The sequence below is a fragment of the Pseudomonas sp. 6D_7.1_Bac1 genome (assembly GCF_025465945.1).
Taxonomy (GTDB): Bacteria; Pseudomonadota; Gammaproteobacteria; order Pseudomonadales; family Pseudomonadaceae; genus Aquipseudomonas.
In genome coordinates this window covers 115,344-173,014 of the sequence record NZ_JANLNW010000074.1, presented here as the reverse complement: position 1 = coordinate 173,014, position 57,671 = coordinate 115,344, and the positions used below count along the sequence as shown (strand labels likewise).

47 protein-coding genes and 2 riboswitches (2 of these 49 cut by a window edge) are annotated in these 57,671 nt (G+C 60.4%); of the genes, 22 read left to right on the top strand and 25 right to left on the bottom strand.

Features of this window, described 5'->3' with window-relative positions; all coding sequences use genetic code 11:
• Positions 1-1,769, bottom strand: the beginning of a protein-coding gene (gene metH, locus NTD87_RS21820) for a methionine synthase (protein WP_262116254.1). Its footprint begins 1,942 nt before the window's first position; 1,769 of the gene's 3,711 nt are visible here — the first part of the coding sequence; it begins with the start codon at positions 1,767-1,769; its stop codon lies off the left edge, out of view.
• A 155-nt stretch (positions 1,770-1,924) separates the two neighbouring features.
• On the opposite strand from metH, the gene NTD87_RS21815 reads away from it, so the two are divergent.
• Together NTD87_RS21815 and nfuA are read left to right on the top strand one after the other, a co-directional pair.
• Positions 1,925-4,216 (top strand): fatty acid cis/trans isomerase, encoded by a 2,292-nt coding sequence (locus tag NTD87_RS21815; RefSeq protein WP_262116253.1) that lies wholly within the window; start codon positions 1,925-1,927, stop codon positions 4,214-4,216.
• Between the two features lie 88 nt (positions 4,217-4,304).
• Positions 4,305-4,889 carry a Fe-S biogenesis protein NfuA gene (gene nfuA / locus NTD87_RS21810; protein WP_007946504.1) on the top strand — a complete coding sequence of 195 codons (585 nt, stop codon included), beginning with the start codon at positions 4,305-4,307 and terminating at the stop codon, positions 4,887-4,889.
• Positions 4,890-5,030: 141 nt separating this feature from the next.
• Here the strand turns inward: nfuA and cobM are convergent, their stop codons facing one another.
• The 4 genes from cobM to NTD87_RS21790 form a co-directional block, all read right to left on the bottom strand.
• On the bottom strand, positions 5,031-5,777 hold the full coding sequence (cobM, locus tag NTD87_RS21805; RefSeq protein ID WP_262116252.1) for a precorrin-4 C(11)-methyltransferase: 747 nt from the start codon (positions 5,775-5,777) through the stop codon (positions 5,031-5,033).
• Between the two features lie 81 nt (positions 5,778-5,858).
• On the bottom strand, positions 5,859-6,272 hold the full coding sequence (locus NTD87_RS21800; protein ID WP_262116251.1) for a cobalamin biosynthesis protein: 414 nt from the start codon (positions 6,270-6,272) through the stop codon (positions 5,859-5,861).
• The gene (locus NTD87_RS21795) at positions 6,269-6,970 is read right to left on the bottom strand and encodes a CbtA family protein (RefSeq protein ID WP_262116250.1); all 702 of its coding nucleotides are present in this window, start codon (positions 6,968-6,970) and stop codon (positions 6,269-6,271) included. The genes NTD87_RS21800 and NTD87_RS21795 overlap by 4 nt, the downstream gene beginning before the upstream one ends.
• Positions 6,971-6,981: 11 nt before the next feature.
• Positions 6,982-7,173, bottom strand: coding sequence for a CbtB-domain containing protein (locus NTD87_RS21790; protein ID WP_262116249.1), 192 nt, complete (start codon positions 7,171-7,173; stop codon positions 6,982-6,984).
• A gap of 98 nt (positions 7,174-7,271) precedes the next feature.
• Positions 7,272-7,498: riboswitch (cobalamin riboswitch) on the bottom strand.
• Positions 7,499-7,685: 187 nt separating this feature from the next.
• A riboswitch (cobalamin riboswitch) is annotated at positions 7,686-7,895 on the top strand.
• A gap of 101 nt (positions 7,896-7,996) precedes the next feature.
• Between NTD87_RS21790 and cobW the strand changes: the two genes are divergently transcribed.
• From cobW to NTD87_RS21755, 7 genes are all read left to right on the top strand, one after another.
• Positions 7,997-9,070, top strand: coding sequence for a cobalamin biosynthesis protein CobW (gene cobW / locus NTD87_RS21785; protein ID WP_315975333.1), 1,074 nt, complete (start codon positions 7,997-7,999; stop codon positions 9,068-9,070).
• Positions 9,071-9,073: 3 nt separating this feature from the next.
• Positions 9,074-12,973 (top strand): cobaltochelatase subunit CobN, encoded by a 3,900-nt coding sequence (gene cobN, locus NTD87_RS21780; protein ID WP_262116247.1) that lies wholly within the window; start codon positions 9,074-9,076, stop codon positions 12,971-12,973.
• 184 nt (positions 12,974-13,157) lie between these two features.
• Positions 13,158-14,165 (top strand): ATP-binding protein, encoded by a 1,008-nt coding sequence (locus tag NTD87_RS21775; protein ID WP_262116375.1) that lies wholly within the window; start codon positions 13,158-13,160, stop codon positions 14,163-14,165.
• A gap of 2 nt (positions 14,166-14,167) precedes the next feature.
• Positions 14,168-14,821: a vWA domain-containing protein gene (locus NTD87_RS21770; RefSeq protein WP_410017506.1), complete on the top strand. Its 654-nt coding sequence runs from the start codon at positions 14,168-14,170 to the stop codon at positions 14,819-14,821.
• Between the two features lie 58 nt (positions 14,822-14,879).
• Positions 14,880-16,526, top strand: coding sequence for a phospholipase D-like domain-containing protein (locus tag NTD87_RS21765; protein WP_262116246.1), 1,647 nt, complete (start codon positions 14,880-14,882; stop codon positions 16,524-16,526).
• 145 nt (positions 16,527-16,671) lie between these two features.
• Complete coding sequence (locus tag NTD87_RS21760; RefSeq protein ID WP_262116245.1) at positions 16,672-18,228, top strand: tyrosinase family protein; 1,557 nt, start codon at positions 16,672-16,674, stop codon at positions 18,226-18,228.
• A 2-nt stretch (positions 18,229-18,230) separates the two neighbouring features.
• Positions 18,231-18,965, top strand: coding sequence for a DUF2182 domain-containing protein (locus NTD87_RS21755; RefSeq protein ID WP_262116244.1), 735 nt, complete (start codon positions 18,231-18,233; stop codon positions 18,963-18,965).
• Between the two features lie 93 nt (positions 18,966-19,058).
• Here NTD87_RS21755 and NTD87_RS21750 read toward each other — a convergent pair whose 3' ends face one another.
• Together NTD87_RS21750 and NTD87_RS21745 are read right to left on the bottom strand one after the other, a co-directional pair.
• Positions 19,059-21,071 carry a hypothetical protein gene (locus NTD87_RS21750; protein WP_262116242.1) on the bottom strand — a complete coding sequence of 671 codons (2,013 nt, stop codon included), beginning with the start codon at positions 21,069-21,071 and terminating at the stop codon, positions 19,059-19,061.
• 102 nt (positions 21,072-21,173) lie between these two features.
• Positions 21,174-22,397, bottom strand: a complete 1,224-nt coding sequence (locus tag NTD87_RS21745; RefSeq protein WP_262116241.1) for an NADH:flavin oxidoreductase/NADH oxidase family protein — start codon at positions 22,395-22,397, stop codon at positions 21,174-21,176.
• Between the two features lie 77 nt (positions 22,398-22,474).
• On the opposite strand from NTD87_RS21745, the gene NTD87_RS21740 reads away from it, so the two are divergent.
• On the top strand, positions 22,475-22,882 hold the full coding sequence (locus tag NTD87_RS21740; RefSeq protein WP_262116240.1) for a MerR family transcriptional regulator: 408 nt from the start codon (positions 22,475-22,477) through the stop codon (positions 22,880-22,882).
• A gap of 3 nt (positions 22,883-22,885) precedes the next feature.
• Here the strand turns inward: NTD87_RS21740 and NTD87_RS21735 are convergent, their stop codons facing one another.
• The 5 genes from NTD87_RS21735 to NTD87_RS21715 all read right to left on the bottom strand — a co-directional run bounded on the left by NTD87_RS21735 (position 22,886) and on the right by NTD87_RS21715 (position 30,825).
• On the bottom strand, positions 22,886-23,767 hold the full coding sequence (locus tag NTD87_RS21735; protein WP_262116239.1) for a DUF4434 family protein: 882 nt from the start codon (positions 23,765-23,767) through the stop codon (positions 22,886-22,888).
• On the bottom strand, positions 23,767-26,934 hold the full coding sequence (locus tag NTD87_RS21730) for an NfrA family protein (RefSeq protein ID WP_262116238.1): 3,168 nt from the start codon (positions 26,932-26,934) through the stop codon (positions 23,767-23,769). The genes NTD87_RS21735 and NTD87_RS21730 overlap by 1 nt, the downstream gene beginning before the upstream one ends.
• Positions 26,931-29,105 (bottom strand): cyclic di-3',5'-guanylate-activated glycosyltransferase NrfB, encoded by a 2,175-nt coding sequence (nrfB, locus tag NTD87_RS21725; protein ID WP_262116237.1) that lies wholly within the window; start codon positions 29,103-29,105, stop codon positions 26,931-26,933. The genes NTD87_RS21730 and nrfB overlap by 4 nt, the downstream gene beginning before the upstream one ends.
• Positions 29,102-30,256, bottom strand: a complete 1,155-nt coding sequence (wecB, locus tag NTD87_RS21720) for a non-hydrolyzing UDP-N-acetylglucosamine 2-epimerase (protein ID WP_262116236.1) — start codon at positions 30,254-30,256, stop codon at positions 29,102-29,104. Before wecB ends, nrfB begins: the two co-directional genes overlap by 4 nt.
• Before the next feature lie 116 nt (positions 30,257-30,372).
• Positions 30,373-30,825 carry a thioredoxin family protein gene (locus tag NTD87_RS21715; RefSeq protein ID WP_262116235.1) on the bottom strand — a complete coding sequence of 151 codons (453 nt, stop codon included), beginning with the start codon at positions 30,823-30,825 and terminating at the stop codon, positions 30,373-30,375.
• 215 nt (positions 30,826-31,040) lie between these two features.
• On the opposite strand from NTD87_RS21715, the gene NTD87_RS21710 reads away from it, so the two are divergent.
• The 10 genes from NTD87_RS21710 (at position 31,041) to NTD87_RS21665 (ending at position 38,496) form a co-directional block, all read left to right on the top strand.
• On the top strand, positions 31,041-31,289 hold the full coding sequence (locus NTD87_RS21710; RefSeq protein ID WP_262116234.1) for a type II toxin-antitoxin system Phd/YefM family antitoxin: 249 nt from the start codon (positions 31,041-31,043) through the stop codon (positions 31,287-31,289).
• Positions 31,279-31,560, top strand: coding sequence for a type II toxin-antitoxin system RelE family toxin (locus tag NTD87_RS21705; RefSeq protein WP_262116233.1), 282 nt, complete (start codon positions 31,279-31,281; stop codon positions 31,558-31,560). Before NTD87_RS21710 ends, NTD87_RS21705 begins: the two co-directional genes overlap by 11 nt.
• A 251-nt stretch (positions 31,561-31,811) precedes the next feature.
• Positions 31,812-32,660, top strand: coding sequence for a transporter substrate-binding domain-containing protein (locus NTD87_RS21700; RefSeq protein ID WP_262116232.1), 849 nt, complete (start codon positions 31,812-31,814; stop codon positions 32,658-32,660).
• Between the two features lie 47 nt (positions 32,661-32,707).
• The gene (locus tag NTD87_RS21695) at positions 32,708-33,370 is read left to right on the top strand and encodes an amino acid ABC transporter permease (protein WP_262116231.1); all 663 of its coding nucleotides are present in this window, start codon (positions 32,708-32,710) and stop codon (positions 33,368-33,370) included.
• A 9-nt stretch (positions 33,371-33,379) separates the two neighbouring features.
• A complete protein-coding gene (locus tag NTD87_RS21690) occupies positions 33,380-34,042 on the top strand; it encodes an amino acid ABC transporter permease (protein ID WP_262116230.1) in 663 nt (220 codons plus the stop codon).
• Complete coding sequence (locus NTD87_RS21685) at positions 34,039-34,836, top strand: amino acid ABC transporter ATP-binding protein (RefSeq protein ID WP_262116229.1); 798 nt, start codon at positions 34,039-34,041, stop codon at positions 34,834-34,836. Before NTD87_RS21690 ends, NTD87_RS21685 begins: the two co-directional genes overlap by 4 nt.
• 29 nt (positions 34,837-34,865) lie before the next feature.
• Positions 34,866-35,255: a RidA family protein gene (locus NTD87_RS21680; RefSeq protein WP_262116228.1), complete on the top strand. Its 390-nt coding sequence runs from the start codon at positions 34,866-34,868 to the stop codon at positions 35,253-35,255.
• A gap of 144 nt (positions 35,256-35,399) precedes the next feature.
• Positions 35,400-36,164, top strand: a complete 765-nt coding sequence (locus tag NTD87_RS21675) for an IclR family transcriptional regulator (protein WP_262116227.1) — start codon at positions 35,400-35,402, stop codon at positions 36,162-36,164.
• Between the two features lie 37 nt (positions 36,165-36,201).
• Positions 36,202-37,419, top strand: a complete 1,218-nt coding sequence (locus NTD87_RS21670; RefSeq protein WP_262116226.1) for an amino acid deaminase — start codon at positions 36,202-36,204, stop codon at positions 37,417-37,419.
• Positions 37,420-37,560: 141 nt separating this feature from the next.
• Positions 37,561-38,496: a sugar kinase gene (locus NTD87_RS21665; RefSeq protein WP_262116225.1), complete on the top strand. Its 936-nt coding sequence runs from the start codon at positions 37,561-37,563 to the stop codon at positions 38,494-38,496.
• 156 nt (positions 38,497-38,652) lie between these two features.
• On the opposite strand, the gene NTD87_RS21660 is transcribed toward NTD87_RS21665, so the two are convergent.
• Together NTD87_RS21660 and NTD87_RS21655 are read right to left on the bottom strand one after the other, a co-directional pair.
• Positions 38,653-38,928, bottom strand: coding sequence for a peptidylprolyl isomerase (locus NTD87_RS21660; protein ID WP_262116224.1), 276 nt, complete (start codon positions 38,926-38,928; stop codon positions 38,653-38,655).
• 53 nt (positions 38,929-38,981) lie between these two features.
• The gene (locus tag NTD87_RS21655; RefSeq protein WP_262116223.1) at positions 38,982-41,516 is read right to left on the bottom strand and encodes a PAS domain-containing protein; all 2,535 of its coding nucleotides are present in this window, start codon (positions 41,514-41,516) and stop codon (positions 38,982-38,984) included.
• Between the two features lie 169 nt (positions 41,517-41,685).
• Between NTD87_RS21655 and NTD87_RS21650 the strand changes: the two genes are divergently transcribed.
• Positions 41,686-42,804: a PilT/PilU family type 4a pilus ATPase gene (locus NTD87_RS21650; protein ID WP_262116222.1), complete on the top strand. Its 1,119-nt coding sequence runs from the start codon at positions 41,686-41,688 to the stop codon at positions 42,802-42,804.
• Positions 42,805-42,888: 84 nt separating this feature from the next.
• Here NTD87_RS21650 and NTD87_RS21645 read toward each other — a convergent pair whose 3' ends face one another.
• The 10 genes from NTD87_RS21645 to NTD87_RS21600 all read right to left on the bottom strand — a co-directional run bounded on the left by NTD87_RS21645 (position 42,889) and on the right by NTD87_RS21600 (position 56,055).
• Complete coding sequence (locus NTD87_RS21645) at positions 42,889-44,844, bottom strand: acetoacetate--CoA ligase (protein WP_262116221.1); 1,956 nt, start codon at positions 44,842-44,844, stop codon at positions 42,889-42,891.
• Between the two features lie 189 nt (positions 44,845-45,033).
• Positions 45,034-45,807, bottom strand: coding sequence for a 3-hydroxybutyrate dehydrogenase (gene hbdH / locus NTD87_RS21640; protein WP_262116220.1), 774 nt, complete (start codon positions 45,805-45,807; stop codon positions 45,034-45,036).
• A 7-nt stretch (positions 45,808-45,814) separates the two neighbouring features.
• Entirely contained in the window at positions 45,815-47,206 is a 1,392-nt protein-coding gene (locus tag NTD87_RS21635; RefSeq protein ID WP_262116219.1) for a GntP family permease, read from the bottom strand.
• Between the two features lie 315 nt (positions 47,207-47,521).
• On the bottom strand, positions 47,522-48,937 hold the full coding sequence (locus NTD87_RS21630) for a sigma-54 interaction domain-containing protein (RefSeq protein WP_262116218.1): 1,416 nt from the start codon (positions 48,935-48,937) through the stop codon (positions 47,522-47,524).
• Between the two features lie 122 nt (positions 48,938-49,059).
• A complete protein-coding gene (locus tag NTD87_RS21625) occupies positions 49,060-50,640 on the bottom strand; it encodes an ABC transporter ATP-binding protein (protein ID WP_262116217.1) in 1,581 nt (526 codons plus the stop codon).
• 27 nt (positions 50,641-50,667) lie between these two features.
• Positions 50,668-51,690, bottom strand: a complete 1,023-nt coding sequence (locus NTD87_RS21620) for an ABC transporter permease (protein WP_262116216.1) — start codon at positions 51,688-51,690, stop codon at positions 50,668-50,670.
• Complete coding sequence (locus NTD87_RS21615; protein WP_262116215.1) at positions 51,690-52,748, bottom strand: microcin C ABC transporter permease YejB; 1,059 nt, start codon at positions 52,746-52,748, stop codon at positions 51,690-51,692. Before NTD87_RS21615 ends, NTD87_RS21620 begins: the two co-directional genes overlap by 1 nt.
• Positions 52,748-54,616: an extracellular solute-binding protein gene (locus NTD87_RS21610; RefSeq protein WP_262116214.1), complete on the bottom strand. Its 1,869-nt coding sequence runs from the start codon at positions 54,614-54,616 to the stop codon at positions 52,748-52,750. Before NTD87_RS21610 ends, NTD87_RS21615 begins: the two co-directional genes overlap by 1 nt.
• A gap of 137 nt (positions 54,617-54,753) precedes the next feature.
• Positions 54,754-55,035 carry a peptidylprolyl isomerase gene (locus tag NTD87_RS21605; RefSeq protein ID WP_262116213.1) on the bottom strand — a complete coding sequence of 94 codons (282 nt, stop codon included), beginning with the start codon at positions 55,033-55,035 and terminating at the stop codon, positions 54,754-54,756.
• Positions 55,036-55,173: 138 nt separating this feature from the next.
• Complete coding sequence (locus NTD87_RS21600; protein ID WP_262116212.1) at positions 55,174-56,055, bottom strand: esterase/lipase family protein; 882 nt, start codon at positions 56,053-56,055, stop codon at positions 55,174-55,176.
• Between the two features lie 339 nt (positions 56,056-56,394).
• Here NTD87_RS21600 and NTD87_RS21595 point away from each other — a divergent pair, with 339 nt between their 5' ends.
• On the top strand, positions 56,395-57,540 hold the full coding sequence (locus NTD87_RS21595; RefSeq protein ID WP_262116211.1) for a hypothetical protein: 1,146 nt from the start codon (positions 56,395-56,397) through the stop codon (positions 57,538-57,540).
• A gap of 102 nt (positions 57,541-57,642) precedes the next feature.
• Here the strand turns inward: NTD87_RS21595 and NTD87_RS21590 are convergent, their stop codons facing one another.
• A protein-coding gene (locus tag NTD87_RS21590) for a 3-deoxy-7-phosphoheptulonate synthase (RefSeq protein WP_262116210.1) crosses the window boundary here: on the bottom strand, positions 57,643-57,671 show its 3' end. 1,063 nt of this gene lie beyond the right edge of the window; the window shows 29 of its 1,092 coding nt (coding positions 1,064-1,092); its start codon lies beyond the right edge, outside the window; it ends in the stop codon at positions 57,643-57,645.

Below are 57,671 nucleotides of genomic sequence, written 5' to 3'. Positions count from 1 at the left end.
GCATAAAGCAGGAACACCGAGTGGATTGCTTCACGCACCGGGTTGTTGCCACGGAACGAGAAAGACACGTTGGACACGCCGCCCGAGGTCAGCGCGTAGGGCAGTTCGTCACGGATATAGGCGCAGGCATTGATGAAGTCGACTGCGTAGTTGTTGTGCTCTTCGATGCCGGTGGCGACCGCGAAGATGTTCGGGTCGAAGATGATGTCTTCCGGCGGGAAGTCGACTTCGTTGACCAGAATGTCGTAGGAGCGTTTGCAGATTTCCTTCTTGCGCGCCTCGGTGTCGGCCTGGCCGGCTTCGTCGAAGGCCATCACCACCACGGCAGCACCGTAGCGCTTGCACAGTTTGGCGTGGTGAATGAACTGCTCGACGCCTTCCTTCATGCTGATGGAGTTGACGATGCCCTTGCCCTGGATGCATTTGAGGCCGGCTTCGATCACTTCCCATTTCGAGGAGTCGATCATGATCGGTACGCGAGAGATGTCCGGCTCGCCAGCAATCAGATTGAGGAAGGTCACCATGGCCTTCTTCGAATCGAGCATCCCTTCGTCCATGTTGATGTCGATCACCTGCGCGCCGGCTTCGACCTGCTGCAGGGCGACTTCCAGGGCTTCGGTGTAGTTGTCTTCACGGATCAGCCGGGCGAACTTGGCGGAACCGGTGATGTTGGTCCGCTCGCCGACGTTGACGAACAACGAGCTGCGATCGATGGTGAACGGTTCCAGGCCCGAGAGGCGGCAGGCCTTGGGGATGTCCGGAATCTGCCGTGGCGCATAGCCGGCGACGGCTTTGGCGATAGCTTCGATGTGCCCCGGTGTGGTGCCGCAGCAGCCGCCGACGATGTTCAGGAAACCGCTTTGGGCGAATTCTTCGATGACCTTGGCGGTTTCTACCGGCAGCTCATCGTATTCACCGAATTCGTTCGGCAGACCGGCGTTCGGGTGCGCCGAAACGTAAGTGCTGGCCTTGTTCGACAGCTCTTCCAGGTACGGACGCAGCTCACGGGCGCCCAGGGCGCAGTTCAGGCCGACGGAAATCGGCTTGGCGTGGGCGATGGAGTTCCAGAAGGCTTCGGTGGTCTGGCCGGACAAGGTGCGGCCGGAGGCATCGGTGATAGTCCCGGAAATCATGATCGGCAGCTCGAAACCGACTTCCTCGAACACGCCTTGCACGGCGAAGATCGCGGCTTTGGCGTTCAAGGTGTCGAAAATGGTTTCGATCAGGATCAGGTCAGCCCCGCCTTCGATCAGGCCCTTGGTGGCCTCGGTGTAGTTTTCCACCAGTTCATCGAAGGTCACGTTGCGGTAGCCGGGGTTGTTCACGTCCGGCGACAGCGAGCAGGTGCGGCTGGTCGGGCCCAGGACACCGGCGACAAAGCGTGGTTTGTTGGGGGTTTCGAGGGTCTTGGCGTCCGCCACCTTGCGTGCAAGGCGTGCGCCTTCTACGTTTAACTCATACGCCAGGCCCTGCATGCCGTAGTCGGCCTGGGATACCTGTGTGGCGTTGAAGGTGTTGGTTTCCAGAATGTCGGCGCCGGCATCCAGGTATTGCTTCTCGATCGCCCCGATCACGTCCGGGCGACTCAGTACCAGCAAGTCGTTGTTGCCCTTGACGTCGCTTGGCCAGTCGGCAAAGCGTTTGCCACGGTAGTCCTGCTCCTCGAGCTTGTAGCTCTGGATCATCGTGCCCATGCCGCCATCGAGAATCAGGATGCGCTCTTTAAGGGCTTGCTTGAGGACGTGTAGGCGAGCACTGCGATCGGACATAGGACTACCTGGTAAGGCCATAACGAAGGTCCGGGATGATAGCAAACCTGTGCGCTTTTAGAGTATGAGCTGTTTTTGCATGAATATCGCTCATGTTGGTGGGAGGGCCAGATCGGTAGAATCGTGACGTTTTGTTCATGATCGGGACCAGGGACATGTCGCATCGCGTTTTCATCAGCCTCTTTGTGCTGCTTATAAGCAGTACCGCCACAGCACAAGGCACGGCGCCGGCGATCTCCTACACCCGCGACATTCAGCCGATCTTCACTGAAAAATGCGTGGCCTGCCATGCCTGCTATGACGCCGCCTGTCAGCTCAACCTGGGCAGTGGCGAGGGCGCGGCGCGGGGCGCGACCAAGATTGCGGTCTACGCTGGTGATCGCAGCCAGGCGTCGGAGCCGACACGGCTGTTCTATGACGCTTTTGGCAAGGCGGCCTGGCAACGCAAGGATTTTTACTCGGTACTCGATGCCCAGGGCAGTCAGGCTGCGCTGATGGCGCGGATGCTTGAGCTGGGGCACAGAACCCCGCTGCAACCCAATGCCAAGCTGCCGGAAGACATCGTGCTTGGGCTCGAGCGCGAGAACATGTGCCCGATGCCGGGGGAGTTTGAGGCCTATGCCCACGCCCATCCGAAAGAAGGTATGCCGCTGGCGGTGACGGGACTGACCGATCAGCAGTACCAGACGCTGCAACGCTGGCTGGCCTCCGGTGCGCCAATCGACCAGCAGGGCCTGGTCCCCAGCGCCAGGGAAGCCTTGCAGGTGGTGCAGTGGGAAAACCTGCTCAACGCACCGGGCGCCCGTGAAAGTCTGGTGGCACGCTGGTTGTTCGAGCACTGGTTTCTGGCTCATATCTACTTCAAGGACGGTGAGCCGGGGCACTTCTTCCAGTGGGTGCGTTCGCGCACACCGACGGGCCAGCCGATTGACCTGATCAACAGTCGCCGCCCTAACGATGATCCGGGCACCCGGGTGTATTACCGCCTGTGGCCGGTGCAAGGGGTGATCGTGCACAAGACGCATATCACCTATCCACTGAGCCCGGCGAAAATGGCCAGGATCAAAACCCTGTTCTACAACGGCAACTGGCAGGTCCACGCCTTGCCCGGTTATGGCCCGGAACGTCGCGCCAATCCGTTCGAGACTTTCCAGGCGATTCCGGCGCAGGCGCGTTATCAGTTCATGCTCGATAACGCCGAATACTTTGTGCGCACCTTTATTCGCGGCCCGGTCTGTCGTGGGCAGATCGCAACCGACGTGATCCGCGACAACTTCTGGGCCTTCTTCCAGGCGCCGGAGCACGACCTGTACATCACCGATCCGATATACCGCGGCAAGGCCACGCCGTTGCTGGCCATGCCCGGTCAGAATGACGATGTCGGCAGCGTGTTGAGCCTGTGGCACGCCTACCGCGACAAGCGTAACGAGTACGAAGCCTTGCGTCGTGACACCTACGCCGATGCGCCAGCGCCGAGTTGGTCGACCTTGTGGGCCGGCAACGACAACGCCTTGCTGAGCATCTTCCGGCATTTTGACAGTGCCTCGGTGAGCAAGGGCCTGATCGGTGAGGTGCCACAGACCATGTGGTTGTTCGACTTCCCGTTGCTGGAGCGCACCTATTATCAGTTGGCGGTCAACTTCGACGTGTTCGGCAACGTTTCCCATCAGGCACAGACCCGCCTGTATTTCGACTTGATCCGTAACGGCGCCGAGCAGAATTTCTTGCGCTTGATGCCGGCCGATTCGCGTAATGGCTATCTGGACGACTGGTATCAGAGCAGCGGCAAATTCAAGATGTGGCTGGATTATGAAAGCATCGACAACGACAAACCGACTGCACTGAATCTTGACGACAAAGACCCCAAGCGTGACTTTGCCCAGCAATTGCTGGCACGTTACGGCGACCTCAACGCCACGCCTGACCCAATCAACCGCTGCGACGGCGCCTATTGCTCGCGGCCCAATATCGATCCGGCCTTGCAGAATGCCGAGCAGGCGTTGAGCCGCCTGACCGCGCGCCCGGCGGCCGGGCTCAAGGTTATCGACCAACTGCCGGAAGCGACGATGCTGCGTATCGAAAGTCGTAGCGGCAAACGCGAGGTATACAGCCTGCTGCGCAACCGTGCCCACAGCAATGTGGCGTTCCTGCTTGGCGAGGCACTGCGCTATCAGCCAGGGCTGGACACCTTGACGATTTTTCCCGGCGTGCTCAGCAGCTACCCGAATTTCATGTTCAACATCCCGGCTGAACAAGTGCCGGAGTTTGTCGCTGCCATGGAGAATGCCAAGGACGCCCAAGGCTTCGAGAAGATCGTCGAGCGTTGGGGTATTCGTCGCAGTCATCCGCAGTTCTGGCAGTATTTCCACGACTTGAGTCAGTACATCCGCGAAACCGATCCGGTGGAAGAGGGCGTACTGGACATGAATCGCTACGAAAACCTGTGATCGACCGGTTCTTTCCCGACAAAAATACTAGGACTTTGTCCGGCGCGATGATTGGCGTAAACTGCGCCCAAGCCTGCGAGGAATTTCCATGACCGCCATTACCATTACCGACGCCGCCCACGATTATCTGGCTGATCTGCTCTCCAAGCAGAACACCCCCGGGATCGGCATTCGGGTCTTTATCACCCAGCCTGGCACTCAATACGCCGAAACCTGCATTGCGTATTGCAAGCCGGGCGAAGAAAAACCGGAAGACACCGCGCTGGGGCTCAAAAGCTTCACCGCGTATATCGACTCGTTCAGCGAAGCATTCCTGGACGATGCCGTGGTCGACTACGCCACTGACCGCATGGGCGGCCAACTGACCATCAAGGCGCCAAACGCCAAAGTACCGATGGTCAACGCCGACAGCCCGGTCAACGAGCGCATCAACTACTACCTGCAAACCGAGATCAACCCGGGGCTGGCCAGCCACGGCGGTCAGGTCAGCCTGATCGATGTGGTTGAAGACGGTATCGCCGTGTTGAAGTTCGGTGGCGGATGCCAGGGCTGCGGCCAGGCTGACGTAACCTTGAAGGAAGGCATCGAGCGCACGCTGCTCGAGCGTATTCCCGAGCTCAAGGGTGTACGTGACGTGACCGACCACACGCAGAAAGAAAACGCCTACTACTAAGGTGTTCGCTGCGAAATGAAAAAACGGCGCCCGTGAGCGCCGTTTTTTGTGTGTGGAATTCACTGACGCTATCGCGAGCAGGCTCGCTCCCACAGGGGATGCGCGGTCAAATGTGGGAGCGAGCCTGCTCGCGATGAGGGCCTAAGGGCGATACAGATGCGCATGCCCGGCGCGATACAACGACGATTCGCTGAAATTGTCACTGCCTAATACCCGACCCACCAGAATCAGCGCTGTACGCCGAAATCCCTTGGCCTGAACCTTCTCTGCAATGTCCTCAAGCGTCCCTGTCACCCAATCCTGATCCGGCCAGCTGGCCCTATGTACCACTGCAATCGGACAGTCCGCACCGTAATGCGGCAAGAGTTCAGCGACGATTTTTTCCAGGTGATTGACCCCTAGGTGAATCGCCATGGTCGCGCCATGCTGGGCCAGGCTACTGAACGCTTCGCCCGGCGGCATCGCGGTTTTGTCGGCGTAGCGGGTCAGGATCACGCTTTGCGAGATGTCCGGCAGTGTCAACTCGGCGCCCAACAGCGCTGCGCAGGCGGCCGTGGCGGTGACGCCGGGGATGATTTCGAACGGGATGTTCAACTCGCGCAGATAACGAATCTGCTCGCCAATCGCCCCATACAGACTCGGATCGCCAGAGTGAACCCGCGCCACATCCTGGCCTTTGTCATGGGCCAGCCTGATCAGTTCGATGATCTGTTCCAGGTGCAATTCGGCGCTGTTGACCACCTGCTCAGCCCCATGGCCATCCAGTACGGCTTCTGGCACCAGCGAGCCGGCGTAAATGATCACCGGGCAGCTGCGGATCAGCCGCTGGCCCTTGACGGTGATCAGTTCCGGGTCGCCGGGACCTGCGCCAATGAAGTAGACGGTCATGGCCGGCTCCTGTGAAAAATTGTCAAAGCAAAGCCTCAGATGAAGATTGCTCATGATCGAAGACGGGGATTATCGGGGATTTTACGCAGCACCGGCCAATGCAAACGTCGCCTGGGCGTATTTTTGTCGCGGGATCAGCAATTTTGCCGGTGCCTGGGCCAGTTGTTCAGCGAGAGCCAGTGCTGCACTTTCGGCGACGCCATAGCAGCCGGTGCGCTCGAAAGCGATTTGCGAGTGATGGCTGAGTTGCGGTTGATAGCCGGCCAGTTGCTCGCTGCTGAAATACATCAATGGCAGCGCCAGTTGCCTGGCCAACTCGATCAGGCCGGGCTCATCATGTTTCAGGTCGATGCTGGCCAAGGCCTTGATCGCCTGCAATTCGATGTGATGAGCCTGTAACGCCTGGTCGAGCAACGCGCGCAGCGTGCTGGCGGGGCAGCCGCGCTGGCAGCCCAGGCCGACCACCAGGGTCGGCGCTGCGCAGTTTTTGGTCATGCGTGGTACTGACCTTCGCTTTTGCGGCGGAACAACCAGGTGCTGATCAAGCCCAGGGCTAGCCAGAACGCAACGTTGGTCAGCTGCGAAGCGATTTTGAACTGTGCTTCGAGGGCTTCCGGGGCCAGCATCGAATGCACTTCAGGTTGTGGCGCGCCGATGATGTGCGGCACGGCCAGAATGGCGACGCCGAGCACCTTCAGCAGCCAGTGCCGGGCGAACACGATCAGGGCAATACCCACGGCGGTGGAGGCTGCCGTGCTGATCCACCAGATCTGCCGTTGTGCCAGGTCTGCGGCAGCAGTGCCCGGCAGTTCTGGCGGCAAGCCCAGGGTCGGTGCGAGGACGAAGGTTGCATAACCGGCCAGCCCCCAGAGCAGGCCTTGAGACGTGCGAGTCGGTGCGCGCAGGGTGTAGAGACCGGCGAGCATCAGCGCAAAACCGACGGCGACCACCAGGTTACCGCCGGTGGTCGACAGCACTCGCTGCCAGCCGTCTTCGGGTTCCCAGGCTTGCGCGTCGTGGGTGTGGCCCGCCATTGCGCCTTCGGCATGTTCGTGGACTTCAGCCGCCGGGGCTTTTTCGTAGGTTTCCGCCTGAAGAATCAGCGGCGCGACCCAGAAGCTTTGCAGCAGGGTCAGCAGCAGGGCGGCCAGCAGCCCGGTAAAACCTGCGGTTTGCGCAATACGCTTGATCATGTCGGCAGGTCTCAATGGCACGGGAAGGCAGAGCTGTGACGGGTATCGTGGGCGGCGTTGTGCACCGCGTCGATGTGCGAGAAGCCGGCGAAATACACAAGGCACGCGCCCAGAACCGATGCGCCGATGGCGGCAACGATGCGTTGGCTCAGGGTGGAGGTGGTGCTGGCGGTGGAGTGGCGAGTGCTGCTGATGATCGACATGGCGCTTCCCTCTGGTCAGTCAGTGGGTGAATCGAGCGCATGAAAACCCCGCGAGCCAGGCACGCAGAGGCTAAAACAGCGCCCGCCCACCGCGGGTTTGTTATTGATGTGTTGCGGGCCGGTCTCCGGGCTCACGAGGGGCTGGCATTCGCCGAACCTGCAAGAATCGCCTTCCCATGCCGAACTGCTGGCACAGTGGATCTGACTCTTCGCTCGCTTACCGTTGCGGGGGCAGCACCGGACTGACATGGCTTTTGAGTAAAGCACATGATTCACCGGTTTCCCGTTTCACCCTGTGAAGGGCACCCGTAACAAGGCGTGTAGGAGAGCATGGGCGGGGGATACGCGTCAATTGGCAAGCGTTCTCAACTCGAGACCGAGGTGCCGCCATCGCGAGCAGGCTCGCTCCCACAGTTGACCGCGTTCCAATGTGGGAGCGAGCCTGCTCGCGATGGCGTCATATCAACCACCACAGAACTCTGCTCGAACATTGACCCGCCCCGATGCGATGCGTAGCCTTGCACTTTCGAGGTTCTTTGGCGCGTGCGCCGAAGCTAAGAAGGGAACGCGGTCAATGCCGCGGCTGCCCCCGCAACTGTGAACGGTTTCGTTTCCGCCATGCCACTGCGCCCGCTATCCCGGCGCGGGAAGGTGCAGAAACCGCCAGTCGAAAGACCGGCACACCGTCAGCCAGGAGACCTGCCTCGACACAGATTCTCACTTTCAACCGGGCGGGGTGATCCGGTGGCGAACTCTTCAGGCATGCGCGTGCGCGTTGCCGGTTGTCGTCCCGTATGCCCGCCACCTTGCCAAAGGGCATCCGATGAAAACACTGGCCAAACTTCCCGTCACCATCGTTACCGGCTTCCTCGGTTCGGGCAAAACCACCTTGCTGCGGCACATGCTCGATAACGCCCAGGGCCGGCGTATCGCGGTGATCGTCAACGAGTTCGGCGAGCTGGGCATTGACGGCGAAATCCTCAAGCAATGTTCCATCGGCTGCACTGAAGAAGAAGCCAATGGCCGCGTTTATGAACTGGCCAACGGTTGCCTGTGCTGCACCGTTCAGGAAGAGTTTTTCCCGGTGATGCGCGAACTGGTTGCCCGTCGCGGCGACCTCGATCACATCCTCATCGAAACCTCCGGCCTGGCCCTGCCAAAGCCCTTGGTACAAGCCTTCCAGTGGCCGGAAATCCGCAGTGCCTGCACCGTGGACGCGGTGATCACCGTGGTCGACAGCCCGGCCGTGGCCGCTGGCACCTTCGCCGCCTTCCCGGACCAGGTCGACGCCCAGCGCAAACTCGACCCGAACCTGGACCACGAATCGCCGCTGCACGAACTGTTCGCCGACCAACTGGCCAGCGCCGACCTGGTGATCCTCAACAAGGCCGATCTGATCAGCCCGGCGGATCTGGCCAAAGTGCGCCTGGAAGTCGCTGAAGAGCTGCCACCAGCGGTGAAAATCGTCGAAGCCAGCAGCGGTCGTCTGCCGCTGGACGTGTTGATCGGCCTGGGTGCCGGCTCTGAAGAACACATCGACAGCCGTCACAGCCACCATGACCATCACCACGATGGCGACGATCACGATCATGACGACCATGATCACGATGCCTTCGATTCGATTTCCATCGAACTGCCGCAAGCCGACGAAAGCCTGTTGCTCGATGCCCTGACCCAGTTGGTGGTCCAGCACGGCATCCTGCGGGTCAAGGGGTTCGCCGCCATCCCGAACAAGCCGATGCGCTTGCTGATCCAGGGCGTGGGCACGCGTTTCGACAAGCACTTCGACCGTCAATGGGGCGCAGACGAAGCGCGCACCACGCGACTGGTGCTGATCGGTCAGCAACTGGACGCCGCCTTGCTTGAAGCGCAATTGCGCGCTGCGCTCAGCGTTTAATCCATGCACCTGCTCAGGACCCAGCCCGGCGGTTTCGTTTCGGATGACAACATCGCCGACCTCGGGCAAACCCCCGCCGAGCTGGTGATCCTGTGCAGCGGCGATTCCAGCCTGGCGCTGCTCGCCGAAGCGGCGCAGCAGTTGCCCGACGACTACCCGAGCCTGCGCCTGGCCAACCCGATGCAGGTGCAGAATCACGCCTCAGTCGACTTGTACGTCGACCAAGTGCTGCGTCACGCCAAGGTGATTCTGATCTCGCTGCATGGCGGGATCGCCTATTGGCGCTATGGCATCGAACGCCTGGTGGAGCTGTCGCAACGCGGGGTGCAGCTGATTCTGGTGCCGGGCGATGATCGTCCTGACCCGGAACTCAGCGACCTGAGCACCGTGGTCGCCGAAGATCGCGACCGGCTCTGGCACTTTTTGCGCCAGGGCGGCATGGGCAATGCGCTGGATCTGTATCGCTGCCTGGCCAGTCGTTGGCTCGGCCGCGATTACCCATGGTCTGAACCGCAGACCTTGCCGCGTACCGCGATCTACCATCCGCGCAAAAGCAACGCGTCGCTGGGCGATTGGCAAGCCGACTGGCAGGCTGATCAGCCGGTGGCGGCGGTGCTGTTTTACCGTTCGCACTTGCAGGCGGCGAATACTGCCTTCATCGATGTTTTCTGCCAGCGCTTGCAGGCCGCGGGACTCAATCCGCTGCCGATTGCGCTGGCCAGTTTGAAAGAGCCCGGCTGCCTGACGGTGGTCGAGGAGTGGCTGGATGAGGTGCAGTCCTCGGTGATTCTGAACACCACCGGTTTCGCCCAATCGAGCCCCGAAGCGCCGCATTTGCGGCCGTTCCGCCGCAATATTCCGGTGATCCAGGCGATCTGTGCCCAGGACAACGAACCCGGTTGGCGTGCCAGCGAGCAAGGGCTTGGCCCGCGGGATCTGGCGATGCACATCGCCTTGCCGGAGCTCGATGGACGGATCATCAGCCGACCGATCAGCTTCAAGGACCTGGCCTGGCGCAGTGAGCGCAGTCAGTCCGACGTGGTCTGCTATCGACCGCAACCTGAGCGCATGGACTTTGTCGCCGAACTGGCGCGGCGCTGGGTCGAGTTGGCGCGGGTGGCCAATGCTGAAAAACGCATTGCGCTGATCCTTGCCAACTACCCGACCCGTGATGGGCGGATTGGCAACGGCGTTGGCCTCGACACGCCGGCAGCAGCGTTGAATATCCTGCGGGCGCTGCGTGCCGAAGGTTATCCGTTGCCCGCCGATTTGCCGGAAAGCGGCACTGCGCTGATTCAGCAACTGCTCGGTGGGGTCAGCAATGACCTGGAGAGCATCGACTTGCGTCCGTGTCAGCAAAGCCTGGCGCTGGATGACTATTTTTCGATGTTCAACGCCTTGCCCGAAGCCAACCGCGCTGCGGTGCTGGAGCGTTGGGGAACGCCTGAAAACGACCCGATGTTCCGTGGCGGGCGAATGATGGTCGCCGGGTTGCGGTTTGGTCTGACCTTTGTCGGTATTCAGCCGGCGCGTGGTTATCAGGTTGATCCGAGCGCGGTCTACCACGATCCGGACCTGGTGCCGCCCCACGGTTATCTGGCGTTCTATTTCTGGTTGCGCCAAAGCCGAGATAAGGGCTATGGCGCCCACGCAGTGATCCACGTCGGCAAGCACGGCAACCTCGAATGGCTGCCGGGCAAAGGTGTTGGCTTGTCCGAGAGCTGCTGGCCCGATGCGTTGCTCGGGCCGCTGCCAAACATTTATCCGTTCATCGTCAACGACCCGGGCGAGGGCGCGCAAGCCAAACGTCGGACTCAGGCCGTGATCATCGATCACCTGATGCCGCCGCTGACCCGCGCCGAGACCTACGGCCCGTTGCGCAATCTGGAGTTGCTGGCCGACGAGTTCTACGAAGCCCAACTACTCGACCCACGCCGTGCGCGTGAGTTGCAGCGCGACATCCTGAATCTGGTGCGTGAAACCCATATTGACCGTGAGCTGCAGCTCGATGAAAAACTCGACAGCGACGCGGATGCGGCGATCTGGTTGCCGCGCCTCGATACTTATTTGTGTGACTTGAAAGAGTCGCAGATCCGCGACGGTCTGCATGTGTTTGGCGAATCGCCGAGCGGCCGTCTGCGCATCGATACCTTGCTGGCGTTGCTGCGCATTCCTCGCGGCGACGGTCGTGGCGCGCAATCGAGTTTGCTCCGGGCGTTGGCCAAGGCTTTCATGCTGGGCTTTGATCCGCTGGATTGTTCTTTGGCCGACCCGTGGGTCGGGCCAAGACCGGCGGAGCTGCAATCGCTTAGCGATGAGGCCTGGCGTACGGCGGGCGATACCCGTGAACGTCTGGAATTGTTCGCCACTCAACTGATTTCGCAGACTGTGAATACCGAGGTCGAGCTACTGAGCCCGTCTCAAGCCAAGCCCGGTCCCTGTGGGAGCGAGCCTGCTCGCGAAGCGGTTAATCATTCAACATTGATGTCGATTGACCCAGCGCTTTCGCGAGCAGGCTCGCTCCCACAGGAGGCAGGTTGGTCTGACGTGAAAGCAATCATCGACAACCTGTGTGAAGTGGTCGCCCCACGACTGGACGCCTGCGGTCCGGCGGAAATGCGCGGTCTGCTGGATGCGCTCAGCGGTCGCTTTGTCCCGGCAGGTCCCAGCGGCGCACCGAGTCGCGGGCGCCTCGATGTACTGCCCACCGGGCGCAACTTTTACTCGGTGGACGTGCGCAACCTGCCGACCACCACTGCCTGGCGCATTGGTTTCCAGTCGGCGAACCTGATTCTTGAACGGCACCTGCAGGACCACGGCGATCATTTGCGCCAGCTGGGTTTGTCGGTCTGGGGCACGGCGACCATGCGTACTGGCGGCGACGATATCGCCCAAGCCATGGCGCTGATGGGCGTGCGTCCGGTCTGGGCCACGGGCAGTCAGCGGGTCGACGATTTCGAAATACTGCCGCTGAGCCTGCTCGACCGGCCGCGAGTGGACGTGACGTTGCGCGTCTCCGGGTTCTTCCGCGATGCCTTCGCCAACCTGATTCGACTGTTCGACGCGGCCGTGCAAGCGGTTGCCGCACTGGATGAGCCCGACGATATGAACCCGTTGGCGGCCAAGGTTCGCGCTGAGCGTGAAGCGCTGATGCAGTCGGGGCTGGATGCAGACGCGGCAGCTCGACAGGCCGGCTGGCGAATTTTCGGCGCCAAACCCGGTGCATATGGCGCGGGCGTGCAGGGCGCTATCGATGGTCGTTTGTGGCAGAGCCGTGAGGATCTGGCCGAGGTTTACCTGAACTGGGGCGGCTACGCTTACGGCGGTTCCGATGAAGGCACGGCAGCGCGCGAACAGTTCGCCCGGCGCTTGAGCCAGGTTCAGGCGGTGCTGCAAAACCAGGATAATCGCGAGCACGACTTGCTCGATTCCAACGACTATTACCAGTTCCAGGGCGGTATGCTCGCCGCTGTCGAAAGCCTCAGCGGCGACGCGGCGGCGAGCTACCATGGCGACCACAGTCAGCCAGACTTGCCGAAGATCCGCACGCTGAAGGAAGAGCTGAACCGGGTGATCCGTTCCCGGGCGGCCAACCCGAAGTGGATCGAAGGGGTCAAGCGGCATGGCTACAAGGGTGCGTTTGAACTGGCGGCCACCGTCGACAACCTGTTCGCCTTCGACGCCACCACGCAATTGATCGACGACCATCAGTACGCCTTGCTGGCCGACGCCTATTTGCTTGATCGGTCGACCCGTGAGTTCGTCCAGCAGCATAATCCGCACGCCTTGCGCGACATGACTGAACGTATGCTCGAAGCACAGCAGCGCGGGATGTGGCAGGAGCCGGGTGAGTATCGGCAGGCGCTGGAGAGTTTGTTGTTGGATATAGAAGAAGACAGTTGACCGGATACCTGCCGGCACCTGTGGCGAGGGAGCTTGCTCCCGTTCGACTGCGTAGCAGTCGTAAAACCTGAAAATGCGGTGTGCCTGACGAAATGCGGTTCTAGATTTGAGGCCGCTACGCAGCCCAGCGGGAGCAAGCTCCCTCGCCACAGTACAAGCACCGATCATGACAGAGATGAACAAAATGACCGACACCCCGCATTTCCCGCTGTCTGCCGTGGTCGGCGCCGATGCCTTGAAACTGGCGCTGTGCCTGACGGCCATCGATCCGAAAATCGGCGGTGTACTGATCGAAGGCCCGCGGGGCATGGCCAAGTCCACGTTGGCCCGGGGCCTGGCGGATTTGCTCGCCAGCGGGCAGTTCGTTACCTTGCCCCTGGGTGCGACTGAAGAACGACTGGTCGGCACTCTGGATCTGGACGCGGCGCTGGGCGAAGGTCGTGCGCAGTTTTCCCCAGGTGTGTTGGCCAAGGCCGACGGCGGTGTGCTGTATGTCGATGAAGTGAATTTGCTGCCCGATCATCTGGTGGACTTGCTGCTCGACGTCGCGGCCAGCGGCACTAACCTGATCGAACGCGACGGCATTTCCCATCGGCATTCGGCGCGCTTTGTGCTGATCGGCACCATGAACCCGGAAGAGGGCGAACTGCGTCCGCAACTGCTGGACCGTTTCGGCCTTAACGTCGCGCTCAGTGGTCACACTGCACCCGTTGAGCGCGGTCAGATCATCCGTCGCCGGCTGGATTTCGACAGTGATCCCCACGGTTTCTGCGCCCAATGGGAAGCTCGGCAGCAGCAATTGCGCGAGCGCTGCCAACACGCCCGTGCGGCACTGGCGAGCATTCCTCTGGACGATCAGGCGCTGGCGCAGATCACCGAGCGTTGTTTTGCCGCTGGGGTCGACGGCCTGCGTGCCGACCTGGTCTGGCTGCGTGCGGCTCGCGCCCATGCGGCATGGCGTGGGGCAGAGGCGATCAGCGAGGACGATATCGACGCGGTCGCCGAGTTTGCCCTGCGTCATCGTCGTCGCAACACGCCGCCGTCCGCGCCGAGCCAGAACCACGCGCCAGACGCATCGGCGGCCCAACAACCGACCCCCGGTGAAGGTCAGGGCCAATGGGGTGAAATGCCCGCTCAGGCAATACCCACCGGCGCCCGTCGTGAAGTGCCGAGCTGGCCAAAAAAGCCCTAGGCATTCGCCCTCGATCTGACGCGGGGGCGAATGCCAAACCCCGTGCAGGACGCCTGAAAAACGGCAGGCAAAGCCAGCGTCGGACCACCCAAAGCGGCTCGATCAATTGGCCCGGCACGCTGCTCAACGGCCGTCCGCGACAGCGCGAAGATCTGCTGTTTCACTTGCGCGGTCGTTCGCCCCATGAGCTGTGGCTGGTGATCGTCGATGCCTCGGCCTCGACCCGTCGTCATCAGGCGTTGAGCGATGCCAAAGGTTTGCTGGCGCAGGTGTTCGACGACGCCTATCGCCAGCGCGCGCGGCTGGCGCTGCTGACGGCCAGTGGTGCTGCGCCGACGTGGCAGGTGCAAGGTCTGAAAGCCTCGGCCAGCCTGCGCGACTGGCTCGACGCGCTAGGTGCGGGCGGTGGCACGCCGTTGTTTGCCGCGCTGGATGAAGCGGCGCACTGGCTGGTATCGCGGCAAAAGCGTTTTCCGGCAGAGCAACAACGCCTGTTGCTGCTGACCGATGGCCGCCTCAAAGACCTGCCAGCGCTGGAGGCGTTCAATTGCCCGGCGTTGCTGGTGGACATCGAGCGTGGGCCGATTCGATTGGGGCGGGCGAAAGCCCTGGCGCATCAACTGAATGCAGACTATCGACATATCGACACGCTGTAATATGTCAAACAGCCAGCAGCACCTATGCTGTGGGTTCAGCTCATCACAGGAGTGAATCATGCGTGTTCTAGTCGCTAACAGTCAGGACGATTTTCGCGTCAAAGCCTACGCCGGAACCAACGGCGTGTTGCTCGCCATGGACCTGGCCGAGTCCCGACGCAAGGGCCTGCTCGGTTTTGCCATCGAAAAACAGCAGGGCAGCGGGCCCTGGGAGTTTCTGTTCAACAGCCTGACCTTCCCCGGTAAGGCCCACACTTTCCCTCAGTACAACGCCACGCCCAGCGACAGCGCGCCGTTACAGAAATTTCGCTGGGCCGATTACACAGTCAAACCCGGGGTAACGATCAACTACCGGGTGCATCTGGCGTATGGCACCCCGGATGCGCCGCAATTGGGCGAGGCATTGGCAGTGACGGTCACCACCGACAATGGTTTGCCGGCGGGCCAGCATGTCATTTTCAATCGTGCGGTGGCGGCCAGTCAGGCCTTCTCCCGGGAGTTTCCCGAGCTCGATGCACAGCTGAGCGCCAACAAGAACCTGTCCCTCGACGACTGGCCCGCCGCACCACGGCAATGGCTGGAGAACGGCTTGCTGGAGCAGATCACCGGTTTCATCGAGCGCGCCGCGGATGGCCAGTGGGCGCTGGACATTGCGATTTACGAGTATCAGTTGCCGACCATTGTCGACGCGGTCAACGCGGCGTTCGGGCGAGGTGCCAAGGTTCGGGTGCTGTATCACGCCAAGCCCGGTGATGCCGACACCACCATGAATGAAGAGAGCCTGGCCAAGCTTCCCGCCGAGTGCAAACGGGGGCGGGTGACCCACGCCATCTTCCATGACAAGTTCATCGTGCTGAGCCAGGTCGATGGTTCAGGGGAGTACCGGCCTCAATCGGTGCTGTGCGGCAGTACCAATTTCACCGACAACGGTGTCTACCGCCAGGCCAACGTGGTGCATGTGCTGGACAATACTGTTGTGGGCACCCGCTACCTGCAAGTGTTCGAGCAGATCTGGGCCACGCCGACCGATGTGGGCGCCACCCGTACCTGGCTGACCAAGAACAACCCGATGGACCCGTCGCAACCGTTGTTTGTCGGTTTTTCACCGCGTACCGGCCAGGCCGATCTGCAGCAATTCGTCGAGATCATCAATGCGGCGAAGAAGGACGTTTTGTTTGTCACCGCGTTCGCGCTGCCGGATGAAATCCTCAACGCCTTGCTCGGCCAGCCCCACGATGATGTGCTGCGTTATGGCCTGCAAAACACCGCCAGCCGCATCACCGGTTTTCACGCCGACCGCACGGCCGACTTCGCCGCCACCGCGCTGCTCAACACCGGCATCGAGGGCTGGCTCAAGGAAAGCATGAAAGGTCAGAAGGGCGATCTGCTGGTGCATTTGAAAGCCATCGTCGTCGACTTCACCAGCGAAGCGCCGACCATCATCAGCGGCAGTCACAACCTGAGCATCAATGCCAGTGAAAGCAACGACGAAAACTTCCTGATCATCCGTGGCGACACGGACCTGGCTGATCGCTACGGCCTGGAGCTACTGCGCTTCTACGAGCATTACCGGTTCCGCTATGCCGCCAAGCAAGAAGACCTCAAGCAGGTCCCGCCATTGGCAGTGGATGACAGCTGGGCCAACGATTATTACCTGGACGGCGATCTTCGAATGCTCTCGCGGCTGCGCTTTTCCGGGCGGTAAGTGGTGACCGATTTCGCTTGGCCGTGAACGTCATGCCGCCGGTCAGCTTTCAGGGGGGCTGTGCGGCAGATTGATATCACCTGAACTACCGTTGCCAGCTGAGGAGTGCGCTCCTCATCCACGCGGTTTTTCAGGGAGATCGATCATGGCACATGTACGGCGTGATGTATGGAAACTGGGTTCTGGCTGGAGCGATGCGTTGTTGTGGTATGCACGCGGTGTTGGAGTCCTGCAGCAAAGACCAATCACTGATCACACCAGCTGGCGGTTTCTGGCGGCTATTCACGGTATCGATGTCCCGCTTTGGCAAGACGCCGGTTATCTGCGACGGGGCGACAAACTGCCGTCGCAGGAAGATCAGGATCTCTACTGGAATCAATGCCAACACCAATCCTGGTATTTCTTGCCTTGGCACCGTGGTTACGTGGCTTCATTCGAACAGATTGTCCGGGCGGCGATTGTTGGCCTGGGTGGGCCAAGTGACTGGTCGCTGCCTTACTGGAATTACAACGACAACCGGCAGACGCTGAAAATGCCTGCCTGTTTTGCCGCTACCGCGCTACCCAATGGCGAGCAGAATCCGCTGTATGTGCAACGTCGGTTTGGCCCCAATGGCGACGGGGTGATTGTCCTCGACGAAGCGCGGATCGATCTTCGCCCAGCCCTCAAGGAGCATCACTTTGCCGGTTCCTCTTCGGGTGGTACGCCGGGTTTTGGCGGTCCTGAGTCGTTGTTCGCACACTATGGCGATGTGAACGGTCTGCTTGAGCAGCAACCGCACAACTACGTACACGTTGCGGTGGGTGGCCGGGCCCGAGGCAATCCGAATCTGAGAGGGTTGATGATTAACCCCAACACCGCTGCTCTGGACCCGATTTTCTGGCTGCACCATGCCAATATCGACCGGCTCTGGGATGTCTGGCTCAAGCGTGACCCGAACGACCAGAACCCTTTGTCGGCAGCATGGGTTGCCGGTCCGCCAACCGGTGGCAGAGGTTTCGCTGTGCCAACGACCAGTGGTGGTCGCTGGTCGTTCCGCGTCGGCGATATGCTGGATACCCGGGCGCCGAAACTTGATTATGTTTATGAGGACACTTCCGATCCTTTGCACGGTACTCGTGCGTTCCAGCAGCGGCTTGAAACACTCGGCGCAGCGCCTCAGGTCCCCGCAGCCGCGAAGGAGAAAACAGTGAGCAAACCTGTCACTGCCGAACTGCTCGGCGCCAACGACCAGGCCATTAACCTTGACAGCGCGACTGTCGAGACGCCGGTAACTCTGGACAAGGCAACGTCGGCCAAGGTTTTCGGCAATCTGAAGACCAGGGCGTTCAGCGCAACGGCCACGCCAGCGGATCTCGACCGGGTGTTCCTGAATCTGGAGAATATTCGCGGTGATAACGATGCGGCCACGTATGACGTGTACATCAGCCTGCCGGTCGATGGTCAACCATCCGCCCATCCTGACGTGCGTGCGGGCTCGATCTCGCTGTTCGGGGTGAGTAACGCCAGCAGGACGGATAACCAGCACGGCGGCAAGGGATTGAGCCATGTGCTGGAAATCACCGATATCTTCGACACGCTCAGCGCCAGCGGTGCACCGGACCTGACGAAGTTGACGGTCCGGTTTGTGGCGGCCACCGAAGTTCTGCCAGGCGACAACATCAGCGTGGGCAGAGTGAGCATCTATCGGCAGGGTCGCTAAACGTGGCGCAGTACCTGGTCATTGCATTGATCCGAGGCCCCCGGCCATGGCTGATCCTGATCAGCCTGGCCGGGTGGGGGCTGCTGCTCGGTGCGGCGCAGATGTTGTCGATCCCTGCGTTCTGTGGGACGTTTCCGGCGCTGGATCATGCCGTCAGCAGGCAGGGGATTGAGCAGGCGTTGCTGTTCAATCCTCCTCGCCAGTTGTTGTCTTCGTGGTGGTTGATGTTGCTGGCGATGATGCCGTTGTTGCTGATACATCCGCTCGACTATGTGTGGCGGCGCAGCCTGTTGCGCAAGCGCTGGCAGGCCGTGGCGTTGTTCGTCATCGGCTTTTCGGCCATCTGGACCCTGGCCGGCGTAGTGCTGATGGGGCTGACGGTGGGAGCACGGGTGATACTCGGGTTTTCACCGATGGACACATTCATCGTCGGGCTGGGGGTGTGCCTGATCTGGCAGGCCTCACCGTTCAAGCAAGCGTGCCTGAACCACTGTCATTATCAGCCGCGTATTTCGGCGTTCGGCCTCGACTTTCTCAAGGACTGTCTGAAGTACGGCATGGTCAGCGCAGGCTGGTGTGTCGGGTCGTGCTGGGCCCTGATGTTGTTGCCGATACTGGCAGAGCAAGGGCATGTATCGTTGATGCTGTTGAGCATGGGCTGGATGCTGTTCGAGCGGTTTAAAAGTCCTCGCCCCGTTCGTTGGCATTGGCCGTTTCAACTGCGCCTGTTTCGCTGAAACCCACTCCTGGAGCTGCCGAAGGCTGCGATCTGTTGATCTTGAAGGTCAAAATATCGCAGCCTGCGGCAGCTCCGAGGATTGCGTAAGCCATCAGTTTTTCGGGACAGGGCTGACGGTCGCATTGCGCCAGGCGGTTTGCAGTTGTTCGTTCAGGAGTGCCGGTACGGTTTTGCCCGGCTGTTTCTCCAGGCTGACTTTCAGGCCATTGAGTGAGCGGCCACTGAGGCGATTTCCCGCCAGGTCTTCACGCAATACCCGCTCGGCTTGCGTGTATTGCCCCTGCTTCAGCAACGCATAGCCCAAAGACTCGCGTAGCGTGTAATACCAGTCCGGCGGCTCGTTGTAGTCGAGTTCGTCCTGGATTTTCACGGCCTGGCGCCAGGCTGCGATGATCTGCTCATTGTTGTCTCCCTTGAGTTCCTGAAGGTCGGCGCTCAACCCCTGTTGCTGATCCTTGCCGAACACTTCTGCGCTGGCGTTCTTGAGTGCTGCCATATCGAGTGTTCCATGGCTGTTGTCCAGCGCTTTGTTGAGCAGGATCAGGTTGGCAATGCGCAACAGCTCCACCGCTTTGTTGCTGCCGTATCTCAAGTCCGGTTTCGCACTCAAGGCTGCGTTGACGGCCTGCCAGTAATCGTTGAGGGCGTCACGAGCAGCGCTGCCGTCAAGGCTGTCGGCGCTCAGTTTTTGATAGGCACTGGCGTAAGCCGCCATGACCTGGGTGTAAGGCGCGGTCAAGTTGACCCAGTCCTTGTTCGCCGCCTTGCAGGTCTGGTTGATGGTTTGCAAACCGGCGTTGATCTTCGGTTCGATCCGCTTCAGGGCGTCCCAGTCTTCGAAGCGTACGGCGAAGTAATAGGGTACGGCGTAGAAGTAATCGGACTTGGTGGCGATCTCTTGGGGGTACTGCTTGCAGAGGAAATCCAGCGCGGCGTAGCGGGTGGTGTTTTCCACCAGTTCCTCGGCCATGTTCATCGCTTCGTTCTGGCGGCCTTCGATGGATAAGGTCCAGGTCAGAAAGTGAATGTTGTGCCCCAGGTAGTGCAGGGGGTACGGGCTCTGCGGGTCGACCTGATGGGTGTAGGCACGGTCGACCGACACCGCTGTGTAGTTGGCGACGCTGGCCAGGGCATTGTTGCCGGTGCGCTGGTAGATGTGTGAGGCCATGTGCACCAGGTGACCGATGGCCGGGTTCTGATCGCGAAAGCGGTCGGCCATGGGCAGCCCGCTGGTAGGGAATGGCGACTCTTCAATGGCATGAATATAGAAGTGGTTGGCGCCGGTGTGCAGTTTGTCCTGCACCAGCACCCGGTTGAGCACTTGTAATGCCTCGTAGGCGGCGGAGGTGGGTTTGACTTCATCGGACACCGCTTCATCGCCCTTCCACCATTTCCAGGGTTTGAGGTTGAGCAGCGCATCGGCATACAACGTGGCGGCGTCGAGATCGTCGAAGTAGTTTTCCGACAAGGCTTTCATCGCGTTGGCGTAGCGCTGCTTGCCTTCGGTCAACAGGCTGAGCTTGCCGTCCTTTTCGCTATAGAGGGTCAGGAACGCCTTGGCGTAATCGACTTCGCGCTGCAATTGCCGTTCGCTGAAGCGCTCTTTGGCGGCGGGGTCCTTGAGGCGAGCCGTGGCGTTGTCCAACGCTATTTGTGCCGAGCGGTAGGCCAGTCGATCACAGCCGGTGGTGGCGTCGCTGTTGATGTTGGAGTTAGCCGACAGCGCGATGCCCCAATAGGGCATCGCCGCGCCTTCATCGAAGCGGCTGGCCTGGTAGAACGCCCGAATCGCCTCGGAAAAGTTGAAACCGTACTGCAAGGCAATGCCCTGGCTGTAGAAGGCCTCGACTTGCTCGGCGTCCTTGAGGCTCACCAGTGGATAGCGTGTGCCACCAAGCCCTGAAAACAGGTGACCCTTGTCGGTGTCCTGCGGGCTGACGCACTGATGCAGCACCTCCAGATAGGGCGTGTCGGCCGGTGCCGGAACAAAGTTTTTCAGGCTCTCGGTCGCGCCGTGGCCCAGGGTGTGGGCCTGGGTAACGGGGGGGCCGGCCAGCAGCAGACTACCGATCAGGGTGGCGCGCAGAAGGCAGGGTACGTCCATGAGTCAGTTGCTCCGTGAGGCCTCATCCGTGTGCGACGAAGTATTGTTGAACTTCGCTGGAATTCCAGTTTGCCATCACGCTGTTTCAGTGCAGCCATCCGGCTACTTGCTCATCGCTGCCCGGTACTGGCGTGTGCGTTTGGCGATGTACACCTGGTCGAGGACCAGCGCCCAGAGCGCCGAAACGCTGGGTTTCGGCTGGCGACCGCGGCTCAGGCGCTGGATCTGGAAGCGTACGACGGCCATGTTGGCCAGCGCCGCCAAAGGTTTGCGTTTCCAGGTAATCGGCGGCAATTGCGGGTGGCTGTCGTGCCCCTCACGCCACAGCTTGACCAGCAATGGCTCCACCGCCAGCGCGGTGCCGATACCGGCCATGGCGATGCCGCTGGCCAGCACCTGTTCGACAACAGGCAGGCGCCGAATGCCGCCGGTGACCATCACCGGCATCTTCGCCCGGCTCGCCAGTTCACCGGCCATGTCGAGGAAATAAGCCTCCCGCGCCAGGGTGCGACCGTCGCGGGCTTCACCTTGCATTGCCGGGGCTTCATAGCTGCCACCCGACAACTCCAGCAGATCGATGGCGAGCGGGTTGAGCATGTCGATGACCTGCCGCGCATCGTCGGCATCGAAGCCGCCGCGTTGGAAGTCGGCGGAATTGAGTTTCACCGCGACGCAGAAATCTGCCGTGACTGCTGCACGAACCGCGCTCACCACTTCAATCAGCAAGCGTGCACGATTTTCCAGCGAACCGCCCCAGCGGTCGGTCCGTCGATTGCTCAATGGCGACAGGAACTGACTGATCAGGTAGCCATGGGCTGCGTGAATTTCCACACCGGTAAAACCGGCTTTTTGGGCCAGGGCGGCGCTGGTGGCGAAGCGCTGGATGACGTCCTGGATGTCGTCTTCGCTCATCGGTGTAGGTTGGGCGAACATTTTCGAGAACTGTCCCATCTCCAAAGCCACGGCAGACGGCGCCCAGGCGGGTTGGCCGAGATTGGCCATGGTCTGGCGCCCGGGATGATTGAGCTGCACCCAGAACTGCGCCCCCTTGGCCCGGCCAATGGCAGCCCACTGACGGAAACGTTCAAGGTGCCGTTCATCTTCCAGCACCACGCCGCCGGGACCGGTCATGGCCCGACGGTCGATCATTACGTTACCGGTCAGCAGCAGGCCGGCCTCGCCATCAGCCCAGGCCCGATAGAGCTGCATCAAGGCCTGGGAGGGTGCTTGTTCGGTGTCGGCAAGATTTTCTTCCATCGCCGCTTTGGCGATGCGATTGCCGATGGTCTGGCCGTTGGGCAGATTCAACGCGTTAAAGGGTGACATGCTTGACTCCTCATCAGTAAAGAGACGAGGCTAAGCTTAAAGTTAACTTTAATGTCAAGCGCGGAAATGAGGTTCTGATGAAGATTGGTGAATTGGCGCAATTAAGCGGACTGACGGCTTCGCGCATCCGCTTTTACGAAAGTCAGGGGTTGATCGGCCGGGTCCAGCGTTTGGCCAATGGTTATCGACGCTACCCGGCAGAGGTGGTGCAAACCCTGCAAGTCATCCAGTGCGCACAGCAGGCCGGGTTCAGCCTGGATGAACTCAAACAACTGCTCACCAGCCCGAAGCTCGGTGAACTCCGGCATGACGAACTGGTGCTGAGCCTTGAGCGCAAGGTCGAGCAGATCGAAGAGATGCAGCAGCACCTGGCTCAGAGCAAGGCGAAGTTGCTGGGCGTCATCGAGAACGTCAAGGCACGGCCTGAGGGGATGGTGTGTTCGGAGAATGCCGAGCGCGTGCTGGCGACGCTCAAGCACTTCTGAGCTTCAACGGTGTTGTACATCGCTGGCCTTGTTTTTATGTTGATTGTCCAGAATCACTCGCCCCCACGGAAGGTAGCGCAGGGAGAAGACCGCCGTCGGATGGCAGCCGCGAGGCGGGGTGTCCGGGGTGGCCGGCTCGGCGCGAAACGGTTGGACTTCGGCGCTGACCTGGCGGAACGCTTCACGCACGATGCCGACACTGCAGGGCAGTGCGCTGGCGTAACTGTCGCGCACCACCGGCGGCAAGCGTCCAGTGCCGGCGCCGTCCTGCCACCAGACTTGAATCCCGCTGCTGGCCAGCTCGCCCAGCCAGTTTGCATTGACCTGTGGTGCCAGCTTGCCGGCACTGAACGCGCTGATGTGCAGCGGCGCATCGAGTTGGCGGGCGAAGTCCTGGAGTTGCCGTTGCAGTTGCTCGCGCCTGTCGACCGCCATGAAGTGCGCGTCATCCAGCTCCAGCGGCAAGTACCAGCCGCTGACAGGCAGCTTCCAGTCTTTGCGCAATTTTTGCTGTTGGGCCAGTGACTTCCCAAGCTGTACTTGCCAGTAGGACGCCAGCCCGGCGCTGTCGAGCTGGTCGATACGCTGGTAATACGCCGGGTCCATGGACAGGCCGAGCACCAGTTTCAACCCCTGAGCATGGGCCTCGCGCAGACTGTTGGCGAGCCAGCCGTTGGCTTCGCCAAAGACCGAATCACCGTACGCCGTCCACTGTACGATGACGGTGGTCGCGCCTTGTTTGGCGCTGGCCTGCCAGACCTGTCGCCATTGCGCCTGACTCAGGCTGGCATCGACATTCAACGGTTGAAAGAAAATCCGCTCATCGGCGCGAACCTGTTGGCTGCCAAGCAACAGCAGGCAGAGAAAAAGCATCAGTCGAGTCATCAGAAGTTCAGCTCCACGCCCAGTAGCACACCATTGCCACCTTCATACAAATTGCCGCCCAACGATTGCTGATACTCGGTGCGCACGGTCAGGTGCGCGCGGTAGGCGTTGTAGATGTCATCGTCGAACCACCATTGCCAACGCAGGCCGAGACCGGTACGCAGGTCCTGGCGCCAGTCATTGCTCGGGTCCTGACTGGCGAACTCGAGGAAGCCATACGGCATGAGGGTTTGCGCGCTGTTGAACGGCAGCTTCCAGGCGTGTCCTTGCTGGAAACGCGACAGCCATTGATGGTCGCCGGCCTTGGTCCACCACGCCGCGTCGAGGTAGAGAAAGCGCTCTTCCCAGTCGCTTTCATCGACCCGCCAATCGTTGCGGAACCGGCCTTGATCGAGGAACGAAGCGGTGGCGCGCAGCAGATAGTCGGTGTCGGTGTGGCCGTCTTTACGGTGGTCGTTGAGCTGGTCCCAGAGCTGATTCGGGTTGAGGAGCTCACCCAGACTCAGGCCTTGCTTGTCCTGGTCGTTGAACGTGTTCTGTTTGTAGACCTCGGCGTAAAAGTTGATGTTCGCCGTACCCCAGGGTTTGTAGCGCAAGCCCAGGCCTGTGCCGACGGATTCTGCGTAACTGGAGCGACCCGCGCCACCCAGCAACGCCCGGCCATACACCGACAGCGTACTGCCGGCGCGGCTTGGTTCATCACCCAGGGCATGGTCCCACATCGCGATTTGCACGTTTTGCGAGGCGGCGTGGCGCGCAGTGCCTTGGGTATTGTCGGGGCGCAGGATGTCGTTGGTCGAAACCCCGGCCGGTGACCAGGTGCTGGCAAGGGTTCGGCTGTCACGTCTGGACAGGGTTTCGTGAGCGCGCCGCTGACGATAGCGGCGCGCTTCAAGGCTGCCGCTGTCGTCATCACCGGCCACCGGGTTCTGCTCCAGATCGATGACCCGGCGCAGTTCCTTGCGTGCCGAGGCGCTGTCTTCGACTTCGTCGTAGCGCCAGGCCAGGGTTTCACCGAGGCTGTAGTCTTCAGGGAAGTTACCGGTCGCGGTTTGCAGATACGGGATGGCGCGGGCCCGTTCTTGCCGGGTTTCGGCCCCGGCCAGGCGCATGCCGTAGTCGGCGCTGTAGCGCGGGTTTTTCGGGTCGCGACGGACCGCTTCGGCCAGCCACGCTGTGCTTTGCGGCAGATCGCCGGCCTTTTGCGCGGTCACCGAGGCGGCATAGAAATGCCCGGCGTCAGGGGATTGCTGTAAGGCCTGACGCTGACGCTCAAGGGCCAGTGCGTTGTTGCCCTGGGCCTGGGCGATCGCCGCGCCAAGAGCCCATTCGTTACTGCCACGGGTGCTGCTTTGCTGCCAATAGTGTTCGGCGGCGTGGGTGTCACCAACAGTCAATGCGCTGCGGCTGGCGGTGAGGCGGGCATTCTCGGTGAGCGCGCTGTCCGGCACGCTGCGCCAGATGCGCAGAGCGCCTGCCGAGTCGCCGGACGCTTCGAGGGCGTAGGCCAGCGGCAAGCGACTGGCGCGATCACCGAGCTTTTGTGCAGCCTGGTAATAGACCACCGCTTCACCCGGCAGGTTGGGCATGGCGCAGCGACCCAGGGCACGGAATTCGCCGGCATCGGCGGGCTGCGCACCGATCGCCTGGCGTACCGCGTCGCACTGGCCGTTCTCTGCCAGTTGTCCGAGCAATTGGCCGCGTGTCGCAGCGTCGACCCGGTTTAACAACAAGGCCATGCGTTCCTGCTGGGCAGGAGTCGACGTCGACGACGAGCCGTAGAGCCCGGCCAGACGCTGCAACATGGCCGCCGGCAAGCGTGCGCCGTGGCGGTCAAAGGCCTCTTCCAGCAACTGCTGCGCGTGATCACGCTGGCCATTGTTAAGCGCCAGGTAGGTGGCTTGATTGAGTGAACCGAGGTTGCCGGTCAGCTGGTAATGCCGTTCCCACAGCATCGCCGCTTCGCGGTTACGGCCCAGCGCCTGAAGCAGCTCGGCACGGCGCTTCACCACGTCGCCGGTTTGCGGTTGGCTGGCGAGCCAGGCCATGACTTTGTCGTTTTGTCCCTGTGCCTGCCAGACATCAAGCAAACGCTCGCGGCGTTTGCTGTCCCAGGGTTCGGGCAGGCGCTGGCTTTGCAGCAGGTCGGTGGCTTGCAGGCGTTGCGCAAGGACTAGCCAGGTCTGCGGATCATCACTGGGCGAGCAGCCACGCAACTGGACGAGTGCCGCTTGCGGGTCGCGACGCGACAGCCATTCTGCGGTTTCCAGGCACGGGCGCTGCAACTCGCTGCTTAGACGTTGCACGGTCGACGTGTCGCCGGTTTGCCGCGCCAGTTCCCACAGCCGTTGGCGTTGGGCCGGATCGGCAAGGTCGGCGGCCGGCAGTGATTGCATCCAGCGTTGGGCTTGTTGGACGTGGCCCATGGCAATCGCTCGATCGACCATCGCCAGACGCGCCTTGCGTGCCGCTTCCGGGGTCGGCGCCTGCTGCAACAGGTCCTGCAAGGGCTTTTCTTCGAGACGTTGCACATAGGCGTTGGCCAGCCGTTGCCAGCCTTCGGCATCGAGTTGTTTACGCGCGGCCAACGGTGCGAGCTCCTCGATGGTGCCGTTCGAGTCGCGCAGTTGCTCGGACCAGTTGGAGCGGGCCAGACGCAGGATGCTGTCATCACCCTTTGGCGACAGTTGCGCCAGCCAGTTGCGGGCTTTGAGCGCACCACCGAACTTGGCCAGGCTCAAACTGTAGGCCTGCCACAGTTGCACACGCTGATTGAGGGGGCTGGTGGCCATCCAGTTTTCGACCTGTTCGGAGGTCGGCGGGTCCTGTTCGATCCAGGTCAGGCGCAGATTGAGCAGGGCGTCGCTGTTTTCCGGGTTGTCCGGCAACGCCTGGACGGCGTCCTTGTAGCGCCGTTGTTTGGCCAGGGCCTCGACCAACATCGCCCTGGCCTCGTCGTTTTTCGGGACCTTGGCCAGCAAGTGGCGCATCAGTCGTTCGACTTCAGCCCAGTTGCCTTTTTTTGCTTCGCGGTAACTGCGGTCCATGTAGGGGAAGCTGCGGAACTGCTCGAAATCGCTCAGTGGCGCCGCTTCTACCCAACTGGCGGCACTCAGGCTCAGCAACAGGCTGCCGAGCGCCACGTGATGACGAATACCTGACCTCATGCGACCTCCCGGGCAATGCGGAAAGCCGCTTGTTGTTCAGCGGATTGCTCGGCCAGCGCCTGTTGCAGAATCTCTGGGGTGATCATGCCGCGTTCGATCAGGTGATCACCCAGCGACATGCGCTCAGCGTCGAAGTCGATCAGCGCTTGATTGAACAGCGTTGCCGGGACCATGCCGCGCACTTGCAGCAGATTGCCGAGCAATATCTGGTGGTGGCCGACGCGCTCCAACAGGGCTTCATCGTCCTGATGACGCTCAAGCACGTACAGCATGTGACGGACTTCCTCGTTTTGCAGCGGGCTCGGGTACCAGTAGCGGATACCCAGCGTGACTCGGCCCTGCGGTGCCAGACGGCAGCGAACCGGGCGTTTCAATTGACGGCTGATGGCGCCCAGGGAAACCTGGCTGACCGGACCTTCGGAGGCCAGCACCAGGGTTTTGCCTTCTTCGGCGACCGGCAACACGCCGTAGTGGGTCGCGACTTTGCGCGGCATGCGCTCGATCAGCTGTTTGTCGAGCTTGAACGGATTGAGCGGCGCCCATTCCAGGTCCAGTTGCTCGGCCAGGGTTTCGACCAGTTGGGTACTGTTGATGTGCTCGCGCAGCAGCAGTTCATGACCGAGGCGGCGGCGCACCGGGTTGGTGATCGCGGCTTCCAGTTGCTCTTCGGTCAGCAGGCCTTTTTCGACCAGTCGATGACCCAGCGGTGTGCGTTGGGCCTTGGCCAGGGCAGGGAACTCGTGGGTGGTTTTGTCCCAGGCCACGCGGCGCGAATCACCCATTTCCATCACCTGACGCAAGGCGCGCAGGTTGGCGAAGAAATTGACGAAGTTGCTCCACATCATCCGTGGCGCCGACAGCAGGCCCTGACCCAGACCGTAGAAGCGGGTGACGAACCAGGCGCGCTGGAACAGACGGTTGAGCAGCATCAGGCCATTGAGCCAGAGCAGCGTCGACAGCAATGGGCTTTCGGACAGGATGGAGGGGAAACGCCAGGCCTCGGGGGAGAGCAGCGTCACCAGCCACATGCTCAGCAACACCAGAAGCAACAGGTTGACCATAAAGCTCAGCAGGTAGGCGATCAGGCCCCGGCGGTCGCGCCAGAGGAAATAGTTCAGCGAGCCCTTGCTGCTCCAGCCGAGGTTTTTGGTGCCCTGGAACACGATGCCGACGATCCAGCGCGATTTTTGCCGGATCGCGTGTTGCAGATCACGCGGGAAATGTTCGCGTACGCAAATGACCTGGGAGAACACGCGGTTCATACCCAGGACCCACTTCTGTTCCAGCGCCAGTTTCGGGTCGGTGACCGAGTAGCGGGCGAAGATGCACTTCATGCCTTTTTGCTTGAGGCGGAAACCGATGTCGTAGTCTTCGGTCAGGCTCTGTACGTCGAAGGCGATTCCATCGCCGTCTTCCAGCAGGGCGCTGATCGCCTTGCGGCTGAAACAGGTGCCCACACCAGCGCTCGGCACCTGGCCGGTCAGCGCCTCGCGCACGATCACGTCCTTGCCGTGGTTCTCGGCGAATTCATCGACATAGTGCCCGGCGGTGAAGCCGTTCCATTGCGGCGCGTAGGGGTAGACCGGAATCTGGACCAGGTCCTTGCTCGGCAGCAGGTAATTGAACAGGCGCAATTCCATGGGCGAAATCACGTCTTCGGCATCGTGCAGGATGAACCCGGCGAACTCGATTTTCGCTTCGCTTTCAAAACGAAATATCGTGTCGATGATGTTGTTCAGGCAGTCAGCCTTGCTGGTCGGCCCGGGTCGGGCGCAGACCACTTTATGCACGTTGGGATAGTGCTGGCACACGGCATCGACGTCGGCCTGGGTCTCGGCGTCGTTGGGGTAGGTGCCGACAAAGATCTGGTAGTTCTCGTAGTCGAGGGTCGAAGCCGCGAGCCGCGCCATCTCACCGACCACGCCGACTTCGTTCCACGCCGGGACCATGATCGCCAGGGGTTTCTCGGGGATCTCATACAGCCGCTGTTCATCGGCGCGCTTGTATTTTTCGTAGATCCGCCAGCGCCGGATCAGTTTGCGGCTCCAGTAAATCAGGTCGATGAACAGGTCATCCAGACCCAGCACGAACATCAACAAGGCCAAGGTGATCGCAAGGTATTTCAGGCCAAACAGTACATATGCAAAAAAATCGACAAGCCCCAGGCTCATACTGCTTTACCCGCCACCGAGCGGTGTTTCAGCCAGATGCAGAGGCGATTGGCGATACGTTCGCTGGCGTGGCCATCGCCATACGGGCTGTGAATGCGGCTCATGCGTTGGAACGTGGCGTCGTCATCGAGCAACAGGCTGGCCTCCTTGACGATGCGGTCGGTATCGGTGCCCACCAGCAGCACGGTGCCGCCTTCGAGCACGGAAGGCCGTTCGGTGACATCGCGCAGTACCAGCAGCGGTTTGCCGATGGCCGGGGCTTCCTCTTGGATGCCACCGGAATCAGTGAGGATGAAATGCGCGTGTCCCATCAGCCAGACGAAATGCTGGTAATCCTGCGGCGCAATCAGATAAATGTTGGGTTTGTTGGAAAGCACGCTATACACCGCGTTTTGCACCTGCGGATTGAGGTGCACCGGGTAGACGAATTGCACATCGGGGTAATGCTCTGCGAGGGTGGCAAGGGCGAGGCAGATGTTGCGGAAACCACCGCCGAAGTTCTCCCGGCGATGCCCTGTGATCAAGACCATTCGCCGAGTGTCGTCGAGCACCGCCAGCGGCGAGTCGACGGCCGGGTGCCAGTGGGTGTCCTGCTGGTGATTGCGCATCCACACCAGTGCATCGATCACCGTGTTGCCGGTGACTTCGATGTTGGCCTTGAGCACGCCTTCGCGCAGCAGGTTGTCTTCGGCCTTGGTGGTCGGTGGAAAGTGCAGGTCGGCAATGACCGCGGTCAGGTGTCGGTTGGCTTCTTCCGGCCAGGGGGCGCGCAAGTTACCGGTGCGCAGACCGGCCTCGACATGGCCGATGGGCAAATGGCGATAGAAGGCGGCGAGGGCGGCGATGAAACTGGTCGTGGTGTCGCCGTGGACCAGCACGATGTCCGGTTGCACGCGTTCATAGGCCTTATCGAGGTGCACCAGCAGTTGTTCGGAGAGGCCGTTGAGGGACTGGCCCTGGGTCATCACCTGCAAGTCTTCATCGACCGTCAACTCGAACGAGTCGAGCACCTGCTTGAGCATTTCCCGGTGCTGGCCGGTGGAGCAGATGTTCAACTCGATGCCGGGCCAGTGACGCAGAACCCGGGCCAGCGGGGCCATCTTGATGGCTTCCGGGCGGGTGCCGAAAACCATCATGACTTTGAACGACATTGACCCTCCTGAACCGATACGCTGCTCGCACCTCACGGGTTGAGCGAACATTTTTCAATCGGTCCATTGAATGAAAGCAGTGGATCGGAGGGTTGTCCAATACGCTTTTGAGCTGCTCAGCGATTTTTGCTGATGACGGTGGCTCGATGAGCGAGCAGCTGATGCGCTCGCGCAACGGTGCGCAAAGTGCCGAGGGTCTGCCGCAACCACGACAGATCATGGCGAGGTTTGCGCACCACAGAGGTGCGACGTGCCTTGCCAATGAGGCGGGTAAAGACAGCCTCCAGGGCCTCTGCATTTTCAAAGCCTTTGAGTTTCTTCAAGAGTCTTGCGTCGCGATAGAACAACACGGTGGGGGTGCCGGTGACCTCGGGGTGGCGGGGAGATTCACCGGTATTCAACATGTAGATCTCGGCGCGATCTTTATAGGCCTTGGCTGTTGCCCGAAAAATCGGCCCGGCGACTTCGCAGGCATAACAATGCTGATTGCCGAAATACAGGACGACCGGGCGATAGGTCTTCAATGCCCGGCGGTATTGCGGTGCGAGATGGTTGGCGATCGGGCTCATTGAAGTCTTCCTTGTTCAGCCGCAAGACGAAGAGAAGGCGCGCAATAACGCTAATGCCGTCCGCAGGGCGCGTCTACTGTCAGAGTTGACAGGTAGGGCTCTGAATCAGGCACTGCCGACAAGGTATTGCGACGCTTATGACAAAAGGGTAGAAGCCAGATGCTGTTCAGAGTGCTATTTTTGGCGCTATTAAAAGCACTTCAAGGAGCAGCGTCATGACACACATCGTGCTTTCTCAAGTGGTAGCGAGCATTTCCGAACTGAAGAAAAACCCCATGGGGACGGTCGCTGCTGGTGGCGGGTTGTCCGTTGCGATTCTTAACCGAAATGAACCCGCTTTCTACTGCGTCCCTGCCAAAGAGTATGAAGCGATGATGGACCGACTTGAGGACATGGAACTGGTCGCCCTTTCCCGCGAACGAGAAAACGATCCAACGATCAAGGTTTCTCTCGATGACCTATGAACTGGAGTTTTCTGAAAAAGCGTGGAAGGAGTGGCAAAAGCTTGGCGCGACATTGAGGGAACAGTTCAAGAAGAAGCTTCAGGAGCGACTGGTTAACCCGCACGTTCCAGCGGATCGGTTGAGTGGACTGGGCAATGCATACAAGATCACGCTTCGTAGTGCTGGATACCGGTTGGTGTATCGAGTGGTGGATGAGGTGTTGGTTGTGACGGTTATCGCAGTAGGGAAGAGGGAGCGAGGAAAAGTTTATGACGAGGCCGTTAAGCGTTAAACACCCGAATTTGAATAATGTGCCCCCCCAATGTGGCCCAAGTACCCGCGTCTGTAGCCAACGGTAGCGCTTGTGCGCTGCGTCGTTTGGTAACGCCGATTTCGCGCTTTCGCGCATCCCGTTGATTCAATACATATTTCAATTGCCGTGGGATTTCCCTGCAGGCCTGTGGCACACTTTCTGCTGTCTATTCCGTTGTTACATACCAAGTTCCGGTATAGCGGAATACACATCATCCTGGAGTGCCCGTCATGCAGCGTCGACTTTCCTTGTTTACAGCGTGCGTTTTTCTCTTTGCGGCTTCAGCCTCTGCCGTGGGCCTTGCCCAGGCGGCGGACAGCAAGCTCGACAATGTGTTGAAGCGCGGGCATTTGATTGTGGGTACGGGCAGCACCAACGCGCCATGGCACTTCCAGGGTGCGGACGGCAAGTTGCAGGGTTTTGATATCGACATCGGGCGGATGGTCGCCAAGGGTTTGTTCAATGACCCGAGCAAGGTCGAGTTCGTGGTGCAGTCGTCCGATGCGCGGATTCCCAACCTGCTGACCGATAAGGTCGATATGAGTTGCCAGTTCATTACCGTCACCGCCAGCCGTGCGCAGCAAGTGGCGTTCACCCTGCCGTACTACCGTGAAGGCGTGGCCCTGTTGCTGCCGGCCAACAGCAAGTACAAGGAAATCGAAGACATGCGGGCCGCCGGCGACAGCGTCACCGTGGCCGTGCTGCAAAACGTCTATGCCGAAGAGTTGGTGCACCAGGCGCTGCCCAAGGCCAAGGTCGATCAGTACGACAGCCAGGACCTGATCTACCAGGCCGTGAATTCGGGCCGGGCCGATGCCGCCGCCACCGACCAGTCCTCGATCAAGTACCTGATGGTGCAGAATCCCGGCCGCTATCGCAGCCCGGCGTACGCCTGGAGTCCACAGACCTACGCCTGTGCGGTCAAACGCGGCGATCAGGACTGGCTGAACTTCGTCAATACCGTCTTGCATGAAGCCATGACCGGCGTTGAGTTCCCGACCTACGCGGCGTCCTTCAAGCAGTGGTTTGGCGTCGATCTTCCGTCTCCAGAGATTGGCTTCCCCGTCGAATTCAAATGATCCGGTGAGAGTGGGGCGTTCGCGCCCCGCTCAAGGTACTGCTGACCATGAACTATCAGTTGAACTTTGCTGCCGTCTGGCGCGACTTCGACACCTTGCTGGCGGGGCTCGGCCTGGGCCTTGAACTGGCGCTGGTGTCGATCGCCATCGGTTGCGTGATCGGCCTGCTGATGGCGTTTGCTTTGCTCTCGAAGCACCGCGCATTGCGGGTACTGGCGTCGGTGTATGTCACGGTGATCCGTAACACGCCGATTCTGGTGTTGATTCTGTTGATCTACTTCGCGTTGCCAAGCGTGGGCATCCGGCTGGACAAGCTCCCGTCGTTCATCATCACCCTGTCGTTGTATGCCGGGGCGTACCTGACCGAAGTATTCCGCGCCGGGTTGTTGAGCATCCCTAAAGGCCTGCGCGAAGCCGGGCTGGCGATTGGTCTGGGAGAGTGGCAGGTCAAGGCGTACGTCACCGTGCCGGTGATGTTGCGCAACGTGCTGCCGGCACTCTCGAACAACTTCATTTCGCTGTTCAAGGACACCTCCCTGGCGGCGGCGATTGCCGTGCCGGAGCTGACCTATTACGCGCGCAAGATCAACGTTGAAAGCTACCGGGTGATTGAAACCTGGCTGGTGACGACGGCGCTCTATGTTGCGGCCTGTTATCTCATCGCGATGCTGCTGCGTTACCTCGAGCAGCGTCTGGCGATTCGCCGTTAGGAGGCTGCCATGTACGAGTCCCCAAGCTGGTTGCATGAATTGTGGGTCGCCCGCGAAACCCTGTGGTCGGGTTTTCTGACCAGTGTGCAGTGTTCCGTCCTGGCGATATTGCTGGGCACTCTGATCGGCATCGTTGCCGGGCTGGTGCTGACCTATGGCAAGTTCTGGATGCGTGCGCCGTTTCGTTTTTACGTCGACCTGATCCGCGGCACGCCGGTGTTTGTACTGGTGCTGGCCTGCTTCTATATGGCGCCGGCGCTGGGCTGGCAGATCGATGCGTTCCAGGCTGGTGTCCTCGGGTTGACGCTGTTCTGCGGCTCTCACGTTGCCGAGATCGTTCGCGGCTCGTTGCAAGCGTTGCCGCGTGGGCAGATGGAAGCGAGCAAGGCCATCGGCCTGACGTTTTTTCAGGCCCTCGGTTACGTGCTGCTGCCTCAGGCGTTGCGGCAGATATTGCCGACCTGGGTCAACTCATCGACCGAAATCGTCAAGGCCTCGACCTTGCTCTCGGTGATCGGTGTGGCCGAGTTGCTGCTCAGTACCCAGCAGGTGATCGCCCGGACCTTCATGACCCTGGAGTTCTACCTGTTCGCCGGTTTTCTCTTTTTTATCATCAACTACGCCATCGAGTTGCTCGGGCGGCAGATTGAAAAGCGGGTGGCCTTGCCATGACTCAAGCTCAAGTTTCGACACAGAACACTAGCCAGGCCCTGCTGGACATTCGCGGGCTGCACAAACAATACGGTCCGCTCGAAGTGCTCAAGGGCGTCGACCTGACGATGCAGCGCGGCAACGTGGTCACGCTGATCGGCTCCAGCGGTTCGGGCAAGACCACACTGCTGCGTTGCGTGAACATGCTCGAAGAGTTCCAGGGCGGGCGGATCCTGCTCGATGGCGAGTCCATCGGTTATCACGAGGTCAACGGCAAGCGCGTGCGTCACTCGGAAAAAGTCATCGCCCAGCACCGGGCCATGACCGGCATGGCGTTCCAGCAGTTCAACCTGTTTCCGCACCTGACGGCGTTGCAGAACGTCACCCTGGGCCTGCTCAAAGTCAAAAAGCTGCACAAGGACGAAGCGGTGGTGCTGGCAGAAAAATGGCTGGAGCGCGTCGGCCTGCTGGAACGCCGCGACCATTATCCGGGTCAGTTGTCCGGTGGTCAGCAACAGCGCGTGGCGATTGCCCGGGCGATTGCGATGAACCCCAGCCTGATGCTGTTCGATGAAGTGACGTCGGCACTCGATCCGGAACTGGTCGGCGAAGTATTGAGCGTGATCAAGGGCCTGGCCGAGGATGGCATGACCATGCTGCTGGTGACCCACGAAATGCGTTTTGCCTTTGAAGTCTCGGACAAGATCGTTTTCATGAATCAGGGGCGTATCGAAGAGCAAGGTCCACCCAAGGAGCTGTTCGAACGCCCGCAATCTCCGCGCCTGGCGGAGTTTCTCAAGAACACTCGTTTTTAACAGTCAATTTCGAATCAGGAGCAACACTCATGAGCATTACTCGTTACGGCACGGGTAGCACCGCCGGTGGCGGCCAGCCCCGTCCCTTTGCACGCGCAGTCGAAGCCGATGGCTGGCTGCATGTGTCTGGCCAGGTGCCGGCGGTGGATGGCGAAATCATTGTCGGCGGGATCGTCGAGCAGACTCACCAGACCATGCGCAACCTGATCGCGATCCTCGAAGAAGCCGGTTATGGCCTCGAAGACGTGGTGCGCACCGGCGTGTGGCTGGAGGACCCACGGGATTTCTGGAGCTTCAACAAGGTTTTTTCCGAGTACTTCAGCCCGGAACACGCACCGGCCCGGGCCTGCGTGCAGGCGAACATGATGGTCGACTGCAAGGTCGAGATTGATTGCATCGCGTACAAGAACAAGGCCTGAACCGAGGCGCACCCATCGCGAGCAGGCTCGCTCCCACAGAGGAACGCATTCCAATGTGGGAGCGAGCCTGCTCGCGATGGCGGCCTAACAGTCAATGCAGCACTCTAGGTAAACTCCCGGCACTCTGAATGGGAACCTGATGACATGACCGAAGACACCATCAAGCGCCGGGCTCGCGGTCTGGACCGGGCGTTCGATATTCTCGATTTCCTCAAGGAAATCGGCCAGCCACTGCGCCCGAATGATATCGCCAGCGGTATCGGCAGTCCGAAATCCACGGTCTACGAGCTGGTGGCGTCCCTGCTTGAGCGACGGATTCTCGAACCGGTGGGCAAGGAAGGTCACGTCTACCTCGGCCGGCAACTGTACTTTCTCGGTCAGGCGCATTTGCGTCATTTCGATCTGAGTCGCGAGGCCGATCACGCCTTGCAGGAGATCGTCAGCCAGACCCGCGAAACCGCGCAGATGTGCCTGCTCAACGGGCGCAAATACACGGTGGCGCTGATGAAGGAGGGCGAGCGGCATTTCCGCATTTCCTCGGACATCGGCGAGAACGCACCGATTCCGTGGACCGCCTCCGGGCGCTTGTTGCTGGCGCACTTGAGCGACCAGGAAATCATCGACCTGATTGATGAGGATGACTTCATCCTGCCGGGCGGTGAACGTCTGCCGTGGGAACGTTTTCTGGCGGAAATCCGTCAGGCCGGTATCGACGGTTTCTTCTCCTTCGATAGCGTCGCCGACACTTTTACCCATTGCTTCGCCGCCCCGGTGAAAGACCCTGGCGGCGTGGCTATTGCGACCCTGTGCATCGTCGCCCCAAGGGCCGATGCCAAGAACAACTACAACGACTATCGCCGGGTGCTGATCGACAGCGCGAACAACCTGGCCCGTCGCATCAACGAATAACAGTGGCCGTTCGCGGCCGCGTGTGAGGAGTTAGAACATGTCTTCTGCCTTGAACATCGCCGCCGTGGAAAAGGGCACCGGCCAACCCGGTGCCAACCTGGTGCGTGACGTCAGCCTGCCGGCGCTGGTGCTGCACCGCGAAGCGCTGGAGCACAACATTCGCTGGATGCAGGCGTTCGTCAGCAACAGCGGTGCCGAACTGGCGCCGCACGGCAAAACCAGCATGACTCCGTCTCTGTTTCGCCGCCAGCTGGAGGCGGGCGCCTGGGGTATCACCCTGGCCACCGCGGTGCAGACCCGCGCCGCCTACGCCCATGGCGTGCGCCGGGTGTTGATGGCCAATCAGCTGGTGGGGGCGCCGAACATGGCACTGATCGCCGAGTTGCTGGCGGACCCGACATTCGACTTCCACTGCATGGTCGATCACCCGGACAACGTTGCCGACCTCGGGGCCTTTTTCGCCGCGCGCGGTCTGCGCCTGAACGTGATGATCGAGTACGGCGTGGTCGGCGGCCGTTGTGGTTGCCGCAGCGAAGCCGAAGTGCTGGCGCTGGCCGCCGCGATCAAGGCGCAACCGGGGTTGGCGTTGACCGGCATTGAAGGCTACGAAGGGGTGATTCACGGCGACCAGGCGGTCAGTGGCATCCGCGAATTTGCGGCGTCCCTGGTGCGCCTCGCGGTGCAGTTGCAAGACAGCGGAGCTTTCGCCATCGCCAAGCCGATCATCACCGCCTCGGGTTCGGCCTGGTACGACCTGATCGCCGAGTCCTTCGAAGCCCAGAACGCCGCCGGACGTTTCCTCAGTGTGCTGCGTCCCGGCAGTTATGTGGCGCACGACCATGGTATCTACAAGGAAGCGCAATGCTGCGTGCTCGATCGTCGTAGCGACTTGCATGAAGGTCTGCGCCCGGCGCTGGAAGTCTGGGCCCATGTGCAGTCGTTGCCGGAGCCGGGTTTTGCAGTGATCGCCCTGGGCAAGCGCGATGTGGCGTATGACGCCGGGTTGCCGGTGCCATTGCTGCGTTACCGGGCGGGTGTGGTGCCGGCCATCGGTGATGACGTCAGTGCCTGCACAGTGACGGCGGTGATGGATCAGCATGCGTTCATGACGGTCGCGCCCGGGGTTGAGTTGCGCGTGGGTGACATCATTTCGTTTGGCACTTCTCACCCATGCCTGACCTTCGACAAATGGCGCACCGGCCTGCTGGTGGACGGACAGTTGAACGTCATCGAAAGCATGGAAACCTGTTTTTAAGGTTTGAGACCACAGCGCGGCCATCGCGAGCAGGCTCGCTCCCACATTGGATCTCCAGCGTTCACAAGATCCCTGTGGGAGCGAGCCTGCTCGCGATGACGGCCGGCTAGACAACATTGAATCACCAGAGACACCACAACCATGAACACCATCAGCCCCCTCGGCCCCGATACCCCGCGCATTGCCTTGATCGGCGAGTGCATGATCGAGCTACAACAGCGCGCCGACGGCAGCCTGCAACAGAGTTTTGGCGGCGACACCCTGAACACTGCGGTCTACCTGTCTCGCGAATTGGGCGATGGGGCCACGGTGGATTACGTCACCGCGCTGGGCGATGACAGTTTCAGCGATGCCATGTGCCAGAGCTGGTCCGAAGAGGGTATCGGCCTGGGCATGGTCCAGCGGCTACCAGGGCGTTTGCCGGGTTTGTACTGCATCCAGACCGATGCGTCGGGTGAACGTCGTTTCCTCTATTGGCGCAATGAAGCCGCCGTGCGCGATTGCTTCACCACGCCGGCGGCGGCGCCGATTCTTGCGGCGCTGCCGGATTACGATGTGCTGTATTTCAGTGGCATCACCCTGGCGGTACTGGGCGAAGAAGGGCGCAAAAAACTCATCGAAACGCTGATCGAGGCTCGCCAGCGTGATGCGCGGATTGTCTTCGACAACAACTACCGGCCGCGTTTGTGGAGCAGCGTCGAACAGGCTCGGACGGCGTACCGCGAAGTCTTGCCCTACGTCGATCTGGCATTGCTGACGGTGGACGATGAACAGGCGCTGTTCCACTTTTGCGATTGTGCGGCGGTATTCGCGGCCTACGAACAGTTGGGTACGCCGGAAGTGGTGCTCAAGCGCGGAGCCGAGTCGTGTCTGATTCGCTATGACGGTGATTCGTTCGAGGTCCCGGCGCAGCGCGTCGAGCGGGTGGTGGACACTACGGCGGCGGGGGATTCGTTCAGCGCGGCGTACCTGGCCAGTCGGCTCCGTGGCGCAAGCCCCGCAGAAGCCGCAGAGGCCGGGCATCGGTTGGCGAGTCGGGTGATTCAAGTGCCGGGGGCGCTGATTCCCCGAGGCTGAAATAGGGTCAATGTGGCGAGGGAGCTTGCTCCCGCTCGGCTGCGAGGCAGCCGCCAACAGGGTTATGTGTTTTGTCTGTTGAAACGCGATTGCTGGTTTTAGGACGGCTTCGCCGCCCAGCGGGAGCAAGCTCCCTCGCCACAGGGCCCTGTGTTCTCAATCCCGGTAAAACACCTGCACCAGGTGATACCCGAACTTGCTCTTGATTGGCCCGTGCACGACACGCAGCGGTTTCTTGAAAATCACTGCGTCGATTGCGCCGACCATCTGCCCGGGCCGAACTTCGCCCAGGTCGCCACCGCGTTTGCCGGACGGGCAAATGGAATACTTCTTGGCCAGCACATCGAAGGCCTCGCCCTTGGCGATGCGTTGTTTGAGCTGTTCGGCCTCATCTGAGGTTTTCACCAGAATGTGGCGGGCTTGAGCTTTCATTGGGGCAGTTACCTTGGAGCGGTTGTGGCGGCGGGGCGCGATTATGCCTCAATTCATCCGGTTCGGCGGATCATGTGGCGAATCTTGCCGGCCAGTTGTTCAAGGGTAAAGGGTTTGGCCAGCAGGTCCATGCCCACATCGAGAAAGCCTTGACGCTCGGCGGCTTTTTCCGCGTAACCGGTCATGAACAACACGTTGAGCCCTGGCCGATGCTGGCGGGCGATTTCCGCCAGTTGCCGGCCATTCATGCCGGGCAGGCCGACATCGGTCACCAGCAGATCGATCCGCAGGTCCGACTCCAGCAGCGGCAGGGCGCTTTTCGCGTCTTGCGCCTCATACGTGATGTAGCCCAATTCGTTAAGGACATTGAGTACCAGCATGCGCACCGCCGGATCGTCCTCGACCAGCACCACCGACTCGCCCGCGGTCGCGTAGGCACTGCCCAGGCTGACGGCAGCCGGCGAGGTGTGCTGAGGCGCGTTGTGCAGGCGCGGTAAATACAGGCGCACCGTCGTGCCTTGCCCCGGCTCACTGCTGAGGGTCACATGGCCACCGGATTGTTGGGCGAAGCCATAAATCATCGACAACCCCAGCCCGGTGCCCTGGCCGATGGGTTTGGTGGTGAAGAACGGATCGAAGGCATTGGCCAGTACGCGCGGGGTCATGCCGGCGCCGTTGTCGCGCACGCCGAGCATCACATAGTCGCCAGCCTTGACCGGCTCAAGCGTGCTGATGTCGCTGCCATCGAGGTAGCTGTTGGCCGTTTCAATCAGCAGCTCACCGCCCTCCGGCATCGCATCGCGAGCGTTGATCACCAGGTTGAGCAGGGCGTTTTCCAGTTGGCTGGCATCGGTGTTGACCGGCCACACTTCAGGCGCGAGCTGAAACTTCAGCTCGATGTGTTCGCCCTTGGTGCGGCGCAACAGCTCTTCGAACGAGCGCACCAGCGTGTTGGGGTCGAGCGGTTGGCGGTCCAGCGACTGTCGGCGGGAGAACGCCAGCAGCCGGTGAGTCAGGGCTGCTGCGCGATTGGCCGACGAGACGGCCGCATCGGCGAAACGACCGATTTCGTCGCTGCGACCCTCAGCGATATAGCGTTGCATCAAGTCCAGGCTGCCAATGATCCCGGTCAGCATGTTGTTGAAGTCGTGGGCGATACCGCCGGTGAGTTGGCCGACGGCTTCCATTTTTTGCGCATGCCGCAACGCGTCTTCGGCGCGTTCGCGCTCGAACATCTCGTTTTGCAGGCGATGGTTGGCTTCGGCCAGCGCCTTGGTGCGCGCGTCAACCCGTTCCTCCAGCGTTTCGTTGAGGTTGCGCAAGGCTTCCTCCGTCTGTTTACGCTCGGATTCGTCGATCACGAAGATGTAGAACCCATTCACCGCGCCGTCGGGGCCAAAGCGTGGCAGGTATTTCATCAGCGCATAACGCGCACGGCCGTCGCGATGCGGCGAGTAGGCCTCGAAACTGCAGGCTTTGCCAGCCAGTGCGGCGCTGATCTGTTCGACGCGGGTGGCATAGAGTTCATCGCCGAGTATTTCGCGAATGGTTTTGCCGTACAGCTCTTGCGGGGTCATGCCATACCAGTCCAGGTACGCACTGTTGTTCAGGCGAAAGCGCTGTTCATGATCGACATAACCGATCAGCACCGGCATGGCGTTGATGATCAGTTGCAGTTCGGTCTGGCTCTGCCGTAACGCTTGTTCAGTGTGCTTGCGCTCGGTCAGGTCCAGGGCGGCGCCGAGAAAACGCAGGGGCCGACCGTGGTGATCCTTGTAGCAGCGGCCACGGGCAAACACCCAGCGCACTTCGCCACTGGCTTGCAGCAGCCGGTATTCCTCGGCGTATTCGCCGCCATGGCTAATGCATTGCTTGATGCTGCGGGTGACCATGGCCCGGTCTTCCGGGTGCACGCCACTGAGGTACTCGGTGATGGGCAACTGGCTGGCCAGGGCCGGGTCAACGCTATGCAGCTGGGCGAAATGAGCGTCGGCAATGAAGCGGTCTTCGTTGATGTCCCAGTCCCAGGTGCCCACTGCGTCGGTGGCGGCCAGGGCCAGTTGCAGGCGCTCTTCGGTTTCGTGCTGGGCCTTGAGGCTGGCCTCCGAGCGTTGTTTGAGCTCCAGGGCGATGCGTCGGCGTTCGTTGGTTTCGATGGCGGTGACCAGGATTCCGGCGACCAGCCCACGCTCGTCGCGAATCGGGCTGTAGGTCAGGTCCAGCCAGAAATCCGATTCACCGCTATCGCGTTGCAGGTTGAAGCGCTGCTCGCTGTAGGACCGCACTTGGCCCTGTAGGACAGCGCTATAAATGGGGTCCGTGAAGTCTTTCAGTTCTGGCCATGTCTGGTGCGTGGGTTGTCCGAAAGCGTGCGGATGCTTGTTGCCGGCCAGCAGTGCAAAGCCGTCGTTGTAGATCTGCGACAGCTCCGGCCCCCATAACAACAGCATGGGCATGGGCGAGTGAATCACGATGTCCACTGCGGTGCGCAGGCTCTGCGGCCATTGACTGGCAGAGCCCAGCGGGCTTTGTGCCCAGTCGAGTCGGGCAATCAGGGCCTGGGCGTCGCCGGTAGGGGATCCGTTCATTGGGGTTCCTGCATCAGGTCGGTGCTACGTGTTGATACTACGTGTCGGTACTTTATGTAGGTACCAGGGCATCTACTATTCTTCGAAGAAGTAGACGCTTGGACGCGTGAAAAGTGGCGCGCCCTGGCGATTTTCGTTCAAAGGAAGGTTTAACGGATATTTTTTTGCCATGGAAATTCACTCGTTGCTCAGAATGCTGGCCAGCCAGGAGGGCTCCGATCTTTACCTGTCTACTGGAGCACCGCCCACCGGGCGATTTAATGGTGTGCTTCGAGCGTTGACCCGCGAGGCCTTCAAGTCTGGCGAAATCGCCCGGATTGCCGAGGCCATTATGGACGCCGAGCAGCGCGTGGAGTTCGACCGCGAGCTGGAAATGAATCTGGCGATTTCTCTGGTCGGCGTCGGGCGCTTTCGGGTCAATATCTTCAAACAGCGCAACGACGTGTCGATCGTCGTGCGCAACATCAAACTCGATATCCCACGTTTTGAAGACCTCAAACTGCCTGCCGTGCTGCTTGAGACGGTGATGCTCAAACAGGGGCTGATGTTGTTCGTCGGTGCCACGGATTCGGGCAAGTCGACCTCGCTGGCGGCGTTGATCGATTACCGCAATCGCCACAGCAGCGGGTACATCATCACCATCGAAGACCCGGTGGAATATATCCATCGCCATCAAAAATCAATCATCAACCAGCGCGAGGTCGGCGTTGATACGCGCAGCTTTCACGCGGCCTTGAAGAACACCCTGCGCCAGGCGCCGGATGTGGTGCTGATCGGCGAAATCCGCGACCGCGAAACCATGGAGCACGCGCTGGCCTTTGCCGACACCGGGCACTTGGTGATCTCCACCTTGCACGCCCACAACGCGAATCAGGCGCTGGACCGGATCATCAATTTTTTCCCTGAAGAACGGCGTGTGCAGTTGCTCAATGACCTGGGCAACAACCTCAAGGCCTTCGTTTCCCAACGACTGGTGCGGACCCGAGATGGCCAGCGCCGCGCGGCAGTGGAGGTCATGCTGGGTACACCGACCATCGCTGACCTGATTCGCCGCAATGAACTGGGAGAGCTCAAGGGCATCATGGAAAAGTCTGTGAACCTCGGCATGCAAACCTTTGATGGCGCGTTGTTTGCGCTAGTGATCGAGGGCGTTATCGATGAGGAGCAGGCATTGAAGAATGCTGACTCACCGAACAACCTGCGCTTGCGCCTGAAGTTGCACGCGGACGGTTTACCAAAAACCGAAATCCCATCCACCGAAACCGGTGAATGGGGACTGGTGGACTGACATTCCCGTAGCTGCCGAAGGCTGCGATTTTTTCGTTTATTAAAATCAAAAGATCGCAGGCTGCGCCAGCTCCTACACGGATTCTCAGTTCGTCAGCTCCGGCCGATTGCGAAATTGCTCCAATGCCTCGGGATTGGCCAGTGCATCGGTGTTTTTCACCGGTTGGCCATGCACGACATTTCTGACTGCCAACTCGACAACCTTGCCGCTGATGGTGCGCGGAATGTCCGTCACCGCGACAATCTTCGCCGGCACGTGCCGAGGTGTGGTGTTGGCACGGATGACCTGGCGAATCTCTTGCTCAAGGTTGTCATCCAGGGTCACGCCTTCACACAGGCGCACAAACAACACGACGCGCACGTCATCCTGCCATTGCTGGCCGATGGCAACCGAGTCCAGGACCTGATGGACTTTTTCCACCTGTCGATAGATTTCCGCTGTGCCAATGCGCACGCCGCCGGGGTTGAGCACTGCATCGGAGCGGCCGTGGATCAGCCAACTGCCGTTGGGCCGTTGTTCGGCGTAGTCGCCCTGGGCCCAGACGCCGGGGAACTGACTGAAATACGATGCGCGGAGCTTTTCCTGGTGCGGGTCACTCCACAGGCCGATTGGCATCGCCGGAAAGTGCCGGGTGCAGACCAACTCGCCTTTTTCGCCGATCACCGGTTGGCCTGCCTCGTTCCAGACTTCAACAGCCATGCCCAGGCCCTTGCACTGCATCTCGCCACGGCGGACCGGCAGGACCGGATTGCCGGCGACGAAGCAGGAAACGATGTCGGTGCCGCCGGACATCGACGACAGGCATAACTCGCTTTTGATCTCGCGATAAACATAATCGTAGCTTTGCGGCGACAGTGCCGAGCCGGTCGAGAGCACGGTTTTCAGGCTGCTCAAGTCATGGCTGAGGCGCGGCTGGATTTCATTGCTTTCAAGCGTCGCCAGGTATTTGGGGCTGGTGCCGAAGACGCTGATGGCTTCGCTGTCGATCAGGTCGATCAAGCGTTGCGGACCGGGATGGAAAGGCGAGCCGTCGTACAGCACCACACTGCTGCCGACCGCCAATGCCGAGACCAGCCAATTCCACATCATCCAGCCACAGGTGGTGTAGTAGAACAGTCGGTCGTCAGGCCCGAGGTCGACGTGCAAACCGTGTTCCTTGACGTGTTGCAGCAGCACACCGCCGACGCTGTGGATGATGCATTTCGGCACGCCGGTAGTGCCGCTGGAATAGAGGATGTACAGCGGGTGGGCGAAGGGCACCGCGACAAAGACGGGCTCACCGCCCTTGCGGTAAAACTCATCCCACAGCGCGACCCTGGCTTGAGTGTTGTAGTCTTCAATGCGGGCCTGTGGCCGGGCGTACGGGACGATGATCAGTTGCTGCAGCGACGGTAGACGTTCGAGGATTTCATTGACCTTGGCGGTCTGGTCGATCTCTTTGCCGGCGTAGCGATAGCCGGCGCAGGTCATCAGCACTTTCGGTTCGATCTGGCCAAAGCGATCGATCACCCCATGGGTGCCGAAATCCGGCGAGGAGCAGGACCAGATCGCTCCCAGGCTGGTGGTCGCCAGCATGCCCACCAGGGTTTGCCAGGTGTTTGGCATGCACGCCGCCACCCGATCACCCGGGCCGACGCCCGCGTCCCGCAGGCTCTTTTGCAGGCCGGCGACGTGCTCGGCCAGCTCAAAGTAGCTCAGGGTTTCGCGCTGGCCGTTTTCGGCGATGGCAATCACCGCGGTTGCGTCATCGCGACGACGCAGCAGGTGTTCGGCAAAGTTCAGTGTGGCCTCGGGAAACCACTCGGCGCTGGGCATCTGTGGGCCTTCACGCAACACCGTGCTCGGTGGCTGGTGAAACGTGATCTCGAAGAAATCGACGATGGCCTGCCAGAAGTCTTCGCGCTGATCGATGCTCCATTGATGCAGCGCCGGGTAGTCCGCGAGGGCAAGGTTGTGCCGTTGATTGCTGAAGCGCCGGAAGGCATCCATGCGGGTTTTGCTGATGCGCTGGGCGCTGGGTTTCCAGAGGATATTGGACATGGTTGGCCTCTTGTTTTTTATTGCACGCTCGCTGGCTATTGTGGCGAGGGAGCTTGCTCCCGCTCGGCTGCGCAGCAGTCGTAAAATGGTGAACGCGTTGCCATTGGAAGAACGTGTCGACCAATTTGGGCCCGCTTCGCGGACCAGCGGGAGCAAGCTCCCTCGCCACAAGATGCCCTAACTGGCCTTTTACTGCGCCAACCACCCACCATCAATATTCCACGCCGCGCCACGCACCTGGCTGCCGGCTTCGCTGCATAAAAACAAGACCAGTTCGCCCAATTGTGGCGGCGTGACGAACGCAAGCGACGGCTGTTTCTCGGCCAGCAGATCATGTTGCGCCTGCTGTGGGTCAATGCCTGTGGCGGCGCGGTCGTCGATCTGTTTTTGCACCAGCGGGGTCAGCACCCAGCCCGGGCAGATGGCGTTGCAGGTGACGTTGCTGGTAGCGGTTTCCAGGCCGACGACTTTGGTCAGGCCGATCACCCCGTGCTTGGCCGCGACATAAGCGGCCTTGCCCACCGAACCGACCTGGCCGTGCACCGAGGCGATGTTGACGATCCGCCCCCAACCCTTGGCGCGCATGCCTGGCAGGCTCAATCGCGTACTGTGAAACACCGACGACAGGTTGATCGCAATAATCGAATCCCAGCGCTCCACGGGGAAGTCTTCCACCGCAGACACGTGCTGGATGCCGGCGTTGTTCACCAGAATGTCGACGCCGCCGAACTCACGCTCGGCGTAAGCGATCATCTCGGCAATTTGCGCGGGATCGCTGACGTCGGCCGGGTGATGGCCGACTTTGCCGCCGAACTGTTGCACCTCGGTGATGACCGTGGAGGCATCGCCGAAACCATTGAGGATCAGGTTGGCGCCGGCCTTGGCCAGGCTCAATGCGATGCCCAGACCGATGCCGCTGGTGGAGCCGGTGACCAGTGCGGTTTTGCCCGAAAGAGTTGTCATGAGTGCCTCACACAATGCCGGTGGCGTAGAACGTACCGATGACTACGAAGACCGCCAGGGTCTTGATCAGCGTAATACAGAAAATGTCTTTATAGGCTTCACGATGGGTCAAGCCTGTCACCGCGAGCAAGGTAATCACCGCGCCGTTGTGTGGCAGGGTGTCCATGCCGCCACTGGCCATGGCCGCGACCCGGTGCAGCACTTCCAAAGGAATGTTCGCCGCATGAGCCGCTGCGATGAAGTCATTGGCCATCGCGGCCAGGGCGATGCTCATACCGCCCGAGGCTGAACCGGTGATGCCGGCCAACAAGGTCACGGTGATCGCTTCATTGACCAGCGGGTTGGGGATGCTTTTCAGCCAGTCGGCCAGCACCAGGAAGCCGGGAAGAGAGGCGATGACCGCGCCAAAGCCATATTCCGACGCGGTGTTCATGGCCGCCAGCAAGGCACCGCTGACCGCGCTTCTGCTGCCCTCGGCAAGCTTGCCGCGGATCGCCTGGAAGCCGAACACCAACACCATGATGATGCCCACCAGCAACGCGGCCTGAACCGCCCAGATGGCGGTGAGTTTGGCGATTTCGGTGGTCACCGGCGCGGTCATGCCCGGCAGGCTGAGGCTGTGGGTCTTGCCGTACCACAGCGGAATCCAGTGGGTGAACAGCAGGTTCATGATGCCCACCAGCAACAGCGGCGAGAGCGCAATCCACGGGTTAGGCAGCTTCACGTCTGCGGCAGTTTCCGGCTCGTTGCGCAGCTCCGCGCCATAGCCTTCACCGCTGCGCTGGGCCTTGTTGCGCTGGCGCTGGAGGAACAGCATGCCGGCGCAGAACACGAAAATTGCACCAATCAAACCTAGCCATGGCGCGGCCCAGGCCGTGGTGTTGAAGAAGGTGCTGGGGATGATGTTCTGGATTTGCGGGGTGCCGGGCAGGGCGTCCATGGTGAAGGAAAACGCGCCGAGGGCGATGGTCGCCGGGATCAGCCGTTTTGGAATATTGCTCTGGCGGAACATCTCCGCCGCAAACGGGTACACCGCGAACACCACGACGAACAGCGACACGCCACCGTACGTGAGCAGGGCACACACCAGCACGATAACCAACATCGCCTGGCGAGTACCGAGCAGGCGAATCGCGGCGGCGACGATCGAGCGCGAAAAGCCTGACAGCTCGATCAGCTTGCCGAACACCGCGCCGAGCAGGAACACCGGGAAATACAGTTTGATGAAGCCGACCATCTTCTCCATGAACACGCCGGTGAAGGCGGGCGCAACGGCAGAAGGGTCAGTGAGCAGGACCGCGCCAAGGGCGGCAATCGGAGCGAAGAGAATGACGCTGTAGCCACGGTAAGCAGCCAGCATCAGCAGCGCAAGGGCTGCCAAGGCAATGATCACACTCATGGTGTGTCTCCTGGATTGTTATTTTTGTGGGGTGGATCTTTTGTAGGAGAGGGCGTTAGCGAGTTTCGTGCCATTCAAGCAACTTGTTGAAATATATGAATATTTTTTATTTTTATAGGAGGCAGTAAATAATTTGTCTCAAGTTAGAGACTTGTAGTGGCAGGGACGGCTCTATCGCGAGCAGGCTCGCTCCCACATTTGTTCAGGGTTGACCCGGAAATGTGAATTTAATGCGATTCAGTGTGGGAGCGAGCCTGCTCGCGATGGCCGCGATGCGGTTTCAAGTCATGTCTATAAACAGAGACGGATATCTCTTTATAGAGACTCGGCAATCCCCAACGCGACCATTTTCTTGTACAACGTCGAGCGCCCAAGCCCCAGTCGTGCCGCTGCTTCGATAACCTTGCCGCCACAGTGCGCCAGCGTGTTTTCAATCAACTGTCGGTCAAAGCGTTCACGGGCAGCGCTGAAAGTCTCATTGGCAACCGTTTCAATGGCCGCGGGCACGGAGCGCTGTACCGCGACAAAACTGCCAATCGCCGCGCGAATCTCGACGGCGTTCAGGATCAGGTCATCGCTGAGCAGTGCGGCCCGTTCCAGCACATTGCGCAGCTCGCGAATGTTCCCCGGCCAGGCGTGTTGGCCGAGCAACTCCAGGGCCTGGCTGTCGAGTTCATGTTGACTGCGCAGCTCTTCGAGAATCGCTTCGCTCAGGGCCGGCAGGTCGTCGAGGCGTTCTCGCAGAGGCGGTACCTGAATTGGCAACACGTTGAGGCGGTAATACAGGTCGGCACGAAACTCGCCGCGTTTGATCGCCGCTTCGAGGTCGGTGGAGGTCGCGGCGATCACTCGCACGTCGCTCTGGATCACTTCGTTGGAGCCGACCGGTTCGAACTCTTTTTCCTGCAGTACCCGCAACAATTTGCTTTGCAACGGCAGCGGCATGTCGCCGATCTCGTCAAGAAACAGGGTCCCACCCTGAGCGATCTGCAGCTTGCCGGAGCGACCCTTGCGATCCGCACCGGTGAAGGCGCCGGGGGCGGTGCCGAAAAACTCGGCTTCGAGCAGTGCTTCGGGAATCGCCGCGCTGTTGATGCTGACAAAGGCTTTATGCGCCCGTGGCGAGGCACCATGAATCGCCTGGGCCAGCAGCTCTTTGCCGGTGCCGGTTTCACCCAGCAACAAGACCGGGGATTCAGTGCTGGCGCTGCGCCGGGCGCGGCGTTTGACTTCCAGGCTGGCGGCGCTGGTGCCAATGAAGTGGGCGAAGGTGTATTTGGCTTGCCGGGCTCGCAGCAGCGAACGGGTCGAGGCCAGCTCTTCCTGCAGGCTCAGGTAGCGCTTGAGCATCGGCGACAGGCTGCGCAATTCATCGAACAGCGCAAACCCGATGGCACCGATCACCGCGCCGGCATCGTCGTGAATCGGCAGGCGCATGACCACCAGCGGCTCTTTGGGCGTGTCTTGCATGTCCAGCAGGATTGGTCGACCGGTACGCACGACCTCGCGCAACAGGCTGCCGGGGATCACGCTTTCGCAAGGCTTTCCGATCGCCACTGCCGCCGACTCAAGGCCGAAGCGTCTGGCGTAACGCTCGTTCATCCAGACGATGTTCGCATCGCGGTCAACGATCACCGTGCCTTCGCTGGATTGCTCGATGATTTCGAACAGCGAGCGGATCGCCAACATGCGCACACGTTGGTAGTCCTTGAGGCTTTCGGTGTCGTTCATGGTGTCATTTCCAGAATGTGTATTGCCTATGCAGGCCCCTTCGCGAGCAGGGTCTTGTTAACGCCGCAGATCCAATGTGGGAGCGAGCCTGCTCGCGAAGGCCGCGACGCGGTCCGACGCGATTATGCCCAGCCTGGATGCGCCGCTGCCAACAGCTCTTTGGTATAGGGGTGCTGTGGCGCGTCGAACACTTCATGGCTGGCGCCGCGCTCCACGACTTTGCCGTCCTTGATCACGATCATGTCGTGGGCCAGGGCGCGGACCACGGCCAGGTCATGGCTGATGAACAGGTAGGTCAGGCCGTGTTTTTCCTGAAGCTGGCGGAGCAGGGCGACCACCTGTTTTTGTACCGTGCGATCAAGTGCCGAGGTGGGTTCGTCGAGCAGGATCAGCGCCGGTTTGAGTACCAGCGCGCGGGCGATGGCAATGCGCTGGCGCTGGCCGCCGGAGAACTCGTGCGGGTAACGATGGCGGCTTTGCGGGTCGAGACCGACTTCTTTCAGCACCTGGATGACCTGGGCTTCGCGTTCGGCAACACTCGATGGGTTATGGACTTCCAGCCCTTCGCTGATGATCTGTGCCACCGACATCCGCGGACTGAGGCTGCCAAACGGGTCCTGGAACACCACCTGCATCTGTTTGCGCCATGGCCGTAATTGTTTCTGGTTAAGGCTGTCGAGCGCTTCACCCTGAAAGCGAATGCTGCCCTGGGAATCGAGCAGGCGCAGGATCGCCTGTCCGAGCGTTGACTTGCCGGAGCCGGACTCGCCGACAATGCCCAGAGTCTTGCCGCGCTGAATGCTCAGGCTGATGCCGTCTACTGCACGCAGGTAAGTCTTGCGTTGAAACAGGCCGCCACCCAATGGGAACGTCACGCTCAGGTCATCGACCTGCAGTACGGCTTCACGTTCGTCACGCGGCAAAGCTTCACCTTCAGGCTCAGCGTTCAGCAGCTCACGACTGTAGGGATGTTGGGGTTGATTGAAGAGACGCTCGCATTCGGCTTGCTCGACGATCTCGCCGCCACGCATCACGCAGACACGCTGGGCGATACTGCGCACCAGATTGAGGTCGTGACTGATCAGCAGCAGCGACATGCCCAGGCGTTGCTGCAGTGATTTGAGCAACAGCAGGATTTTGCGCTGTACCGTCACATCGAGCGCGGTGGTCGGTTCATCGGCGATCAACAACTCCGGTTCGCAGGCCAGGGCCATGGCGATCATCACCCGTTGCCGCTGGCCGCCGGAGAGCTGGTGCGGGTACGCCTTGAGACGCTCATGGGGCTTCTGAATGCCCACCAGCTCCAGCAGTTCAAGGGTGCGTTTTTGCGCGGCCCTGCCACCCAGTCCTCTGTGCACCAGCAGGGTTTCGCCAATCTGCTTTTCGATGCTGTGCAATGGATTGAGAGAGGTCATCGGCTCCTGGAAAATCATCGCGATGCGATTACCGCGTAATGCTCGCAAAGTCCCGACATCCGCGCCGAGCAGTTCCTGGCCACGATAGCGAATGCTCCCGGAGGATGTGGTGCCGCCGTCGGGGAGCAGTTGCAGGATCGAATGGGCGGTCACCGACTTGCCCGAGCCGGATTCGCCGACCAGCGCCAGGCACTCGCCGGGGCGGATGTCCAGGCACAGGTTGCGCACGGCGGCCTGGCCGCTGAAGGCCACGTTGAGGTCACGGATTTCAATCAGGTTGTCACTCATATCAACAGTCCGCCTCATGAACGAGGATCAAGATCGTGGATCAAATGCGTCACGCAATGCTTCACCGATAAACACCAGTAAAGAAAGAATCAGCGCCAGGGTGAAAAACGCCGTCAGCCCGAGCCACGGTGCTTGCAGATTCTGTTTGCCCTGGCCGATCAACTCGCCCAGCGAAGCGCTGCCGGCGGGCATGCCGAAGCCGAGGAAGTCGAGGGCGGTGAGGGTCGAGATCGCCCCGGTGAGAATGAACGGCAGATAACTCAGGGTTGCGTTCATCGCGTTCGGGAGGATGTGCCGCACGATCACTTTGCGGTCGGTCAGGCCCAGCGCCCGGGCGGCTTTGACGTACTCCAGGTTGCGTCCACGAAGGAACTCGGCGCGTACCACATCCACCAGTGCCAGCCAGGAAAACAGTGCCATGATCCCCAGCAACCACCAGAAATTCGGCTCGACGAACCCTGACAGGATGATCAGCAGGTAAAGCACTGGCAGCCCCGACCAGACCTCCAGCAAACGTTGGCCGAGCAGGTCGATCCAGCCGCCGTAATAACCCTGCAAGGCGCCAGCGGCGATGCCGATCAGCGCGCTGATGAAGGTCAGCGCCAGGGCAAACAATATCGACACCCGGGCGCCGAAAATCACTCGTGCCAATACATCACGCGCCTGATCATCGGTGCCCAGCCAGTTCACCTTTGACGGCGGGCTCGGTGCGGGTTGATTGAGGTCGTAGTTCGGCGTGTCGTCGCTGAACGGGATCGGCGGGAACAGCATCCAGCCGCCGTCCTTGTGGATCAGCTTCTGCACGTAGTCACTGCGGTAGTCGGCCTGGAACGGCAGTTGGCCGCCGAACGCCTGCTCGGTGTAGCGCTTGAACGCCGGGAAGTACAACGAGCCCTGATAGCTGAGCACCAGCGGTTTGTCGTTGGCGATCAGCTCGCCGCCGAGGGTCAGGATGAACAGGCCGATGAACAGCCACAGCGACCACCAGCCACGGCGGTTTTTCTTGAAGCGCTCGAAGCGTCGGCGCGCCAGGGGCGAGAGGTTGAGCATCAGGCATTCCTCGCGGCGAAGTCGATGCGCGGGTCGACCAGGGTGTAGCAGAGGTCACCGATGAGTTTTATCAGAAGACCGAACAGGGTGAAGATGAACAGTGAACCGAACACCACCGGGTAGTCTCGGGACACGGCCGCTTCGTAACTCATCCGCCCCAGGCCATCGAGGGAAAAGATCACCTCGATTAACAAGGAACCGGCGAAAAAAACGCTGATAAACGCCTGAGGAATGCCCGAAACCACCAGCAGCATTGCATTGCGAAACACATGACCGTACAGCACCCGGCGCTCGCTCAGGCCTTTGGCGCGGGCGGTGACCACGTACTGGCGGGTGATTTCATTGAGGAAGGAGTTTTTGGTCAGGATAGTCAGTGTGGCGAAACCGCCAACCACCAGCGCCGTTACCGGCAGCACCAGGTGCCAGAAGTAATCGGTAATTTTTCCCAGCGTCGACAGCTGCTCGAAATTTTCCGAGACCAATCCACGTACCGGGAACCAGTTCAACGAGGTACCGCCGGCAAACACTACGATCAGAAACATCGCAAACAGAAACGCCGGCATCGCGTAACCGATGATGATCGCGGTGCTGCTCCAGATATCGAAATGGCTGCCGTGATGCACGGCCTTGCGAATGCCCAGCGGGATCGACACCAGGTAGGTGATCAGTGTTGCCCAGAGTCCCAGCGAGATGGTCACCGGCATTTTTTCGAGGATCAGGTCGGTGACCGTGGCGCCGCGAAAGAAACTCTTGCCGAAGTCCAGGCGGGCATAGCTGGTGATCATCAGCCACAGGCGTTCTGGTGCCGGTTTGTCAAAGCCGTACTGTTTTTCGATGTCCTTGATCAGTTGTGGATCAAGGCCACGACTGGCCCGCGAGCCGCGGCTCATGGCATCGCCAGAGGCTCCGATGCTCGGGCCGCCGATGCCTTGCAGGTGAGCGATGGCCTGCTCGACCGGACCACCCGGTGCGGCCTGCACGATCACGAAATTGACCAGCAGGATGATCACCAGGGTCGGGATGATCAGCAGTAAACGCCGAAATATATAAGCCAGCATCAATGCGGCCCTCCGGGTTTGCCACGCTTGATGCGTTCGGCAGCCATTTGTTCGTTGGTCAGTGGCGTTGTGCTCATTTCCCACCAGCTCTCGATGGCTTCGTCATTGCTCGCTTGCACCGCCGGAATGCCGAAGCGGTTCCACCACACGGTCGAGGAGCCTGGCGGGTAGTAGTTGGGAATCCAGTAGTAGTTCCATTGCAGCACCCGGTCCAGTGCATGGGCATAACGCAGCATGTCAACCTGGGTGGTGGCTTTGACCAGACCGGTAATCAGCGTGTCGACGGCCGGGTTTTTCAGCACCATATAGTTATTGGCGCCAGGGTCGGTGGCGGAGGCCGAGCCGAAGTAGTTGTACAGTTCGGTCCCCGGCGAGGTGGTCACCGGATAGCCAGTGACGATCATGTCGTAGTCGCGGCTCATCAAACGGTTTACATACTGCGATGAGTCGATCCGGCGGATGTCCAGGTTGATGCCGATCTGCGCCAGGGTGCGCTTGTACGGTAGCAGCAGGCGGTCCATGCCGTTCTGGCTGACTAGGAAGGTGAACGCCAGCGGTTCGCCCACGGCGTTGACCAGGTGATCGTCTTCGGGTTTCCAGCCGGCCTCTTTGAGCAGCGCCAGTGCCTGCAATTGCTTGTCGCGGATCAGGCCGCTACCGTCGGTTTTCGGCGCCTCGAAAACCTGAGTAAAGACCTCGTCCGGTATCTGCCCGCGCAAGGGTTCGAGAATCGCCAGTTCGCTGGCATCGGGCAGTTGCCTGGCGGCCAGGGTGGTGTTGGAAAAGTAACTCTGCTGGCGAATGTACATATCGCGCATCATCTGCCGGTTGCTCCACTCGAAATCCCAGAGCATTGCCAGCGCCTGACGTACGCGGCGGTCCTGGAATATCGGCTTTTGCAGATTGAACACAAAGCCCTGGGCCGGTTGCGGTGCTTCTTTGGCCAGATGGGCCTTTTGCAAGCGGCCGTCGTTCAGCGCTGGACTGTCGTAACCGATGGAATAAGCGGTGGCCGAGAATTCGCGGTTGTAGTCATAGGCGCCACCGCGCAGGACCTGACGAGCGACGTCGGTGTCGCCGAAATACTCGATGCTGAAATGATCGAAGTTGTACAGGCCACGGCTGGCGGGCAAGTCCTTGCCCCACCAGTCGGCGTTGCGCTCGAAAGTGATGCTGCGTCCCGAATCCACCTTGCCGACGCGGTACGGTCCGCTGCCCAGCGGTGCTTCATAGCCGCCGCCATTGGCGAAGTCGCGGGTTTTCCACCAGTGCTCGGGAAATACCGGCAAGGTCGCGATGTCCAGTGGCAGGGTGCGGTTTTCGTTGTTCTTGAAGTCGAAGCGGACGGTGCGCGGCGACTCGACTTCGACGCCTTTGACGTCGGCAAATTGGGTGCGATAGCGCAGACTGCCCTGGGTCATCAGCAGGTCGTAGGTGTAGCGTACGTCTTCGGCGGTGATGGGCGTGCCATCGGCGAAGCGAGCCTTGGGGTTCAGGTAGAAACGCAGCCACAGGCCATCGTCGGAGCGCTCCATTTTCTCTGCCACCAGCCCGTACACGGTGTAGGGCTCATCCAGCGAACGCTGGGCCAGCGGCGAGTAAATCATCCCGTCGAGCTGAGTCACGCCAATGCCCTTGTCGATGTAGGGCAATACGTGGTCGAAGCGACCGATTTCAATCGCCGAGCGGCGCATGCTGCCGCCCTTGGGGGCTTGCGGGTTGGTGTAGGCAAAGTGACTGAAGCCGGCTGGGTATTTGGCCGGTTCGCCATACACGGTCAAGGCATGTTGTGGCGCCGCGTTTACACCGGTGGTGCTCAGCAGCAAGGCCAGGGCCGTGAAGATCAATGAGGGGGAAGCCAGTCGCATTGTCAGCCTTAAGAGCCGGGTAATCGATAATCACGATTTGTACGCTAGCGGCGCGCGACTCGCCAGCCATAATCATTTGATACAAACGCAACGGCCCACCAGAAGGCGGGCCGTTGTTTGAGCAAATCGCGGATTGATCAGTCCTGGCGGCTGGTCACTTCCAGCAGGTGGTAACCGAACTGGGTCTTGACCGGACCTTGCACGGTATTGACCGGTGCGCTGAATACTACGGCGTCGAACTCCTTGACCATCTGGCCTGGACCGAACGAACCGAGGTTGCCGCCGTCACGACTCGATGGGCAAGTGGAGTTGGCTTTGGCAACGGCAGCGAAATCAGCGCCGCCTTCGATTTCGGCTTTCAGTTCGTTGCACTTGGCTTCAGTGGCAACCAGGATGTGGCGGGCAGTGGCTTTAGCCATGGGAAAACTCTCCATTCAATGTTCAGTAAAGTGCTGAGCCTACCGGATTCAGTGGTCTATTTCTCGTCAAAATTCCGTCAATCCATTGCCTGCTTTCACCTCATCTTGCCGTCGGTCGAAAAAATCCAGTTGAGCACGTTAAAGACCAACGCTTTTCAATCGTTCGGCATGGCGCACAAACAACTCGATGGGATCAATATCTTTGCGCACCAGGCCTGCCGTTTGATTGATCGCGTCCAGGTGGTCCATCGGGTAATCAGAGCGCAGGACGGTGCCCAGGTGCGAACTGAAACGGCCGACCATCCCGTCATTTTGCTCGGTCTCGCGAGTGAAAAACCTGGAAAACCCTCGACAAAAACCGTGCAGTGGATCGAGTGTATGAAGCCCTTCATCCAGCAGGCTGCCCTGCAGCGTGCCACTCCAGGAGTAATAACGAACGCCGTTGACCTGTTCTTCGCCGTTGCCACCCCAGGTGCTCGGCAGGCCTTGAGGGTATTTGGCATTGAACGCACCGACGCCTTCAGTCGTTAAAGCGTTGAGCGCGGCGACGGCATTCTGCGGGATCTTCGGACTACCACTGATAAACGACAGGAACTCGACGAACAGCGTCGACACCGCCACTGCAACCTGTTCTGGCAGGTGGCCGGGGGTCAAGGCCTTGCGCAAGCAGTCGGCCAGTTCGGAGCCATGGTTCGGCCCGCTCACGGAAGTTACTGAAGCAACATTCTGCGGCGCTTTGGCTGCGGCATAGCGAGCGGCCAGTGCACCTTGGCTATGGCCGATCAGATTGACTTTGCTCGCGCCGGTGCGGGTCAGCACCAGGTCGATCTGCGCCAGTAATTGCTCTCCACGGACCTCATTGCAGTGAGTGGCCGAGAGGTAGGGTATGAACACTTGAGTGCCAGCGTTCCTCAGTGCCTGCTTTACGCCATGGAAGAGTTCCAGTTTTCCGATGCTTGCGAAACCGAAGAGGCCGTGGACCAGCAGGATGGGGTGTTGTGTGGTTGCATTCCGTTGCATGTTCGCACCTGTTTTAAATAAGTTCGGGGTGGGCTTGAGTCCTCACTCTAATCCAGGCCAACGGGCCAGAGGTGTACGAAAAAGCCGCTGTAATGTGTTGAAAGTGGAGTAAAAATTGGAAGAGCGTTCCGATCTGTCTGAGGCGTTACTCGGAACATCCAGACATCTTTTGTATGGGGTGAAGGGGAGGTCAGGGTGAACGTCCTACTTCTAACGCATCATTAACCGCTTGAGATTGCTGCTGGGCCTGACATCGGAAAACCGGCCTTTCGTTTTCAATGGACCCATTCAATACCCCTCTGAAAAATGAGCGGTAAATCCAGGGACAGGAGAGAGTGAATGGCTATTAACGATGTATTGATCGATAGCGTGCATGAAGAGGTCGGGCCCAGGTGTTCAATGGCTTTGCCTGCGCACATCGACTCGCAGGCATATACCATCAAATCCGGGGAACTGATTTTGCCGGCTCCCGATCTGGAGGCTGAACAAGATGGAGTCCTGGACCCCGCCTTGAGCTGGGCCATCGTCAAGGTCATGCCTTACCCGGGGATGGCATGCACAGACAAGGTCGTGATGTCGTGGGTTGGCATCGATTCCGAGGGGGCGGCCTATTCGCACAAGGAACAACGCTCCGTCAGCAGCTATCAGGTGGGCAGGGAGATCATCTTTGTCATACGCTCCACGCACATTGCCGCGATGGAGGGTGGCTGGCTTGAGGTGTTTTATACCCTCCACAGCGTGTTGCAGGGGGTTCCCGTTGAGTCATTGCGGCTGCAAGTGCAGGTGGGGGACGTCAGACAGGAGTTGCTGCCGGCAACGGTGGATGACGCGTATGGTGGTTGGCTCGATCCTGACCGTGTGCCTGAAGGCGCGCGCGTTACGATTGCGCCATACGGAGGGATGTCGCAGGGCGATACGGTAGTTCTTTCCTGGGCAGGCGAAGATCCCGCACAGCAATTCAACGACTCGTATCAGATCGAAAAATTTTCCATCGCAGACGAAGTCTCGTTCTGGGTGCCCCCGCACTACATCGCTTCGAATCTCGGCGCCACCGTCATTTTCAGTTACCTCGTTGAGCACCCAGGCCGGGTGACGCGCTACTCGGAGCCGGCTCGGTTGAACGTGGGTGTCCGGCCTCCGATTTCGCTGGCACTGCCGGATGTGCTGGAAGCAGATGAAGGTCTGCTGGACCTGCAAGATACGCTGGACGGTGTCACCGTTGTGGTTGATCAGGCGCGTACGCAGGAAGGGGAGCTGGTTTATCTGAAATGCGATGGCGAGAACTTCAGTCATCGCGATAGCCGTGACATCTCCCGCGATGCTGCCGATAAGCCGGTCGTATTCATCGTACCCTACCGTTTTTGGCGAGAGCATCAGGGCTCGACCGTTCGAGTGAGTTATCAAGTCGAACGCCTTGACGACGCGAGCCAGGAATCTGAGGTTGTAGTCATCCGCGTGCAGTCGGCGGGCAGCCAGCTGTGCTGAAACCATAAACACCCGGCCCGAACAACGGTGGCTCCAGTCTCGCGCTTGAACTGGAGCCGCCGTAATCGTGTATCCGGGCACGTGTCGATAAGGTAACAAGGTTCAGGCAGGTATTTGGCTGCTACTGCGTT

What these genes read in the sequence shown, in the direction of transcription:
- NTD87_RS21815 (WP_262116253.1), top strand. Translation starts at nt 1,925, where the DNA reads ATGTCGCATCGCGTTTTCATCAGCCTCTTTGTGCTGCTTATAAGCAGT.
- nfuA (WP_007946504.1), top strand. Translation starts at nt 4,305, where the DNA reads ATGACCGCCATTACCATTACCGACGCCGCCCACGATTATCTGGCTGAT.
- cobM (WP_262116252.1), bottom strand. Translation starts at nt 5,777, where the DNA reads ATGACCGTCTACTTCATTGGCGCAGGTCCCGGCGACCCGGAACTGATC.
- NTD87_RS21800 (WP_262116251.1), bottom strand. Translation starts at nt 6,272, where the DNA reads ATGACCAAAAACTGCGCAGCGCCGACCCTGGTGGTCGGCCTGGGCTGC.
- NTD87_RS21795 (WP_262116250.1), bottom strand. Translation starts at nt 6,970, where the DNA reads ATGATCAAGCGTATTGCGCAAACCGCAGGTTTTACCGGGCTGCTGGCC.
- NTD87_RS21790 (WP_262116249.1), bottom strand. Translation starts at nt 7,173, where the DNA reads ATGTCGATCATCAGCAGCACTCGCCACTCCACCGCCAGCACCACCTCC.
- cobW (WP_315975333.1), top strand. Translation starts at nt 7,997, where the DNA reads ATGAAAACACTGGCCAAACTTCCCGTCACCATCGTTACCGGCTTCCTC.
- cobN (WP_262116247.1), top strand. Translation starts at nt 9,074, where the DNA reads ATGCACCTGCTCAGGACCCAGCCCGGCGGTTTCGTTTCGGATGACAAC.
- NTD87_RS21775 (WP_262116375.1), top strand. Translation starts at nt 13,158, where the DNA reads ATGACCGACACCCCGCATTTCCCGCTGTCTGCCGTGGTCGGCGCCGAT.
- NTD87_RS21765 (WP_262116246.1), top strand. Translation starts at nt 14,880, where the DNA reads ATGCGTGTTCTAGTCGCTAACAGTCAGGACGATTTTCGCGTCAAAGCC.
- NTD87_RS21760 (WP_262116245.1), top strand. Translation starts at nt 16,672, where the DNA reads ATGGCACATGTACGGCGTGATGTATGGAAACTGGGTTCTGGCTGGAGC.
- NTD87_RS21750 (WP_262116242.1), bottom strand. Translation starts at nt 21,071, where the DNA reads ATGGACGTACCCTGCCTTCTGCGCGCCACCCTGATCGGTAGTCTGCTG.
- NTD87_RS21745 (WP_262116241.1), bottom strand. Translation starts at nt 22,397, where the DNA reads ATGTCACCCTTTAACGCGTTGAATCTGCCCAACGGCCAGACCATCGGC.
- NTD87_RS21740 (WP_262116240.1), top strand. Translation starts at nt 22,475, where the DNA reads ATGAAGATTGGTGAATTGGCGCAATTAAGCGGACTGACGGCTTCGCGC.
- NTD87_RS21735 (WP_262116239.1), bottom strand. Translation starts at nt 23,767, where the DNA reads ATGACTCGACTGATGCTTTTTCTCTGCCTGCTGTTGCTTGGCAGCCAA.
- NTD87_RS21730 (WP_262116238.1), bottom strand. Translation starts at nt 26,934, where the DNA reads ATGAGGTCAGGTATTCGTCATCACGTGGCGCTCGGCAGCCTGTTGCTG.
- nrfB (WP_262116237.1), bottom strand. Translation starts at nt 29,105, where the DNA reads ATGAGCCTGGGGCTTGTCGATTTTTTTGCATATGTACTGTTTGGCCTG.
- wecB (WP_262116236.1), bottom strand. Translation starts at nt 30,256, where the DNA reads ATGTCGTTCAAAGTCATGATGGTTTTCGGCACCCGCCCGGAAGCCATC.
- NTD87_RS21715 (WP_262116235.1), bottom strand. Translation starts at nt 30,825, where the DNA reads ATGAGCCCGATCGCCAACCATCTCGCACCGCAATACCGCCGGGCATTG.
- NTD87_RS21710 (WP_262116234.1), top strand. Translation starts at nt 31,041, where the DNA reads ATGACACACATCGTGCTTTCTCAAGTGGTAGCGAGCATTTCCGAACTG.
- NTD87_RS21705 (WP_262116233.1), top strand. Translation starts at nt 31,279, where the DNA reads ATGACCTATGAACTGGAGTTTTCTGAAAAAGCGTGGAAGGAGTGGCAA.
- NTD87_RS21700 (WP_262116232.1), top strand. Translation starts at nt 31,812, where the DNA reads ATGCAGCGTCGACTTTCCTTGTTTACAGCGTGCGTTTTTCTCTTTGCG.
- NTD87_RS21695 (WP_262116231.1), top strand. Translation starts at nt 32,708, where the DNA reads ATGAACTATCAGTTGAACTTTGCTGCCGTCTGGCGCGACTTCGACACC.
- NTD87_RS21690 (WP_262116230.1), top strand. Translation starts at nt 33,380, where the DNA reads ATGTACGAGTCCCCAAGCTGGTTGCATGAATTGTGGGTCGCCCGCGAA.
- NTD87_RS21685 (WP_262116229.1), top strand. Translation starts at nt 34,039, where the DNA reads ATGACTCAAGCTCAAGTTTCGACACAGAACACTAGCCAGGCCCTGCTG.
- NTD87_RS21680 (WP_262116228.1), top strand. Translation starts at nt 34,866, where the DNA reads ATGAGCATTACTCGTTACGGCACGGGTAGCACCGCCGGTGGCGGCCAG.
- NTD87_RS21675 (WP_262116227.1), top strand. Translation starts at nt 35,400, where the DNA reads ATGACCGAAGACACCATCAAGCGCCGGGCTCGCGGTCTGGACCGGGCG.
- NTD87_RS21670 (WP_262116226.1), top strand. Translation starts at nt 36,202, where the DNA reads ATGTCTTCTGCCTTGAACATCGCCGCCGTGGAAAAGGGCACCGGCCAA.
- NTD87_RS21665 (WP_262116225.1), top strand. Translation starts at nt 37,561, where the DNA reads ATGAACACCATCAGCCCCCTCGGCCCCGATACCCCGCGCATTGCCTTG.
- NTD87_RS21660 (WP_262116224.1), bottom strand. Translation starts at nt 38,928, where the DNA reads ATGAAAGCTCAAGCCCGCCACATTCTGGTGAAAACCTCAGATGAGGCC.
- NTD87_RS21655 (WP_262116223.1), bottom strand. Translation starts at nt 41,516, where the DNA reads ATGAACGGATCCCCTACCGGCGACGCCCAGGCCCTGATTGCCCGACTC.
- NTD87_RS21650 (WP_262116222.1), top strand. Translation starts at nt 41,686, where the DNA reads ATGGAAATTCACTCGTTGCTCAGAATGCTGGCCAGCCAGGAGGGCTCC.
- NTD87_RS21645 (WP_262116221.1), bottom strand. Translation starts at nt 44,844, where the DNA reads ATGTCCAATATCCTCTGGAAACCCAGCGCCCAGCGCATCAGCAAAACC.
- hbdH (WP_262116220.1), bottom strand. Translation starts at nt 45,807, where the DNA reads ATGACAACTCTTTCGGGCAAAACCGCACTGGTCACCGGCTCCACCAGC.
- NTD87_RS21635 (WP_262116219.1), bottom strand. Translation starts at nt 47,206, where the DNA reads ATGAGTGTGATCATTGCCTTGGCAGCCCTTGCGCTGCTGATGCTGGCT.
- NTD87_RS21630 (WP_262116218.1), bottom strand. Translation starts at nt 48,937, where the DNA reads ATGAACGACACCGAAAGCCTCAAGGACTACCAACGTGTGCGCATGTTG.
- NTD87_RS21625 (WP_262116217.1), bottom strand. Translation starts at nt 50,640, where the DNA reads ATGAGTGACAACCTGATTGAAATCCGTGACCTCAACGTGGCCTTCAGC.
- NTD87_RS21620 (WP_262116216.1), bottom strand. Translation starts at nt 51,690, where the DNA reads ATGCTCAACCTCTCGCCCCTGGCGCGCCGACGCTTCGAGCGCTTCAAG.
- NTD87_RS21615 (WP_262116215.1), bottom strand. Translation starts at nt 52,748, where the DNA reads ATGCTGGCTTATATATTTCGGCGTTTACTGCTGATCATCCCGACCCTG.
- NTD87_RS21610 (WP_262116214.1), bottom strand. Translation starts at nt 54,616, where the DNA reads ATGCGACTGGCTTCCCCCTCATTGATCTTCACGGCCCTGGCCTTGCTG.
- NTD87_RS21605 (WP_262116213.1), bottom strand. Translation starts at nt 55,035, where the DNA reads ATGGCTAAAGCCACTGCCCGCCACATCCTGGTTGCCACTGAAGCCAAG.
- NTD87_RS21600 (WP_262116212.1), bottom strand. Translation starts at nt 56,055, where the DNA reads ATGCAACGGAATGCAACCACACAACACCCCATCCTGCTGGTCCACGGC.
- NTD87_RS21595 (WP_262116211.1), top strand. Translation starts at nt 56,395, where the DNA reads ATGGCTATTAACGATGTATTGATCGATAGCGTGCATGAAGAGGTCGGG.